The following is a 57,671-nucleotide window of genomic DNA, read 5'->3' on the forward strand; positions in this document are numbered from 1 at the left end:
AATAAAAACAAACGAGAAAATAAGGAGTATTTACATGAATAATAGTATAAATTACACATTTAAACACCCAACAAATTTCAATGGATTATTAACTGTATATGAATCTTTAGGATGGAATTCTCTTCAATTAACGGTTAACGAGTTAGAACAAATGTGTAAACAAAGTTGGTATGCAATTTATGCTTTTGATGATAAGAAGTTAGTAGGGATGGGGCGTATTATATCAGATGGCGTAATAACAGGCGTTATTTGTGGTGTTTGTGTATTGCCAGAGTATCAGTCCATTGGTATTGGAAAAGAAATAGTAGAAAGATTAATCCAGCACTGTGAACAAAACAAGGTTATTCCCCAACTTATGTGTGTAGAAAAATTGCAATCTTATTATGAATCTATAGGGTTTGAGGCATTCTCTATTGGGATGACAAAAACTATTAAAAGATAGTGTGGCTTTATATTTTCGGTGTAGTTGTGCATATTTTCAAACTTCATCATAAAGGAGACGGACTATATGGAGATTGCTAAAGGGGTAGAAATGTTACAACTTGAGTTTCAAGAATTTATTATTCACCCAATTCTTTTATGGGATGATGAAATGGCAGTGTTAATAGATACTGGTTTCCCTGGACAATTTGAAGATATACAAATAGAGATGGAGAAAGTTGGGGTATCTTTTGATAAGCTAAAAGTTGTGATTTTGACACATCAGGATATAGATCATATAGGTAGCCTTCCTGATTTATTGGAGAATGGTGTAAGTGATATTAAGGTTTATGCGCACGAGCTAGATAAACCTTATATTGAAGGGGAGTTTCCTTTACTGAAGGATGGACAAGTAAAGAATCCACCAAAAGGAAAAGTGAGTGATACTGTGATAAATGGGCAAGAAATTCCGTATTGCGGTGGGATACTAATTCTACATACCCCAGGACACACTCCAGGTCATATTAGTTTATATTTGAAACAAAGTAAAACCCTTATTGCAGGAGACTCGATGTATAGTGTGAATGGAAAGTTAGAAGGAATTCACGCCCCAACAACTTTAAATGTTAAGGAAGCACAGCAGTCTTTGAAGAGGTATTCAAATCTAGATATTGAATCGGTAGTTTGTTATCATGGGGGATTAAGTAAGGAGAATATAAAGATTCAAATTCAAAATTTGTAAAAGTTGAAGAGGAATTTTTTGTTAAACTGTGCTGAAGTATAATCTAATTAATAGTAAATAAATAATAAAAGAGCATGTTTGAAAAAAATTCAAACATGCTCTTTTATTAAATGAAATCTATTTAAGATTAACGGCCTAACCCGTTCCAATAAAAAGAAACGATTTCTTGGGCTAATTCATCTATATTTGTAAGAATAGGATTGTGATTTTCATCTTTAAAATTCCCAATTGATAATAAAGATACGAATGCATGAGCCGCAAATGTAGCGTTTCCTCTTGGGATTTCTCCAATTTGCATTGCATCATCAAGTGCTTTTTCTAATACTTCATACATGTTGTCTTCAGCATTTTTTAATTGTTTCAATTGTTCTTCAGATAATGATAGTTTTGCATCTTTCATAAAATTCTTCATATCAATATCCATCGTTGCGTGTAAGTAGACTTTAGCGAAGTCCAATAATCTTTCTTTTAAAGTCTTATTTGTAGAAAGGATTTGAGACATATTTTCGCGTATACGTACCATCATTTGAATCATAGTAGCGGTAAATAAATCTGCTTTTGTTGAATAGTAATAGTAGACGGTTGCTTTCGTAACACCACAAACTTTTGCAACTTCATCCATGGAAACGACTTGATAATTTTGAGTAAGAAATAGTCGAGTTGCAACTTCCAAAATGGTTTCTTTTGTAGATTTTGTATTTTTATTTTGACGAGGCCTTCCGAGAGGACGTTGTTTTTGTTCCAAATCCATTCGCTCCTGACATGTATTGTTGAGATAATTATAACACAAAGTTTTATTCATTCTTGATTAATTAACCGACCAGTATATATAATTAATGTTAGAGGAAAAAAGGAAGGTGGGTTTTTATGAAAAAGCACCCGTTACATATGTTAGGGAGGCTTGTAGCAGGGAAGCATACACAGTGGATAACTTTATCGATTTGGATTCTTATTACATTATTACTTTCATTTACATTGCCACAAGTAAACAGTACGAAAGAACCGAATCCAAAAAATTTACCTGAAACAGCTATGTCGCAGCAAGCGGAAGCACTTATGAAAAAAGAGTTTCCGAATAATGCAGGGAATCCTTTATTAGTAGTATGGTATAAGGATGGTGGATTACAGTCACAGGATTATAAACTCATACAAGACGTTTATAAAGAGTTAAAAGCTAGTCCTTTAAAGGAGCAATCAACGTTACCGCCATTTGATACATTACCAGAACAAGTATTATCAAAAAGTGCATCAAAAGATGGTACATCATTTGTTACACCAGTATTCTTTAACAAGGCAGCTGGAACAGATATATTAAAAGGAAATCTTGATGATTTAAAAAACATAGTCAATAGTAAGATCGATGAAGATCCATTCAAACGAAAACTAAGTGGCGCTGGTTTACACGTTCGATTATCTGGACCTGTAGGTATTCAAACGGATGCAGTTAGCTTATTTAGTCAAGCAGATGTGAAATTATTAATTGCTACTGTATTACTCGTATTAGTTTTATTAATTTTACTGTACCGTTCACCGATTTTAGCAATTTTACCCTTACTTGTTGTCGGCTTTGCATACGGTATTATTAGTCCTACACTTGGTTTTTTAGCTAATCACGGATGGATTAAAGTAGATGCTCAGGCAATATCAATCATGACAGTATTATTGTTTGGTGCTGGAACGGACTATTGTTTATTTTTAATTTCAAGATATCGAGAGTACTTGCTAGAAGAAGAAAGTAAATATAAGGCGCTGCAACTTGCAATTAAAGCTTCTGGTGGAGCAATTATAATGAGTGCGCTTACTGTTGTACTTGGATTAGGAACATTATTACTTGCTCATTATGGTGCCTTTCATCGATTTGCAGTACCATTTAGTGTTGCTGTATTCATAATGGGAATTGCTGCTTTAACAATTTTACCAGCATTATTATTAATTTTCGGTAGAGCTGCATTCTTCCCATTTATACCGAGAACAACTTCTATGAATGAGGAGTTTGCAAGAAAGAAAAAGAAAGTCGTAAAAGTTAAAAAATCAAAAGGTGCCTTTAGTAAAAAGCTTGGAGATGTTGTAGTACGAAGACCGTGGACAATAATTATGCTCACTGTATTTGTATTAGGTGGATTGGCTTCATTTGTACCACGTATTCAATACACATATGACTTATTAGAATCGTTTCCAAAAGATATGCCTTCCCGCGAAGGGTTTACGTTAATTAGTGATCATTTCTCAGCTGGTGAATTAGCGCCAGTAAAAGTTGTTGTTGATACGAAAGGAAAAGAGCTTCCTATTAAAGAAGAACTAGAGAAGTTTTCTTTCGTACAAACTGTGAAAGATCCAAAAGTGGGCACAGAAAATAAGCAAATACAAATGTATGAGGTTTCTTTAGCTGAAAATCCATACTCAATTGAAGCGTTAGATCAAATCCCTAAATTAAAAAACAGTGTAGAAAAAGTATTAAAAGATGCTGGGGTTAGTAATGCAGAAAATCAACTATTGATTGGCGGAGAAACAGCGTCATTATATGATACAAAGCAAATTACGGAACGTGATGAAGCAGTTATCATTCCAGTAATGATTAGTATTATAGCTTTATTATTACTTGTTTACTTACGATCAATTGTTGCGATGATTTATTTAATTGTAACTGTTGTATTATCGTTCTTCTCGGCACTAGGAGCAGGGTGGCTATTACTTCATTATGGTATGGGAGCGCCGGCCATTCAAGGTGCGATACCGTTGTATGCATTCGTATTTCTAGTTGCTTTAGGTGAAGATTATAATATCTTTATGGTTTCAGAAATATGGAAAAACAGAAAGACACAAAATCATTTGGATGCAGTAAAAAATGGCGTTATACAAACAGGTAGTGTCATTACATCCGCGGGTTTAATTTTAGCAGGAACTTTTGCGGTATTAGGTACACTTCCAATTCAAGTTCTTGTTCAATTTGGTATTGTAACTGCAATTGGTGTATTATTAGATACATTTATTGTTAGACCATTACTTGTACCAGCAATTACAGTTGTTCTAGGTCGCTTTGCTTTTTGGCCAGGAAATCTTTCAAGAAAGAGTGAAGAAGTACAAAAGGTGGATGCATAGTTAAGAAAGCCAAGGATATTTTCCTTGGCTTTCTTCTATGTAGTAGTTTATTAATTTTTTGAAGTCAAATCATCAGTTACAGCATGATCAGCATCTTCAATAGCAGTTTCTGGCATTCCATATAAGCCATTCATTGCTTGTTCTTCTACATTAAGGTTTACAGTATTATTATTTTGAATAGGTGTATTGTTTGCGATAGCATTATCTTTTTTATTTACATTTTTGTCATTCATGTTTGAATCCTCCAAACGTCAGTTGATTTATTAATAGTATGTGGTTGGATTCCAATAAATATGTGAATGGATTTTTGCAGATGTTATATAATTAAATAAAAAACTTGAGGATAAATTTAAAATATAAGGAGTGAACAGGTATGGTGAAAACAAGAAAGTTAGCCTTCTAAAATAAAAAAATTTTAGGAGGCTATTACAATGAAGTTTCATATAATTGACATAGAAAATTGGAATAGAGAGCAGTATTTTGAACATTATTTAAAATTGAAATGTACGTTTAGTATAACTGTAAATATTGATATAACGATATTGTTAAAGGAATTACATCAAAAAGGAATAAAATTTTATCCCGTTTTTATATATTTAATTTCTAGAGTAGTAAATAATCATAAAGAATTTCGAACATGTTTTAACGATGAAGGAGTTTTAGGCTATTGGGAGGAAATGATACCAAGTTATACAATCTTCCATAAAGATGATAAGTCTTTTTCAAGTATATGGACGGATTATTCTAGTGATTTCCACATTTTCTATAAAAATTATGAAGAAGATATGAGATGCTATGCTAATGTTCATGGTCTCTTCACGAAAGAGAATATTCCGCCAAATACTTTTCCTATTTCTAGTATACCTTGGGCTAGTTTTACTGGATTTAATCTTAATATTAATAATGATGGTGATTTTCTATTACCAATTATAACTTGTGGGAAATATTTTAATGAAGAAAATAGGGTTATACTACCAGTTTCATTGCAAGTCCATCATTCGGTTTGTGATGGGTATCATGCGAGTCAATTCCTAGAGGATTTACAGGAGTTAAGTAATAGTTGCAACGAGTGGCTAAAGTAATATCTAATTTTTAATAATATACAATTAAAAATAAATAAAAGAAGAGAACATGTTTATATTGCATGCTCTCTTCTTTATTCATTAATATTGAGTTACAATGGAAAATATAGGTTGATTTGTAGTTTAATAGTAAATGAGATGATTAATTTTAATTTTCTTTATTTTATAACTATAAAGTTCATAAAACTTATTATTTTGTAACAATGAAGGGGAAAACAAAAATGACGATAATATGTATAGAAAAAGCTACAATTTTAGATGCTGAAAAGTTAACAGAAATAATGACAAGAACATTTGATGAAGAAGCAAAACGATGGCTATGCGGTCAAGGTGATGTAATTGACTATAACATTCAACCACCAGGTTATTCTTCAGTTGAAATGATGAAATATTCGATTGAAGAATTGGATTGTTACAAAGTGATAATGGATGGAAAAATAATCGGAGGAATTATAGTTACGATCTCAGGTAAGTCATATGGCCGAATTGATCGTATTTTTGTAGAGCCTGTTTATCAAGGAAAAGGAATTGGATCACATGTTATTAAATTAATAGAAGAGGAATATCTAAGCATAAGGATTTGGGATCTCGAAACATCTAGTAGACAAATTAATAATCATCATTTTTATGAAAAAATGGGCTATGAAATAATTTTCAGATCTGAAGATGAGTATTGTTATGTAAAAAGAATAACTGTAGAGTCAGCTAAAGAGAACCTGATTAAAAATAATGATATGAAAAATAGCCAATATGAAAACTGTAATCTAGCAAATACAGAGTATTATCAAGTGAATTTAAAAAATAGTTCCTTTGTTGGTAGTAATATAATGCATATGAATATGAGTAATTGTAATGTAAGTCAATCAAAGTTTAGAAATATAAATTTAAAAAGTTCTTTATATGCAGATTTAAATCTTTCCGGTAGTAAATTTTCTTTTGTGACTTTAGGTGGAGTTCATTTTAAAGATACAAGCCTTGGAGAAGATAAACATCCTATTTCATTTAATAGATGTGATTTGGAAGGTAGTACGATAAGTAATAGTAATCTCAAAAATATGGAAATAGAAAATTGTGATATAACTGGTATGAAAATAAATGGTATTCCAATTGAAAATCTGCTTGAGTTATATAATAAAGTGAAAAGTTAACCCGCATGAATTGTAGATAAGCTGGTCGTAATTTGGATATTATACCGAAATAATTGTGTAAAAATAACATAAAGAAATATAGAAGGGAAGGGGTTTCACCCAGGGGTCTAGAATGATATGTATTGTTATGAATATGGAGGGGAGAAAATATGGAGATTAAACTAAGAGCGGTAGAAATACAAGATGCTAGAGCAATTCATCGTATATGCATACAAGATGATGTTTTACCTTATATGGTTTTCTTACCTAGTATGCGTGTAGATGCGATGGAAAATAGAATTCGTAATTTAGCGCCAAATCAATTTGAATTTGTTGCAGAGTATGATGGAGAAGTTGTTGGATTTGTTGGGTTAACCCAAAGCCCAGGACGTAGATCTCATTCGGGTGATTTGTTTATGGGGGTAGATAGTGAATATCATAATAAAGGCATTGGGAAAGCACTTCTTACAAAAATGCTTGATTTGGCTGATAATTGGTTAATGTTAGAGCGAGTAGAGCTTGGTGTTTTAGCAACGAATCCTAAGGCGAAATCGCTATATGAAAAATTTGGATTTGTAGAAGAGGGAATAAAAGTAGGGAATTTGAAGGCTCACGGAAAGTTCATTAATGAAATTATGATGAGTCGTTTTAGACCTGATGGTTTAATCATACATAATGGATAGTGAAAAGCATGACAGTATACTGTCATGCTTTTTATTTGTTAGTTGTTGTTAGGCAGTTTTGGCTGCACTAAAAATAATGCTAAGCCAATAAAAATAACTGTAATGCCTAGTCCTTGTTGTAAAGAAATAGTCTCATTTAATATAAAATACGCTAGTATACAAGTTCCAATCGTTTCTCCTAAAATACTCATAGAAATAACAGTAGCGCTCATCCATTTTAGTAACCAATTGAATATCGTTTGACCTAAAATCGTAGCAATGAAAGCTAAGCCAATAAAGCACAACCAAGTTTGTATAGAGTAATGGATGAAAGATTCTTGCTGCATGTAGGCAAATATACCGAGAAAACAGGCGCTACTTCCATAACTAATTACCGAATACGGTATAAGTGATAAATCTTTACGAACATGTTGGCTAATGAAAAAATAAGCGGTAATAATTCCGGCCGCAATAAATGCTAAAATATCTCCGTATAATGCTTCTCCGCTGATTTGGAAGTCTTGCCATCCGATGACGCTACTTCCTGAAATAGCGATGAGGTAACCAATAACCGCTCCTTTCGTAAATCTCTCTTTAAATAGAAAGTAACCACCAATCATTGAAAATAAAGGTTGTAATGTTACGATAACTGTAGAACTCGCTACAGAAGTGTATTGTAATGATTCAAACCATAGTACATAATGTGCAGCTAAAAATAGCCCGGATATGAATCCGAATCCCCATTGTCCTCTTGTTACTGTTTTTAGCTCGTTTCGATTATTTTTATTAAATAGTAATAACGGTAATAGAATCAGTGTAGCAAAGAATAATCGGTAAAAAGCAATGATAGCCGCAGGAGCATCTGCCAATTTTACGAAAATTGCTGAAGTTGATAGGGCGAATACGCCGAAAAATAAGATGCAATATGAAAGAATAGGTGATTTCACAGTTTGTCCCTCCGATAGACTGTTTATTATAATGAACTAAATAAGATATAATGTACAAAGGTAAGTATATAAGTCCCAGAGATGATAGGAAAGGATTATTTACTTTTGTTTACTATGTCAGCACAAAGGCAATGAAACATGCAATATGATGGACGAAAGGAAGTTTTTATTATGATACATGATAGACTCGGACAAACTGTATTAAGTTATCGTAAGAAAAATAATATGACAATTCGGGAATTTGCTGATTATGCAGGGATTAGTACTTCACTAATTAGTCAAATTGAACGAGGATATGCGAATCCCTCTTTAAGTGTATTGGAATTAATTGCGAAAGCATTAAATGTACCACTATTTACACTTTTTATTAATGAAATTGATACAGATTCACTCATTTCTAAGAAAAAAGATCGAAAAAAAGTATATCGGGAGAACAATGATCACATTGTATATGATGTATTAACACCGGATTTTATGAAAGCACGTATTGAAATGTTAATAATGGATTTAAATAAACAAGCAAACACAACGGAAAGTCACTATTCACATGAAGATAAGGAAGAAATTGCTGTTGTTATGAAAGGGGAAGTGTATGTGGAGTTAGAAGGAAAAGAATATTTTTTAGAAGAAGGCGACGTTGTACGTATACCGCCAAACGTGAAGCATCGGTTTTTAAATAAAAGTGATGAATCCAATCATATTTTATTTGTATTGACGCCATCTTTAGGATGAGTATTAAATGATTTTTATTACGGGGGAAAAATAGATGGAAAATAAAATCGTTTTAAAAAGTGGCCTTTCAATTATTTCTCAATGTAAAAGACAGACAAATAATATTTGGCATGCGCATTTTGGAGCAGCTGCAATTGCTAGTTATTTCTTTATGAAAGACAACAATATGGATGAAGAGATAACTCATAATATGTATTACCAAACAAAAAGGATGCTGAACAAGCAAAACTTAGGTGAAGTCATTGATGATAAAGAGGAAATTGATTTTCAAAGTGCTGAAAAAATGATTATAAAATCATTGGAACATACAATTGATGAACTTCATTGGGTGGGGCATAATGTCATTTATGCTGCATTAAGTTTATTAGCTATGAAAGAGTTACAAAAATGGGGCGATAATCAAGAGATTGAAGGGATTACTAACCTTATAATATCGTTTCGAAAAACAATTCCTGGTAGATCATGGATTGGTTTTACAACAAAGGAAGTAAAACAATTAAGTATAAAAGATGAGATAGAAAGTGAATTAAGAAATCCGAAACAATTATCTACGTTTATTTTAAACGAGCTCTCGCAATTTAATATTATTTATAGAGCGGAATCACATCATGATTTAATTGGTCATTTACTTACTTTTTCTCATGCAATTAATATTATGTATGACTTAGGTCATAGAGATATATTCCAACGAGGTATACGTCCGCTGTTGAAACTAGTATACGTGTTACGTGCTAGTCAAAAATTAACGTCAAATAGTAAAATAACTTTACACTCACCGATAGATTTTTTACCTTTAGTCGAATCTAAACGAGCTCATGTATTACCAACAGAAAAAGAATTTTGGCTAAAAGACTATAGTACATTTGATTGGGATTTCGGACATATCTTTAAATTCTCATATAGTTATTTTGATCATATTAAGAGAGCTCCAAAATATAAAGATATAACATTAGAGAAATTCCGATTTATTATTAATGCGTAATGGAGTCTAATGATCTGTATAAAGGGCTAAGTTAAAAAATTCTTTGTTGAAAATATATTATTTTGATATTTGTAAGATTTTACATACTTATTTTACTTTTACTAATTATGTAAGTAGGCTATACTAAAATACATACATTTTATTATTGGAGAGAAATAAAACGACATGGAATTAGTGAAATTAGAGAAAGTAATAGAAATTAAAAAAGAAGAGCTGTTATATTTAGTATCGGATTATGGAATTCAACATGAAAAAGTACTGGCATTAAGCCAAGAAATAGACAAATTGATTAATTACTTTATGTTTTTGAAATAGAAAGAACTATGACATGATGTGAAAATGTTATAGTTCTTTTTATTTGGAAATTCAGATGAATATTCTATATACTGATAATTAATGGAATATTCCGTTTCAAAGGAGGGGCATATATGATTTTACATACTAACATTTCAGGCGAAGGGGAACCAATTGTGCTTTTACATTCTGGTGGTATGACAGGTTTAGAAGAATTTGATGAGCAGGTAGCATTTTTTCGAGAAAAAAATTATCAAGTCATTCGTCCGGATTTAAGAGGACATGGAAGATCAGGCGGGACATTGGAGAATTATTTCCTACGTTCTGTAAAGGATTTACATGATACGTTAGTGCATTTACAAATTGATAGATGTCATATAGCTGGTGTTTCCCTAGGAGGATTAGTCGCTTTATTATTCACAAAAAAATATCCAGATAAAGTGAGAACATTAACTTTTTCTGGTATCTTTCCGCTTAAGGGAGAAAATTGGGAGGAGTCTCAGGAGTATGAAGCGAATTGCCATCAGCAATTGATGGAAAATGAAGAAGTTGTAACTTATATGAATCAAATTCATGAAAAAAGTGATTGGAAAGCATTGCTTGAATCGTGGCAAGTTAAAGATTGGTACCCATTCGATGAAACTGGTGATGTAGCTAATCTTCAAGTACCTACACTTTGTATTGCAGGGGGAGATTCGGAAGATGAAGTTACAGCTGCTACAATGTTCAAACAATTAAATGAAAATATTCATATTGCTATTATTCCGTTTGCTGGTCATTTAGTGCACAACGATCAACCAGAAATATATTCGAATATATTGTCTAATTTCTTACAGAATGCACAAGCTGCTAGTCGAATATAAGGACTTTTGGGTATAATAATAAAGGAATTATTAATTGTATCGGTTAGGAGCGCAGCACATATGAAAACAGTTGTTGTTATCGGTGGAGGTATAACGGGACTTTCTACTATGTTTTATTTAGAAAAATTAAAAAAGGATAATAATATCGATTTAAATTTAATCCTTGTAGAAAAAGAAGAGTACTTAGGTGGTAAAATCCATAGTGTAGAAGAAAAGGATTTTATTATGGAATCAGGAGCAGATTCTATCGTTGCTCGTAATGAACATGTTTTACCGCTTGTAAAAGATTTAAATTTAGAAGAAGAAATGGTATATAATGAAACGGGTATTTCTTACATATATTCTGATAATACTTTACACCCAATTCCATCTGACACTATATTTGGGATACCGATGAGTGTGGAGTCGTTGTTTAGCAGTACGCTAGTTTCAACGAAAGGGAAAATTGTTGCTTTAAAAGATTTCATAACGAAAAATAAAGAGTTTACAAAAGATACTTCGCTTGCTGTATTTTTAGAAAGCTTTTTAGGGAAAGAGTTAGTGGAAAAACAAATTGCTCCGGTGCTTTCAGGTGTATATTCCGGTAAATTAAATGAGCTTACTATGGCATCGACATTACCGTATTTACTGGATTATAAAAATAAATATGGAAGTATTATTAAAGGTTTTGAAGAGAATAAAAAACAGTTTCAATCAGCAGGAAACAAAAAGTTCGTATCATTTAAAGGTGGACTATCTACGATTATTTATCGTTTAGAAGAAATGCTGACTGAGACAGTCGTTAAGAAAGGCGCTGTAACGACTGCTGTAAGGAAACAAGGTGATCGCTATGAAATCTCCTTTGCAAATCATGAATCAATCCAAGCTGATTATGTTGTATTAGCAGCTCCTCACGATATCGCACAAACTTTATTACAGTCTAATGAGTTAAACGAGCAGTTTCATACATTTAAAAACTCATCTCTTATAAGTATTTACTTAGGATTTGATATACTTGATGAACAATTACCGGCGGACGGCACAGGATTTATCGTAACGGAAAACAGTGATTTACATTGTGATGCGTGTACATGGACAAGCCGGAAGTGGAAGCATACATCGGGAAAACAAAAGCTATTAGTAAGAATGTTTTATAAGAGTACAAATCCAGTATATGAAACGATTAAAAATTATAGTGAAGAAGAATTGGTACAAGTCGCTTTATATGATATTGAAAAGAGCCTAGGAATTAAAGGGAAACCAGAAGTAGTTGAAGTTACAAATTGGAAAGATTTAATGCCGAAATATCATTTAGAACATAATCAAGCTGTTCAAATATTACAAGAAAAAATGACGGATCTTTATCCTAATGTATACTTAGCTGGAGCCTCATATTACGGTGTCGGAATTGGTGCGTGTATTGGAAATGGAAAAAACACTGCAAATGAAATAATTGCAACATTAAAGGAACTGTCAAAATAGAATACATATATAAATAAAACGTCCCTCCAGTATATTGGAGGGACGTTTTATTTATTTCACTTGAATTGAGATTTTTTTATTAGTTGTATTATTCTCAGTAATCGTTAATGTTATGTTCCCGGATTCTTTAAATGAATAGGATGAGAGTTGATAAAGCTCTTTTATGCCATGTTTCTCTTTTAATTTATTGGCTGGAAGTGATGTTATGTTCGGTTTCCATGATTCTTGCTTACCTGAAGGATAGTTAACTATTATTTCTGGATTATTTAATTGCATTGGTTCCCATGAGGCAAAATATAGTTCAATTTCTGTATCTTTTTTTAGTAATTCTTCTGAGAAATACCCAAGCTCCCCAACATTACCGAAAACAGTAAAGTTTTGATTTTGTAACGTGATATCTAAATGTTTAGGTTGATATGTTGCTGCGTGGTAGATACCATAGGAAAGTGAAAGAGTGGCGGCGATTAACATGCCAATTGAAAATGTTTTAAAGCTATTGCCTTTAAAACTAGTCATCATGAATGAGTTTGGAGCGAACTTTTTTGCAAATAAAAATATGAGTAATATGAGTAAGAGGGATAAACTGATGAATATATACATAGAAAATATACACCTCCATAACAAAATATACTTTAACTATATTTTACCATAAATGTATGGAGGAGGGTGTTATTTTAGAAGGGAAAAGTGAGTGTGGAAACGAAATTATAAGATATGTTATTACGAGTGGAGTGATGGAGATGAAAAGAAAACAATTAATTTTTATAAATAAAGGTAAGAACAGGATAATAGGAGGGGATGTGATTGTATCCTTTTGTTAATGAGTTAGATACACTACTTAGAGAAACTGGTTTTTCAAGTATAAACTGGAGACAAACAGCTCCATGTCATTGGGCATTAGTTGCATATAAATAGAGTATAAAGAGATGGTCAAAATACTATGATCATCTCTTTATTTTTTCTAATCATGTAAAAGCAAGAAGGGTTACTTTTAGTTCGTATTGAATTAAGAGAATAAGCTTCTCTAGAAATATTTGATTAATGGGACATTAAGGACTTTCCTAATTTGAAATATTTTTTCTGCTATAATGAATGTGTAGAAAGAAAGGAATGATTCTATGGCGTTTCCTATATTAGAAACTGAACGTTTACGTTTAGTTGAAATAGAACAATCTTATTGTCAAAAAATATATGAAATTTTTTCATTGGATGAAGTAACATGTTATTACGGTATGAATTCCTTTACGGAGTTTGGACAAGCGTCGCGTATGATTGAATCTTTTTCAAAAAATTACTTTGAGAAAAAGGCAATACGATGGGGGATTGTATTAAAAAAAACAAATACGTTAGTCGGTACAATTGGATTAAATAATTTACAACTATGGAGTAAACGATCTGAAATTGGATATGACTTACATCCTCGTTATTGGGGAAATGGTTATGCCTCAGAAGCGGCTCAAGAAATTATTCATTATGGATTTCGAGATTTAGGCTTATTTAGAATTGGAGCTATTACATACCCTGAAAATGTTACTTCTTGTAGAATGTTATCTAAAATAGGCTTTCATAAGGAAGGGTTATTACGTGGATATATTCATCAAGGAAATAAGCAACATGATGCACTATTGTATTCTATAATTCGAACGGATATAGAGGATATAAATTTATAATAAAAAACCCCTCTTATAAAAGAGGGGGTAAGTAAAAATTAACCTATTTTAGGTAATAAACGTTCTCCGCTTTTCATGCTACTTTTACATAAAGGGCATTTAGGCTCTTCTTCAAATGAAAAGTTCTTTCTCATCCATCCTAAACAATCCTCTGATTCACATTCCCAGACAGGGGTTTGTTCTGGTGGTACTTCTGCTACATCATTCTTTCGATTGCGATACATATAACCACTCCTTTTATGTAAAAAATTTTAGTTATATATTAAAAAGGTTGTTAACCGAGCTGGTAACAACCTTTTTATTGTTTGAATTATAGCTTTACAACGTTTTTAGCTTGAGGTCCACGGTTACCGTCTTCAACTTCGAAGCTAACTTCTTGACCTTCGTCAAGAGATTTGAAGCCGTCGCCAGTGATAGCTGAGAAGTGAACGAATACGTCGTTACCGTCTGCAACTTCGATGAAACCGAAACCTTTTTCGCTGTTAAACCATTTTACTTTACCTGTTAATGTCATGGTAGTGCCTCCTAAAATTTAAAAAGATTACAATATGATCGGCCTTATTTGAATGAAAAATAAAAGTTCACATATTATCAAACACCCATAAGGAGTATAAAATAATCCTGATTGATACTTGATAATATGCAAAGGAAATATGGTGTTAAATTGACCTTAATTACTATCTTACAACAAATGGTGGGAAATAGCAAGTGCTGGTAATACCAGTGTGCAATAGGATGGAGATAATGGGAAAAGACACAAAGACATCTCTTTTATTTATATATTATTCCTAATTTTGGTTTATGCTAAACGGAGAACATTTTTATTGAAAGTTTGCATTAGAGAAACAATATATAGTATTAATATATTTGTTAAGGAGGCGAGAATATTGCAATTTATTCAATTTAAAATAATTGAAGCAGCCAAAGAAGGAAGAAGAAAAATTCATCCAGTATTCGCTGTTATACTTGCAATTGTATTTTTAACTTTAGGTGAATTGTTCATGTTATTTATGTTGTTTTTACCGAAAGCAGAAACACTTTTAATGAAGGCGATTTATAGTGACATTGAGATGATATTGACGTTTGGCGGAGCTGTATTTTTTGTTTTTTTATGGGTTAGATTTGTAGAGAAAAGATCAATTTCATCCATTGGGTTTTGGAGAAATCAGTGGATAAGAAAATATTTGAGAGGTGCATTATTAGGGTTTGTTTTCATTTCAATACCAGTAATGATACTTTTATTAACAGGAATTGTACAACTACAAATGCAACAAATTACGCCAACCGCTATAATTGGAATTGTGGGATCTTTAGTTGCTTTTTTAATACAAGGTGCAACAGAAGAAATTGTTGTTCGAGGTTGGTTATTTCCGGTCCTATCTGTTAGAAGTCGTATATGGATTGGGATTGTTGTGACTTCTTTTTTATTTGGTTTTCTTCATTTACTAAATCCAGGTATTACAATTCTTTCAATATCGAATATAATATTAGTTGGTGTATTTGCAGCTTTTTACGTTTTGAAAGATAGTAGTCTTTGGGGGATATGCGCATGGCATTCCATTTGGAATTGGGCACAATATAACGTATTCGGATTTGCAGTAAGTGGAATGGCAATGTATTCTACACCACTTTTTAAACCTGTAACAAAAGGATCGGAAGTCCTTCATGGGGGCTCGTTCGGTATTGAGGGGAGTATCATTACAACAATCATGCTTTCTATCGCTTCCATTGTTTTATGGAGACAGTTATGGGGGAAAAATGCGAAGCAAAGAGATTTAAGTTAATGAAAGTGGGAGAAACTATGGGGATTATAGCGTTTGAGGGAGCGAGTGCGGTTGGTAAGAGTAGCACGTGTCGTGAATTAGAAAAAAATTATGGTGCGTACATTATACCTGAAGTGAATGTTTTATTTGAAAGACCAAAAAACGAACATAGAACATGGTATTTTGAAAAACAAGTAGAGCGCTGGAAAATAGCAGTGCAGAAATCAGAGCAATATGAATTAGTAATACTTGATGGCGACATTTATCAACCACTTAGTTATAATTGGTGTTTCCATTTTGATATATTTAATCAGCCGTTATCTTTAATAGAAAACTTTTATAAAGAAAAGCTAATACATAGGGAAATTGGTTTTCCCAATCAATATTTTTATTTATATACGAATGATGAAGAACTTAGAAAAAGGAAAGAATCTGACGAGACAAAAAGAAGAAGAAACTTTGAAAAGCATTTACATATATCAAAATCGTTTCAACGTTATTATGAAAATTTAAATGCTGTTACAGACGGGTACTGCAAAATGATTGATGCGAAAAGTGTAAAATCGAATGAATTAGAAATTGTGAAAAGTGTAAACAGTTTAAATGTGTGTGAAGAGACACGTTTTGATGTTTCGAGGTTAGATGCGATTACGAAGTGGTTAAAAGAATATCGTGCATAAAAACAACGAGTGCCTAATAAGGTACTCGTTGTTTTTTATGTATTATATATTGATTTTATAATTTGTAAGTTTGCTTTTTCATTTTTCTTAATAGCATTTGCATATTTAGCTAGAAAGAGCTCAGAAGGATAAACCGGTAGTTCACCACAAATGTCGATACCATAGACATTTTTATTCCTAATAAGAGAATGTAAACATTTTAATAGTGTAGAAAGTTTCATATGTCCTTGATCCCAATTTGTAATAGTTACTTTTGCATCTAAAACATCTTTATCAATGCTTACATATACAGTCTTTGTATGAATATGCGAAAGTATTGTATGTGCAGATATTTCATTAGCTGTATCTATCGGGAACACTTCTACGCATGAATAATCATTAGAATGAATGGTTAAAGAAGAAGGTCCAATAATAATTACTTTCTTTAATTTCGAATTATTTTGAAGAGCGAATGATACCTATGACCCGCAAGAAATAAGAGTATGTTCATTTTCTTCTTTTAAGTTCATATCAGTGTGATGATCAAATAAAATAAGGCTAAATGGTTCATCTATTTCTTTTAGTAGCAAATCAGATACATAATGATAATTTCCAGAACCGATAAAGGTGATTCCTCTTTGCTTTCTACGATATAACTCCCGTTTTATACGCTTTAAAGAAGGAGTCTCGCAATACAGGTTTGCGTGCTCTAAATGACTAAAATCAATATCTTCATGTGAATAAGAATGAAGGTTATTTTGTAATAAATACGTATCATCAAAGTTTAAAAAAGTTAAACCGATATACAATAAACTCATATTTATTCATCTCCTTTATATGTAGGCTAGCATATATTTTTATAAAATTAAAACGAAATGCTTAGAGATGGATCTGCATTTGAAAAAGATCGAGATTTTTGACGGAATAATCTTTCAATTTATAAAGAAAAGAAATACAATATAAGGAAATATACATGTGGTTCAAGAAATAGAAAATATGAATGGGATATGTGGGAGGAAACAAGCAATATGAAAACATTTTTTAAAATAATAGGTATTTTAGCTGGTATGGCGGTAATCGGCGTAGGTTTAACATATGGTATGCTGTATTATCTAAATAATAGTAAACCAGCTGCGAAAAAGGCATCACCAGCTGCTCCGGCAGCAGAAGTACTAGCGGATAGTAAAGTAAAAGCTGAAGATGCAAAGCTTTTAGAAAATGGCAATCATTCATTACCAAATAGCGGTTTTAATAAAAATTTTAAATGGACAGATGAGAACATACAGACAGCATTACATGAAATGGCACATCAAAAAACGAAAGCTGATCAAAAGTGGGGCTATATTTTTATCACACAAGAACGAATTGAAAGTTTACTTGATATTGTAAAGAGTAATGATCTAGTACAAGGAAATACATATACAGATATTTTAGAGAGATGGAAACAAGGGAAATATGAAAAGATGGACGCGGATCACAACAAGATTTGGAAATTACAAAGCGGGAATTTAGGCGAAGGAAAAGGTGTAATGTCAGAAGCGGAACAAAAAGAGTTAATTAATCAATTGTTTATGCAAAAAGGTACATATTCAGGCAGTAAATTAATTGCAGGTGGGGGACAGACTAATAAATAAGATAATATTGGAAGAGAGTAAGTGCTTATTAGGCAGTTACTCTTTTTTGTGTGCAGCTTTTAGTCTTGTTCTAGTAAGGAAAGAAATGATTGTAAAACGGGTGAAATCCATCTAGATTTATGATAGATTACATAGCTTTGAATAACTGCTGGAGTTTCGATAGGCTGAAAACAGAGTTGTTCTTTTTGACAATTTTCTTGTACAACGATGTAAGGAAGAATTGAAATTCCTAACTCACACATTACAGATTGTTTAATGACTTCAACGTTGGAAGTTTCAAATGTTTTAGCTGGAATATTTCCGCTTTGACGTAAAAATCGATCTACCATTGGTCTATAGCCGCAGCTTTGTTCTGTAAAGATAAATTGAGTATCATTTAGTAAACAAAATGGATTAGAGTGTGTAGAGTAATGTGGAGGTAAAATCCATCCAAATGCTTCATTACAAAAAGTACGCGTAATAAAATCATTATGTTCCATACTTTCTCCAATTATGAAAATAACATCTGATTCTCCTTCACGTAGCTTATTCATTGCTTGTTCGTTTGTAGTTGTTTCCAGTACGATATTTACTTTCGGATTCTCCTGTTTGTACATACGTAATAATTGTGGTAATCGGTACACTGCTAATGATTCGTTAGATGTAATCGTTAATGTTCCCTCTAAATCATCACTATTTTGAGGGATTTCTTGCGCTTTTTCATAAATAGCTAGTAATTCTAGAGCATAAGGATGAAATTGATGACCTGCTTTTGTAAGAAGTACTTTTTTCCCTAATCGATCGAAAAGAGGGAGATGTAAATCGTTTTCTAATGCTTTCATATGCGCTGTTACAGTAGATTGCGCATAACCTAACGCATGAGCAGCTTTAGAAAAACCACCATATTTAACAATCGCACAAAATGTTTTAACGTGTCTCATTTCCATAAGCAATCCCTCTTTTATTATCATGATTTGTGAATGATTATATCACGTATTTCAATTTTCCAAATGGTTAAATTCTTTATAAAATGAAATTGTAGAAATATTCATTTAAGTGATATTGGAGGAGAAAAGATGATCAAAAAGGGCTATCATGTAGCTGTAGTTGGGGCTACAGGTGCAGTCGGACAGAAAATTATTGAACTGTTAGAGAAAGAAACTCAATTTAATATAGTTGAAGTTACATTGCTTTCGTCAAAACGATCCGCTGGTAAAGTAGTGCGATTTAAAGGACGGGAGATAATAATAAAAGAGGCAAAAACAACTAGCTTTGAAGGTGTAGATATTGCCTTTTTTAGCGCTGGAGGAGAAGTTTCTAGACAATTTGTCAATCACGCAGTCTCTAGTGGTGCTATCGTAATTGACAACACGAGTGAATACCGAATGGTACATGATGTACCGCTCGTTGTTCCAGAAGTAAATGCGCACACTTTAAAGAAGCATAAAGGGATCATTGCAGTTCCGAATTGTTCAGCATTACAGATGGTGACGGCACTTCAGCCAATTCGAAAAGCATTCGGATTGGAACGAATTATTGTTTCCACATACCAAGCTGTATCAGGTTCAGGAATTCATGCGATTCAGGAATTAAAAGAACAGACTAAGTCAATGCTTGCAGGTGAAGAGGTTAAGGGTACGATATTACCTGTGAAAAAAGATAAAAAGCATTATCCAATTGCGTTTAATGTACTGCCTCAAGTAGATATATTTACAGATAATGATTTTACATTTGAAGAAGTAAAAATGATTCAAGAAACGAAGAAAATTTTAGAAGATCTCAATTTAAAAATGGCAGCTACTTGTGTGCGTGTTCCAGTTGTTTCAGGGCATTCAGAATCGGTTTATATTGAACTTGAAAAAGAAGCGACTGTTGCAGAAATAAGAGAAGTGTTGCTGGATGCACCAGGTGTTATACTGCAAGATAATCCTAGTGAACAGCTGTACCCAATGCCAGTATATGCAGAAGGGAAAATAGATACATTTGTCGGGAGAATTAGAAAAGACCCTGATACACCAAAAGGATTCCATCTTTGGATTGTTTCCGATAATTTATTAAAAGGGGCCGCTTGGAACTCGGTTCAAATTGCAGAAACGTTGGTGGAGGAAGGGATAATATAGTATAGGTAAATTAGGAAACTGTTAATGATTACAGTTTCCTAATTTTTATTTTAGAATTGTTTTCTTTATTCCAGCCAAATTTGATTTGAAAGACAGTAAAAAACATCAAGAATGAATAAAATCCTTTTAGTATGATATGGATATAATCAATGAGAGGGGGAAATATGATGTATGAAGTAAAGGGGTATTTTTCATCATTAAAAGGAAGTCATTATGATATTGGAAGGCAACAAGGAGAGTTTGTGAAAAGTCATCCGTATCTCATTCCACAATTTATACAACAAGAACATTTAGTATCAGATAATTATTGGACAGAATCTAGAAATATATTACATCAATATTGTCCTGGAATTAATGATGAAATTGAAGGTTTTTGTGAAGTGTTGAAAATTCCTGCTAGAAATATGATGTATTATTATCAAACACTATTAAAAGCAGGATGTAGTCATTGTGTCGTATTACCTAAAAAGACAGATTCAAAGCACACATATGTATTAAGAAATTATGATTTGTCACCAAAAATAGATGATATGCGTTTTTGCTCTACACATGTTGAAGGCGCGTATGCCCATAGTGGATTTTCTACTTTTTATTTTGGTCGAACTGAAGGTGTTAATGAGCATGGGTTAGCTGTTACATTTTCAGCATGTGGTCAACCAGTAGGGAGTATTGAAGGCTTACGAAAGCCGGTGTTAAATGGTTTACAATGTTTTGCGGTAATTCGAGTATTATTGGAGAAATGTAAAAATGTGCAGGAGGCGATATCACTAGTTGATGAAATGCCAATTGCAAGTAATATTAATCTAATTGTAGCAGATCCTTTAGACGCAGCGCGTATTGAAATATTTGACGGTTTTAAATCAATAACCACAATTGATGAGGAAAGCCATGATTTTATCGTATCAACAAACCATGCGATTAGTTTACCTATTCAAAAATTGAATAATAGAAGATTAGAACAATCTACAAACAGATATCACACATTGTATGAATATTTAAATCAAAATGAACTAGTGAGCATGAAGTCTTTAAAAGGATTAGTAGAAAAAGAGTATCCTACTGGGCTGACAGTACATAATTATGAAGAATGGTTTGGAACTTTGCATTCTGTCTTATTTGATTTGCATAACCGTACAATGAATATTTGCTTCGGATCTCCACTATTCAACGACTGGTACTCATTGAAAGTTGGAGAGAGCCTATCCTTTTCTAAGTTGAATGTGAAATTTAATAATAAAACGTATACTGACTTTTGGAAAGAAGAACGCTATTAATTGATTCAAGAAGAATAAATGAGATAAAATGGTAATAGTGTATATACGAGAGGGATTGCCATTGCTAAAAGTAATGTTACCGATTGTTCTTATCTTATTTGTTGTCGTTTCAATGTATATTACTTATGAAAAAAGAAAAAAGCAGGGGTAAAAGGATTGAAGAGTGCGTTACCTTCAATTTGTTTCTTTGCAATTGCGATTTTAAATTTCTTTGCATATTGGTTTAGCTTTGGCGGTATGTTTACTTGGTTGTTTTCAATCGTATTATTGCTAATTGGAGCATATTTCACGAAATATATTCCAATATCTAAAAAGGTACATTGAAATCTATATGAATCTTAATATGATGTTTTATTTTGAAAAGAGATTATTCTACTAGGTCGTTGTGAAGCGATTTTATAGGATAATCTCTTTTGTTCGTTTAGCTTTGTAAAGAACGTACTGTTCTATTTAGTTGCTCAATAAACTCTCGAGTTGCAGCACACATATATTTATCTTTTCTATATATAAGTCCAATTTCTATTGTTGGAGTAGGATTTTCTATTTTAATAGCTTGAATGTTTTTATTTTGTAAAAAGTCTATATACGGTTTTGGTAACACTGTAATTCCCATTCCTTTAGAAACCATTTGGATTAAAGATTCCATCGTACTAATTACTAAAATTGGTTTTGGTTTAAAATTGAATTTTTGACAATGAGATGTAATTAGTTCGGTTAAAAAGAAATTTTTAGGTAATAGAATTAAAGGGTAGTTCTGTAATTCAGCAATAGATACATGATTACGTTCAGCTAATCGATGACCGGTTGGTACGACTAATGTAAGTTCACTTTTGTATAGAGGGATAGAAATAATCTCCTTATCTTGCACCGGGAGAAATGTAATGCCAATATCAAGTTCGTTTTGTAATAATTTTTCGCGAATATCTCCTGTACGAAGCCCTAATACAGAGAGTTCTATATTAGGATATAATTGATTAAAATTTAAAATAGCGGGTGGTAGTAAATAATTTACGACGGTTAACAATGATCCTATTGTTAAGGAACCTTGTTGTAACCCGTTTAAATCTTGAATAGCAGAACGAGCTTGTTCGACTTCATGAAAAATGGTTTTACTATGTAATAATAAAATCCTTCCTGCATTAGTTAAAGATATTCTTTTACCAATGCGATCGAAAAGCGGCATTCCTACTTCATGTTCTAATGCACGTATTTGCTGACTTAGAGAAGGTTGTGAAATATTTAATTTCTCAGCTGCTTTTGTGAAATGCAATTCTTTTGAAACAGCTAAAAAATATTCAAGTTGTCGTAATTCGATTGGAATCACCTCAAGTTTAATGATAGGTTATACCTATCATTATTATATAAATAATTGGATTGAACAATGATTTTGTTGAGCTTATAATCACTTTATTAGAGAGGGATTGAAAAGTTTTTGAAGTAAGGATAGATAAGTATCGGAGCAAGGATATTTGAGTGGTTATTACATTTGCTGATCTTTTGTCATTTTAAATGAAAAATAGACAGAGAGTTTGAAAGTATAAATTAATCTATTGAAAAATTGTGGGGTAAGTAAGAGGAGCGATTAAGATGAATAAAGTATATGAGGTACTATCTTTAAACATAGGGTTACCAAAAGAGGTTACATACGGCGGAAAGGTAATTCATACAGGTATAAATAAGAATCAAGTAAGGGAACCAGTGTTTTTATCCTTTTTAAAATTTAATGGAGATGGGCAAGCGGACTTAGTTCATCATGGCGGAGTAGATAAAGCAGTTTGTGTGTATTCTGGAGAACATTATAGATACTGGGAAAAAGAGTTGAATGAAGACCTTGTATATGGAGCATTCGGAGAAAATATAACAATTAGTGGTCTGTGTGAAGAGGATGTTTGTATTGGTGATACATTTCAAATTGGAGAAGCGATTGTCCAAGTGACGCAACCAAGACAACCTTGTTTTAAATTAGCTAAGAAATACAATATTCCAAAGTTACCACTATATTTTCAAGAAACAGGATATACAGGATTTTATTTTCGCGTATTAAAAGAAGGATGGGTATCACCTACTGATACGTTAAAATTACTGAAGTCTGATCCAAAAGGTGTTACGGTAGCATTTGCTAATCGTATCATGCATAAAGAAAAACAAAATGTAGTAGGGCTAAAAAGGATTTTAGAAGTACAGGCGCTTTCTACGAGTTGGAGAAATACATTTGAAAGGCGAATGAGGGGAGAAGAAATTAACACGCAGGAGAGACTAGAAGGAAAAAAATAATAAAAAAATATTTTTTATAAATGGTGCATTTCTATTAGTAAAAACGACTTAGAAAGCACTATTTTTATATAACAAACTTATTAATATTCAAAAATCCTAATATTATTTTATTCGACTTATTTTCAAATAGTCAAAACATAAAATAAATTAGACTTTTTTTTTATATTTTATGATAGTATATTGATTGGTAAGACCTATTACTTTAAGAGTAGGTTCTACAACTACATCTAATTTGATGGAATTAACGTATGGAGGGACAACATGGGGAATGTTGAAAATTTTGAAAAACTTCTTTTAGAAGAACCGAAAAGAGAGCAGTTATTTCCTTTATTTGAAGAAGTGTTTGGGATTACAATTCAAACATTGAATGATTTTTCAGAGAGAGGTTATTGGGATGATACATACAAAGCTTTATCATTTTTACAAGAAGATAAAGCAATTGCAAATGTTGCGGCATTTTCGCTACCATTGCTAGTAAATGGTGAAAGAATAAATGCAGCGGGAATTCAATCGGTAATGACACACTCTAATTTTCGTAGACAAGGACTCATGACACAATTAATGAGTAAAATGATAGAAGAAATCGATAAGAAATGTGAATGTACTTTATTGTTTACGGAAATACCTGAACTATATGCATCATTTGGGTTTAAAGTTGTGCAGGAGTATTTGATGACTATTTCATATGATAAAAAGAATAATAATGATTCTTTACTTAGAAAGTTAGATTATTATATGGAAGAGGATAGAAAGTTAATACATGAAACTATTGATAGTAGCCAAAGACTTTCAAATAATTTTGCAACATTAAACTTCCACCCTTCGTTTTATTTGAATATGTATGACTCGGAATGGAATGAGAAATTGTATTATTCAGAGAAGCTAGATGCTCTTATTGTGTATGAAGTAGATAATGAAATGTTGAAATTATATGGAGTGTTTGCACCAGTACTTCCAGTTTTAGATGAAATATGCGAGGAAATCGCTGAAAGATTTACAGAAATCGAATTTTACTTCTCACCAGATCAATTAGGGATTGAGGATGTACAATTTACAGAATTACAGTCAAGTAAGTGTTTAATGGTTCGAAGTAATAAAGAGCTAGATTTTAAAGGATTTAAATTCCCAGTGTTAACGGAATTTTAAATGTTTATATAGATATTTTTGAGGGGGATACAAGTATACATACTATTAAAATAGGTCTATACATATGAAGTCCACTTGAAAAAATGAATTTGAGATTGAATTTTGCAAGCTAATAAATAAATAGAAAAACCGTATTCTTTCTATTTGAGAATACGGTTTTTCTATTTGCGTAATATAAAGCACATTTATTGACCGGAAAGTCATAAATGCTTATCATTTAATAATGTTAAATATTAATTTGCATAATATAATAGAAGTACTGGAAAACTCAAAATTATATAGCTTAAGTAAGGAGGGTATGAATTATTAAATGGTAATTTCATAGGAAAAAGGAGATGAAGTATGAAATCATTTCGCAAATTATTACATTATTTAAAACCATACATGTTCTTCGCTATTATTGGACCACTATTTATGGTACTTGAGGTTGCGATGGACTTAATTCAACCGACTATTATGCAACATATTATTGATGTTGGGATAGCAAATCGTGATTTGAATTATGTAATAAAAATGGGGCTTCTTATGATAGGAGCTGCAGCACTCGGTTTAGTTGGAGGACTTGGGTGTATGATGTATTCTACAAAAGCAGCTGTTAATTTCGCTACAGACATACGAAAAGATGTATTTGCGAAAATAGAAACATTTTCTAGTGAAAATCGTGATTCATTTGGAACTGGGAAATTATTAACGATTGTGACAAATGATATTACTTCTATTCAATCGGCGATGACGATGACATTACGTGTACTTGTTCGTGGTCCTTTGTTATTTATCGGAAGTATAATAATTGTTTTTGTAACAGCACGCGAGTTATTTCCTATATTACTTGTAGTTGTTCCAATTTTATTACTTGCGATTATATTCATTGCAAGTAAAGCGAGCGGAACATTCAAAAAAGTGCAAGAAGCATTAGATAAAGTGAATACAAAGCTACAAGAAAATTTATCTGGAGTACGTGTTATTAAAGCGTATGTAAGACAAAAATATGAAATTACTCAGTTTGGAAATGTTAATACAAATTTAACGAAGATAAATATTCGAGCGGTGCAGCTTATTTCTTTAATGATGCCAATCATTATGTTAGTTGTAAGCGGTGGGATTGTCGCAACATTATGGATTGGTGGAGAAAAAGTATTTGATGGAACGCTTCAAGTAGGAGCTATTTTAGCGTTTATAAACTATTTGAATATTATTTTAATGTCACTTATGTCTATAAGTATGGTATTTATGCAAATCGCGCGAGCATTTCCATCTGCGGATCGTGTACAGCAAGTTTTAAATACTGAGGTTGATATTACGACGGAAACAAATGCAGTTGCACCTAATCAAATTGAGGGACAAATTGACTTTAAAAATGTTAGTTATAGTTACACGAAAAATAATGAATATGTTTTAAAAGATATTTCATTTAACATATGTAAAGGTGAAAAAGTAGGAATTATCGGTTCTACAGGAAGTGGTAAATCTACTTTAGCAAAACTGTTACCGCGTTTATACGATGTTGATCATGGGGAAGTATGCATTGATGGAATAAATGTTAGAGCATACGATTTACAAAAACTTCGTGCTTCAATCGGGTTTGTACCTCAAAAGGCATTATTGTTTTCAGGTAGCATAGAAGAGAACTTACGTTATGGTAAAGAAGATGCAACGAATGACGAACTGGAAGTAGCGGCTTCATCAGCTTGTGCGACTGAGTTTATTAACAAGTTGGAAGATTCATATCAATATCATTTAACACAAGGTGCGACGAATTTATCAGGTGGACAAAAACAACGTGTATCAATTGCAAGGGCACTTGTGAGAAAGCCATCCATTCTTATATTAGATGATTCTACATCAGCAGTTGATGCGAAATCAGAATCTAACATTCAATCGGCATTAAGAACAGAATATAAAGGAACAACAACATTATTAATCGCCTCTAAAATCTCATCTATAATAGATGCTGATAAAATTCTCGTTTTAGATAACGGTGAATTAGTTGGTGATGGTACACATGAAGAATTGTTAGAACAATGTGAGGTATATCAAGAAATCTATCTTTCCCAAGGTGGCAATTTACATAAAGAAGGTGGGAAAGAACATGCGTAATTTTCAAGGGCAATTTGCTAATAAAGGTGGACGTAAAGCCCCTAAGATGGGTAAAGCTAGAAATACTAAAGGAACAGTAATGCGAGTATGGAACTATATGGGGTATCAAAAGGCTGCTCTTACGTTCGTTATATTTTTAGTATTTGTTACGACGTTACTTGGATTATTAGGTCCTTATTTAATGGGAGTAATTATAGATCAATATATTGTACCGAAAGATTTAAGTGGAACTGCAAGAATGTGTATGTTACTTATCGCCATTTACGGTGTTACAGTGTTTTTAACATGGTTACAAACATTTGTTATGATTAATGTTGCATTAAAAACAATACAAAAAATACGACAAGATATTTTTGAGAAAATCCAAACGCTTTCTTTACGGTTCTTTGATGTACGTTCTCAAGGGGATTTAATGAGCCGTGTTACAAATGATATAGATAATTTGAATCAAGCGTTGACGCAAAGTGTTGTACAAATTATTTCATCAGCATTAACCTTTATAGGTGTAACGATTGCAATGTTCGCATTAGATTGGATTTTAGCAATTGTTACTTTAATTACAGTACCTATTATGTTTTTCGTTACAAAAAAACTAGTTACTTATAGTGGTAAAAACTTTGCAAAGCGTCAACGAGATTTAGGAGAATTAAATGGTTTTATTGAGGAAGCTATAACAGGAGCGGATGTTACAACGTTATATGGGAAAGAAAAAGAAACCGTACAAAATTTCAATAAAATTAATGAACAACTAAGAGTTTCAGCTACGAAGGCGGATACATTTTCAGCTTTTATTTTTCCAAGTATGAACTTTATAAATAACTTAGGTATGGGGCTTGTAATTGGGACTGGTTCAGTTATGGTTTTAAATGGAATGACAACAGTAGGTGTCATTGCGGCTTTTATTAATTATTCTCGTCAATTCTCAAGACCACTCAGTCAATTCGCAACTTTAATGAATACAATTCAAGCGGCAGTTGCTGGTGGAGAGCGTGTATTTGAAATTATGGATGAAGTACCGGAAATTCAAAATAAAAAAGATGCATGCATTGTACAAAATTTACAAGGGCATGTTGCACTCGAGAATGTTTCATTTGGTTATGAGGAAAATAAAACGATTTTAAAAGAAGTGAGTCTTAAGGCACAGCCAGGGGAGACAATTGCTTTAGTTGGTCCAACTGGATCGGGCAAAACAACAATCATTAATTTGCTAACTCGCTTTTACGATATACAACAAGGGCAAATTCATATCGATGGAAAAGATATAAAAGAGTATGATATGAATTCGTTGCGGAGTAAAATAGGGGTAGTTTTACAAGATACGTATTTATTTGCTGGGACAATTATGGATAATATCCGTTATGGTCGACTAGATGCTAGTGATGAAGAAGTAATCAATGCAGCTAAGGCAGCATCTGCACATTCTTTTATTAAACATTTACCGAATCAATATGAAACAAAAATTGCTTCAGAAGGATCGAATTTAAGTCAAGGACAAAAACAACTTCTTGCGATTGCGCGGGCGATTTTAGCAGATGCAGATATATTAATTCTTGATGAAGCGACATCTAATATTGATACGAGAACAGAATTACAAATACAAGAAGGACTAAACAATTTAATGAGAGGTCGAACAAGTTTCGTAATCGCTCATCGACTGAAAACGATTGAAAAAGCAGATCAAATCCTTGTTATAAAAGATGGAAGTGTTTTGGAAAGAGGGAATCATGAATCTCTTATGGAAGATAGAGGGTTTTACTTTGATTTGTATACGAGTCAGTTTAAAATTTAATAAAAACTTTAATATGATGCGGTTTCTCTAGGAAAGAGAAACCGTATTTTTATATTTGTAAACATTATTATCCAAATAGTTGTTCACTAAATGTTTTACCTGCGTATTCTTGCATCCAAGGTAAAACATGCGTAAGGTTATGAAAACACCTTTATGACCCCAATCGTTCACTTGTAATTTTTGGATGTAAAAATTGTTCCAAAAAAGTGTTGTATGAGGAAACTTAAATAGGTGAATTTAAGTTTCTCTATAATATATGAAACTACAATTAGAAAATCACTTATTTTTTAAAGGAGTTAATGGGTAATTGTACGTGCTAAAATCTTTATTAAAAATATCTTGTACTAATTGGATAGTTTCATAATCATAAAAACTATCGTATGTTGGGAGGCGTGGGAATAAAGGATCGGTAATATCAGCATCTGCAAAATCACCTCTAAAAATCGCTCTTTCCTTCTGATGATGCCATGATTTGGTTAGTATGTGTAAAGGAGAAGTTTTTAATTGATATGTTTGTTCTAAGTGCGCAATTTCAGTAGAGAAATTTTCAAGGTAGATATACTTCGTAACAAACTCCTCCTCAGCTGGTTCATATTGCTGCATTAAATGTGGATCTACTTGTTGTAAATCTTTCATTTGCGCTTTTAAATAGTAGAGAAAGATTTTAAATGAAATAGGCTTATTACAAAATTCATTACCATAATAAAAATTCCGAATAGGATTCCATGCTGGGTTTTCTATGTGAGGGGGGGCAATTAGTGAAAAGAATGAACTTACAGCTCTTGTATAGGGGTTTCTTACTAATTTATAGGAATCTTTTCCGTTTGTATATAAAGCCGCAGCTAGTTCAATAAAGTAGTCGGAGGAGTTTTTGTATATTTCATTTTCATAATTATGGATGAAGGAATCGTATTTTATGGCTTGTTTAAATAAATTTATTTGATAAAAAAACCAATGTGCAAGTGAAGTACAGCCACTTTTCTGACTCCAAAATAAAATCAAAGGGAAGTTAGAGTTAAAGTGCGGAACGCGTCCGTATTTAATAATATTTGCAAAATACATAGTTAGCCTCCATTCAGTTATGTCAATTATTTTTAATTTATGAATAAACAACTCGGCATATGAACAAGAGAAGAGGGGTAGAATAGATAATTTAATAACAATATAACTTTGAAATGAAAGCGTTATTTTATAGGGATATGAAAAGAGCACACAAAAAATGTGTACTCATAACAATCTAAATTATTTTAAGGACCATGATATATCATCAAGGGCTTTATAAATATAACTATACATGCGGTAAAAGAGATACTTTGGATTGTATTTTTGTTTCCAATTTATATTGATCACCTCTCGTTAGCAAAAACTAGCAGCTTCAGTGACAAATGGAAGTATTAATTTACGCGGAATTGTAATAATCTCAAGTGCCATCTGTGCTGAATAGAGAAGTATTGGAGTTAATTCTAAAGCGTGAGTTAATAATAATATAAAGCTTGTTAGGATTGCAAAGCTCCCCAAAAAGAAATTTTTTGAAGTGTTACGGAAATCTTTTATTTAGGAAAAGAAAGAAAAAAATACTGTAACAATGAGTATCAAAAATTTATATTTATCAGCCATTAAACCCCTTCTAAAGAACAGAAACTTATATTATAGCTTATTTTTGTGTATTAATATAAAAAGATTTTGAAATGAATAGTTTAAATACGTGAATGCCGCAACTTAAAAATATTAGTTGGGGTATTTATGAGATCTTTGTTTTAGAAAATAAATAATCTTGAATTAAAAATTTAAAAATAGATTAGTGCCCAAATTTTGTTTGCTGGAGATGTACAGGATATTTGACCGGACAATAAGACGAGCTTTGAATATAGTAATAAAAAAGGGGATGTTGAACAATGGCTAGATATAGTTTACATGCAGGTCACAATAGTATTGTACAGGGTGCGAATTATGGAAATCGGAAAGAACATATTATGGATCGCCAAGTGAAGGATGCAGTTGTTGCTAAATTAAGAGCATTGGGGCATACAGTGTATGATGATACTGATGAAGTAGGGACAACGCAAGCTCAAAATTTAAATAATATTGTATCAAAAACAAACTCACATGATGTAGATTTAGTAGTTTCATTTCACTTAAACTCATATGATACGAAAGCTAACGGTGTTGAAGTTTTGTACTATGACCAACAAGCTTTATCAGCAAAAATAGCAGCGCAACTTTCAAAAGATATTGGCTGGTCAAATCGTGGTGCAAAGGAACGAAAAGACCTTTATGTGTTATCGAATACGAAAGCACCTGCAATCTTAATTGAACTTGGATTTATTGATAATGAAGCAGATATGGCAAAATGGGATCCAGATAAGATTGCTAATTCAATTGTATATGCATTAACGGGGCAATCTGGTGGGACAACTCCGCCAGCCCAAAAAAATATCATTCAATCAGGAGCTTTTTCACCATATGAAACACCCGATGTAATGGGAGCATTAACGTCACTAAAAATGACAGCTAACTTCATCTTACAATCTGATGGTTTAACATATTTTATCTCTGAACCAACTTCAGATACGCAACTTAAAGGAATGACAGATTATCTTGATCGTAAAGGCTGGTGGTATGAAGTTAAGTAAAGATTTTAGTTTAGTGGAACAGAATATTTAAAAATCAATAGTCCGAAAAAGAGGATTACTTATAATGAGTAATCCTCTTTTAAAATTTTTATCTCGTATGAATAAGGTTAGATATAGGAGACGCCCGCCTTGAAAATTGATAAGTAATGCATGTAAGTGGGAAATTCATTGGGCATCTTAGCAATATTTTTAAAAAGAAAAGAAATTTAGAATTTGAATTTAAGTGATTACAATTGAAATAGCACTGAAAACTAATAAAACGGCCATAATGATGTTAAATGATTTAGTATGTTTTAATAAAAGTTTTTGGAACATGGAACCAAATAAGCTCCAACTAAATGTGCTCATTAACCCGACTACACCTAGAAATAATGAGGAAAGTAGAAAACTTGAATATGAATTATAGTAAGGGAGAATAAAAGTTGACACTACAGTCAGCCCGAATAGTATCCCTTTAGGATTGACAAATTGAAGAAAAATCCCCACTGTAAATAAGTTTTTATTATGTTTTTCATCGGGATCTGTACTAGTTTTACTAGTGAGTATTTTAAAAGCTAAATATAGCATGTATGCTACACCTAAAATTTTTAAAGGGAATTCGATTATGGGTAGGATATTAATTAGTACAATATTAAAGAAGCTACATAAGGAAGTGAGGATGAAAAACCCGAAAGCTACTCCAAAACAAAATTGCATACTCCTTTTTAAACCATGTTGATTGGCGTATGTCATAGCTAAAAAATTGTTAGGTCCGGGTGTGAAGCTACTTATAAAAACAAATAACAAAAAAGAAAATATAGGCATTTCAAAACCCCCTAAATATATAGTGTGTGTTATAATGACCGAAAAGAACAATATAACGTGTGCTTTTTATTATACATAACGGTCGTTATATTGTATATAGTGTAGGGGTGTTTCTTATGGAAGAAATTCAACTTATTTTAGCAAAAAATTTAAAAACAATACGTGAAAAAGAGAAAATGAGTTTAGAAAAGGTCTCTCAATTAACAGGTGTGAGTAAAACGATGATTGGACAAATTGAACGAGGAGAGTCAAGCCCAACATTAACAACGATATGGAAAATCGCTAATGGTTTGAAAGTGTCTTTTACTTCTTTAATCAATAATCCGCAACCAGATACGAAAGTTGTTTTACGAAATGATGTACAAGTATTATCAGAAGACAATGGGAGATATAAAGTGTATCCTTCCTTTCCTTTTCAAGATGATAGGAACTTTGAAATCTATACGGTTGAAATTGAAACAGAAGGAAAATTAAGTTCGGAAGGCCATAAAGAAGGGACCGAAGAATTTATTACGGTGTTTGAAGGGGAATTGACAATTGAAATAAATGATTGTCAATATAAATTAAATAGCGGGGATGCAATTCGCTTTAAGGCGGATAAATCGCACTCGTATTATAATTCCGGACGAACGCTAACTCGGTTAAGTATGACCATTTATTATCCAACTTCATAAACTTGCGATTACTTTAAGGATATAAAGAAATGTGTGTTGATAAACCATCTATAAGAGATGGTTTTATTTTATGAATTCATAAAAAAAAGACACTCGTTTGAGTGTCAACATAGTATTGCTCTCGCGTATAGGATTGGAGTAGGTTTATCAAATACATATTGAGATGGTTCGCAATTGATAAACTGTCTTCTTACTCAATGTAACATTGGCAGGGAGAAGTGTAAATTGATAATATATATACGGAAAATTTAGTATAGATAATTTCTACTATCAATATAGTACAAATTGTTTTTATTGCTTAATCACTGTCGTGAAATTATTGAAATATTATTAGATTTAGGAATGACGTAATAGTTACTACTTTAGCAGCTAAGAATGTTTATTATAAAAAAGAATGAATCATTTATTAATCGATTCGTATAATTGTTAAAGAGGCACCTGTTGAACCACCTCCAACTAAATTAACTATGGATAATACGCCGAATAGTTGAAGGGAAATTGTATTACCAGCAATTAAATTGGTTATTAAATTATTATTATAATTTGAAGTTGATATTGCGGGTGAAAAAATAGATCCGGGAAGTGGAGTCGAAGAGTTTAATAGTAGCCTTGTACCAGCAAGTAGTGCAGTTGTCGTATTAACTTGGTAGGTTAAATAATATCTCCCAGTAACAGGAATTGTAAATATATCATTTGTAGCGTTCACTGTAAAATTACCGAGACTTTGGTTATTAGAAAGTGGAATATTAGTTCCACCTAATATGACTGAGATGGGACCACCTAACGTATTATTAGCGAACATAGAGTTTGTTGTAATAATGGGTCCAGTAATGCCTGTGGGACCGGTATTACCTGTGGGACCAGTAGGACCTGTAAGTCTGTATGGAAGAATAATTTCAAGAGCCAGTGATAATAGTTCTTTTTTTATTTTTTCATTCTTATCTTGAATATAAATCACCTCATTTTTAAATTAGAACGTAACCGTTTTAGTATTTTGAAATGGACCTATCATTTTATTATATTAATACTACTAGCTATAGCAACGGTAAAAAGTTTATTATATGTAAAAGTCATTTTAGTATGAAAAAGTAGTTATAGAATTTTTCCAAAATGATAGATGTTATATTTTGTTAATTAGTAAACAAAAATGTGGAATGAGGTATTAAATTGAACCGCAATGACAAATTATCGTTGAATAAAGGTATGGTAAGATTTGAAAATATTGGACCTACCTTTCCAGTTCTTCCGCCAATTTATATTCCAACGGGAGCAACAGGTCCGTAACAGGAACAACGGGAGCAACAGGTCCAACGGGAGTAACAGGAACAACGGGAGTAACAGGAACAACGGGAGCACAAGGACAACGGGAGCAACAGGTCCAACGGGAGTAACAGGAACAACGGGAGCAACAGGAACAACGGGAGTAACAGGAACAACGGGAGCAACAGGTCCAACGGGAGCAACAGGTCCAACGGGAGTAACAGGAGCAACAGGCTCAACAGGTTCAACGGGTCCAACGGGAGTTATTGGTCCCATAACAACAACTAATTTATTATTTTACACTTTTTCAGATGGAGAAAAACTTATATATACAGATTCAGATGGGATAGCTCAATATGGTACAACACATATATTACCTCCTGATGAGGTTTCCTATATTAATTTGTTTATTAATGGAATACTTCAACCACAACCATTATATCAAGTTAGTAATGGTCAGCTAACTTTATTGGATAATCAACCACCAACGCAAGGTTCTTCAATTATTTTGCAATTCATCATTATTAATTAAAAAAGACAGATTCTTAAATAACAAGAATCTGTCTTTTTGTTCTACATTAAAGTAGTTAAACTAAGTGACGATAAATTCGATTGTAATTGGAATTCCGCCGTCTAATGCATCTCCGCCAGGAATTGTAATAGCACCAGTAGGTCCAGTAGTAATACTGGAGTTCACACTAGGTTGAAGAATACCGTTTACATAAAAGTTGTAATACGTAAAAGTCGGAAAAGCAGTTGCAGTAGTACCAGCATCGTTTAAACAAGCTGTAGCAGCAATTGCAAAAGCTGCACCTGTTCCTGTTCCAGCTCCTAGTGTAGATGTAAATCTTCTAGATGCCATAAATGGTTGGATGATTGGCAATTAATTCTCACCTCCTACATTATTTTTTGAACGAAGTGTAGAATAACTTGTCCGATATATTGTATGAGAGTTTTCTATAATAGAAACGGCTTCTTAATTATTGAGAGAACATAATTTTAGTAAAGATATTGTTACTTATCTGAAAAGATGGTGTTGTTACTTGTTGGTTATATGCAAATGCTTAGTTTTAAGATTTAAATTAAAATGTGCTTTTGGACCTAAGAGATAAACGTGGAAAATTAAAATAAACTCTTAAGTTTAGGTGTTTAATCTAAGCAGTCAATTATTAAAAACATATAATTAATATGTGAGTCATGAACATAATTAAATATCGTTTTTTCAGTTTAATTATAATTCATGTTTCCTATTTTAAGTGAATGAAACCTATACACAATTTTATAGTTCTTATAATAGGAAAACACTCAAATATAAGATAAGTAAGGAGGAAATAAATGTCACATAACAATTGTTTTGGTCATAACAACTGCAATAATCCGATTGTTTTCACTCCAGATTGTTGTAACAATCCACAAACGGTTCCAATTACTAGTGAACAATTAGGAAGATTAATAACTTTACTAAACTCTTTAATTGCGGCTATTGCAGCGTTTTTTGCAAATCCAAGTGATGCAAACAGATTAGCTTTACTCAATTTGTTTACTCAACTATTGAATTTACTAAATGAATTAGCACCTTCTCCAGAAGGGAATTTCTTAAAACAATTAATTCAAAGTATTATTAACTTACTACAATCTCCTAACCCAGACCTAGGTCAATTACTTTCTTTATTACAACAATTCTTCAGTGCTCTTGCACCATTCTTCTTCTCTTTAATTATTGATCCTGCAAGCTTACAACTTCTATTAAACTTATTAGTTCAACTAATTGGTGCTACTCCAGGAGGTGGCCCAACAGGTCCAACAGGTCCAACAGGTCCAGGAGGAGGAGCAACAGGAGCAACAGGGGCAACAGGGGCGACACAGGAGCAACAGGAGCGACAGGCCCAACAGGTCCAACGGGAGACACAGGAGTAGCAGGCCCAACAGGTCCAACGGGAGACACAGGAGCAACAGGAGCGACAGGCCCAACAGGAGACACAGGCCCGACAGGAGCAACAGGCCCAACAGGTCCGACGGGAGACACAGGTCCAACAGGAGCAACGGGAGCAACAGGATTAACAGGAGCAACAGGAGCAACAGGTGGCGGAGCTATTATTCCATTCGCTTCAGGTACAACACCATCTGCGTTAGTTAACGCATTAATAGCTAATACAGGAACTCTTCTTGGATTTGGATTTAGTCAGCCTGGCATAGCTTTAACGGGTGGAACAAGTATCACATTAGCGTTAGGTATAGGTGATTATGCATTTGTAGCACCACGTGCAGGAACTATTACGTCATTAGCAGGTTTCTTTAGTGCAACAGCTGCATTAGCTCCATTATCACCTGTTCAAGTGCAGATACAAATATTAACTGCACCAGCAGCGAGTAATACGTTTACAGTACAGGGCGCACCTTTATTATTAGCACCAGCATTTGCTGTAATAGCGATTGGTGCTACAGCATCGGGAATCATTCCTGAAGCTATTCCAGTAGCTGCTGGAGATAAAATACTGTTATATGTTTCATTAACAGCAGCAAGTCCAATAGCTGCAGTTGCTGGATTTGTAAGTGCAGGTATTAATATCGAATAACTTGTGGTAATGTATTCTGTATATAGCCCTTCCTAATTTTATTAGGAAGGGCTATATTTTATGGGAAGATAGGTGATAAATCAAAATGTATGATTTATACTTTATTATTTATGGAATAAGTTAAATGATTTGAAAAAATTACCTATAAATAAAAAAGATGAATTCTATTAAAAATAGAATTCATCCATTACATAAACGGTATACAAGGAAAGTAAGGTATTTATCGTGAACGTTGAAATGTTATAGTTCAAATTAGTAATAAACTATTTGTTTTTATTACAGTTACATCCTTTTTTCTTTACATAGCCTTGCTCGGCTAAATCTCTTTGTGATTGGGAATTGGAAGATTGAGAATTCGAAGACTGAGAGGATGCTGATGAACTACTATTTTTATTATTAGAGTAGTTTTTTCGATAGTTATAATTACTCATAGTACTATCACCTCCAATTAAATATATAAATATTATATGTATGTACTCTATTAATTGTTACGAAAAAAATAGGAATGGTGGATATACAATAAAAAATCTCCTACGAATTTTCCGAGGAGATAAAAAATTGTCTATTAATGAAATAAATTAATATCCCCAGTAAAGAGGGAAATAGTATGAATCTTGGTAATATAAATTTTGTTGTGGATTAGGAGGCTGAGTTGTTGGGTTTATCGTGCCGCGGTTTTGATTACAGTTTGCTGGGGGACCAATTACTGTAGTGGATTGAATAGGGGATATCGCTTGTTTCCATTGTTGTTCATCGAGACAGTAAGTATGGGCCATCATATTAGCGGGAGTTAGTCTTAAAATATCAGAACCAAAAATAACTTCTGGGGTTGGGGCATCGAAAATAGCTAATAAATGAGTACCATCTGCTGTAGCAATTTCATAATGCCACCACGCTTGTGGAATGTTGGCAACTTGCCCTGGTTTTATCGGTAAGTTTAATATTTGGTTTGTAAAAGGATTAAGTAAGGAAACAACAGCAGATCCTGAAATACAGTAAACAAGTTCAGCTGCATTTTGATGAATATGCGGCTCTATAACATTTCCTGTACTTAAATAGATATCTAATAAAGAAGTATTTTCTAACGTATTTAATTGTTTCATGCCAAGTACGTTTATATAATTTTGGGCATTTTTCTTAAAAAAATTACTTTTACTTAAATCATGGGTGAAATTAGTTGTGGGGGAAGTGTAGTCGATATTAGAAGTCATTTGTATTACCCGCCTTTCTATAGGTAAGTTAGGTTACAAAATTAGGATATGTGTCTAGTCTTTGTTATGTGCCGTTTTCCGTAGCTTAATAAATTTACATATCCCATAAAGAATATAGATTGTACTTTGTACTTACTTTAATATTGATACGGATATATAACAGTTAATATCGATGTTGGGTTAGGGTTGAAGAATATAGAAATTTATTTCATCAATTTTGAAAAAATGGTTTCATTACGATAAAAGACGACTCCCATTTAGAAAGGTAGTCGTCTTTTATTTAAGATAGTTTTTGCTTAATATTTAATTGTGCTTTAGCGGTATTGGCATAATTGAGCCAATCTAATTCCAAGTTTAGTTTAAAATCAAAATGTATTTCGATGATGTCAAAATGAGAAACCTTTGTTTTAAGTGGAACAGTGATCCCATTTACTTTTGCTTTTTTCATCTTATGTGCAATTTTTGGAAATGCAGAGAAAGAAAAATCAATGATTGTAGCACCATCAGGTAAATAAACTGGTTGTAAATCTGTAGTATAAGCTGTAATAGTATTTTCAAATAGTTCATACGATACTAAACTACGGAAAGTGATTGGATCTGTAGTTAATAAATTGTTATTCACAATTGTATCATCCATTATTTTATAAGATATTGCTTGAATATTTGCAGTTCTATCATTCAATAAAGAAAAAATCCCGTTATCTTTCAACGTTTTTGCTATTTGTGTTTGAATGATAATTGTTTGTTCAGCATCATTCATATTGACTTTAGTTTTTAAGTTGTTATTAAAATGGCTATTTTCAAGTGCTATATTATCCTCGAAATAGTTTATAGTTGGTTTATATAATTGATATATTATTCCAAGAATTTTATAGCAATCTAGTACACTTGTAGTTGTAATACAAATTTGTGAAATACCTGATACATTTTGTATTTCTTGTAATTGTGAGTATGTAGTATATACTGGGGGGAACTCATAGTTTATTTCAAATGAAAGGTTTGTATTAGAAAAAGAATGTATCCCTTTTCTTAAATGAGTTATATTTTTTTGAAGATGTGGCACATATTCGGTTAAAAATTTATGTACTTCAGTATATCTTCCTTTATGTAGATATTGAAAAGCAAGATTTTCTAATTCATACTGGATTGTATATAACCCTAATCGCTTTGCAAGTGGTGCAAATAGTGTTAATGTTTCATTCGCATAAGCTACTTGTTTTGCGGTTTTTTTAACACTCAATGTTTTTATATTGTGAAGGCGATCTATAACTTTAATAATGCCAACACGTATATCTTGTTGAGAGGATACTAGTAATTTTTTAAAATTAATGGCTTCGTACAATACTTTGTTTTGATCTTGTAGTTTTTTTCCTTTTGTTAATCCGTTTACAATATATTGAATAGTCGCACCAAAATGTGATTCAATTTCTTCTAGAGAGTATTCGGTATCTTCTACAACATCGTGTAATAAAGCAGCAATCAATGTTGTAATGTCAGCTTTATAATTTAGCAGTATTTCTGTAATCGCGAAAGGGTGAATAATATATGGTTCTCCAGTTTGACGGTATTGTCCATCATGTGCTTTCTCTGCAAAATGTATAGCTTTTTTCAAAAGTTTTAATTCATCAGATCGTAGATAATTTGCCTTTTGTAATAATACCGTGCTCATATATATCCATCCCTTAAATTTATTTTTAATAATAATTCTATATAATAGAATAAATACCCTTTGAAATTGTTTTAAGTGTGTAAAAAAATAAAGATATTGAGATTAAACTATATTCGTATATCCATTCATACTTTGGATTGATGGAAAAAAGTAATGAACGTGTTAATTTAATATTACATCAATCATTAATAAGGGGTGAAGGTTCATGTCATTTAGTGAAATGATTAGAAATGAAGTACTTGGCTGGGCAGGTGTTTCTGAAAAACCGCATCGATTTGGTGGTATTGAAATAAATTATGGTAAGAAAGAACTTGGTCATTTGCATGGCGATAAGTTAGTTGATTTACCATTTCCAAAGGTAAAGCGGGATGAATTAGTGAGCCAAGGATTGGTGAAACCACATCACGTATTACCTGAATCAGGATGGATAAGTTATTATATAAAGAGTGAGGAGGATATTCCATTTGCAATTGAGTTATTTCGTATGCAATATGACAGAATAAAAAAATAATGAAATAAAATAGATAAGTAAAAATATATTTTCATGTCACATCCCTCCTTAATCGTTCGTCTTGTATGTAGAACGGATAAGGAGGGATTTTATTATGAAACATTTTGATATAGCAATTGTTGGTGGTGGGCTTGCTGGATTAACAGCATCTATATATTTAGCGAAAGCTGGAAGGAAGGTTATTGTATTAGAAAAGTCCAGTCACTTCGGTGGTCGAGGGATGACTATAAATAAAAACGGCATTTGTATGAATCTTGGTGCACATGCTTTATATAGAGGTGGAGAAGCGTTTATAACTTTTAATGAGCTAGGAGTAGATCTTCCAGGTGGAATCCAATCTACAAAAGCACATGGAATATGGAAAGGGGATATTTATACCATTCCAACAGATTTTCGCTCTATTTTATCAACACCGTTACTTTCATGGTCTGCAAAAGTCCAGTTTGCTCGTCTTATGATTCATTTAGGAAATTTAGATGTAGGAAAAGTTCCAAAAATGAGTCTAACTACATGGGCAGAAAATGAAATTAAAGATCCAATGGTTCGAAATATATTTTATGCATTATGTCGAACAACAACATATACGTATGCTCCTACAATACAATTAGCATCTTCCGTACTAAAACAAATACAGTTTTCTATGAAAGAAGGAGTACTTTATGTAGATGGTGGTTGGGAGACGATAATAACAAATTTAAGAGGAATAGCGAATAATAGTGGTGTACAATTTCTGGCTAAAAAGCATGTTTTGAAAATAGAGCATTGTCAAGGAAAACAAAGAATACATTGTTTTGACGATGAAGTATTTGAAGCAGGTGCAGTCATTGTAACAACTCCACCGAAAGAGGCATGTAAAATTATAAAAGGTACAGAAGGAACAAGTTTGCAAAAATGGAGTGAACAATCTATACAAGTGACCGTGGCAGCTTTAGATATTGGTTTAAAACAATTACCGAATCCTTTGCATCATTTTGCATTGGGATTAGATCAATCTATATTTTTCACGAATCAATCGAGAGCAGCTAAATTAAGTGAAGATGGATCAATTGTAGTGAGTCTAATTAAATACCATAACCCTGTACTAGAACTGAATCATATTCAAGAAGAGAAAGAACAGTTAGAAAATATGATGGAATTGTTACATCCGAATTGGAAAAGAGAAGTTGTTGCACAGCAATATTTACCGAAAATAACGGTAGTATATGATTTTCCTCATATTGACCGTGTTGAAAAACCAGGCCCTAATATACCTGGAATGCCAGGTGTTTATGTTGCAGGAGATTGGGCTGGGCATGATGAAATATTAGCTGATGCTGCGGTGGCAAGCGGAAAACGTGCAGCGTTACACATATTAAAGCAATCCGAAGGTGAGGCAATTCATCATGGAAACGGAGCAATTATATGAAGCGTATCAATCATTATTATTTTCGTTAGCATATAGAATCCTTGGGAGTGTTATGGATGCTGAGGATATCGTTCATGACGTTTTTATCTCGCTAAATAATATAGAGGACGTTCAATCTATAGAAAATATGAAAGCATATTTATGTAAAATGGTAACAAATCGCTCAATTGATAAATTACGTTCGGCGGCACATAAACGGAACGTATATGTTGGAATGTGGTTGCCAGAGCCATTTGTGGAAGAGACTGATGATCCATCAGAGTCATTTGTAATGAAAGAATCCATTTCTACGGCATATTTATTACTTTTACAACAATTGTCTGAGGCAGAGAGAGTTGTTTTCATATTAAGAGAAGTTTTCGGTTATGACTACAGAGAAATCGCTTCAATTGTAGATAAGAGTAGTGCGAACTGCCGAAAAATCTTTCAACGTGCACGAAAAAGTATTTTAGATAAGCCGAAGCAGTCAAAGTTAAGTACGAAGAAAATGGCTGCCTATGTGGAGAAATTTGTATCATCATTGCAGTGTGGGGATGCGCAAGGCATGTTAGAAGTATTAAAAACAGATGCGATATTAAAAGCTGATGGTGGTGGTAAAGCTACAACTGCAATCCATCCAATCTATTCTGCAGATAGAATTATACGTTTATTCTTTGGAATTGGGAAGAAGTTTCCGGGAGAATACAATGTTGATTATAAGATAGTAAATGGCGCCCCAGGTGTTCTTGTTAAAGTGAAAAATAAAGTGACCTATGTGCTTTCATTTACATTTGAGAATGAAAAAATCGCAAACATTTATATGATGGTTAATCCGGAAAAACTTATTCACTTAAATATAATAGTATAAAAAAGACGCATTTCTTTAGAAGTGCGTCTTTTTTATTATTTCTCTAACATTTCAAGAGGTACATCTTTTTCGCCGGCTACCTCAAATTTAATTTCCCCGTCTTCTTCATAAATACGTGAAATAATCGGTATAGTAATCATTAATTTTTTATGTTGTTTGCGCTTTCGAGCAGCATCTAAGCTAATCACGTTCATTGTAAGCATCCTTTCTTCTAGAAATATATAAACAAAAGAAAATGCGTCCGGAAAGGGCGCTTAATTGAATTTGAAATACCGATTCATTTAATTGGGGTTTGTATTTTTTAATAACTGCAATCGAATTAAAAATAGTATGAATGGAATAATTGCACGTAGAAATTAACTTTACCAAAAAACGAAACAATATGCTATAAAAAAATTCAAATCTTTGTCATATAACGGGAAAAAGGTTTTTGTTTCGCATATAATGAAAGTAGACGGGCAGCAAGAGCTTTTTCATCATATTGCTTTGGAAAGGCGATGAAAAAATGGATACGTTAGATTCATTATTATTTCAACTTGAACAATATGGAGAAGAGCATGATCGAAATAAAAAAACACGGGAAGAAAAATTACGGAATATTACTCGTGAGATGGGGCAGTTTTTATCGATTTTAGTAAAAGGGTGTAGCGCAAAAAACATTTTAGAAATCGGAACTTCTAATGGTTATTCTACATTGTGGTTAGCTAACGCGGTAGAAGAAACAAATGGAAATGTAACAACTGTAGAGCTTTCTTCAGAACGAGTTGGAGAGGCACTTGTCAATTTTGAAAAGGCAAACCTTTTACAAAGGATTGATGTTCATAATCAAGAAGCAGGGGCATTTTTAGATGCACAATTAGATCACTCATTTGATTTTATTTTCCTAGATTCAGAGCGTACGCAATACATGTGGTGGCTTGAGCATATAAAACGCATTTTACAACCAAAGGGTTTTCTTGTTGTTGATAATGCAACCTCTCATGCAAGTGAGTTAGCCGAGTTTAGAAAAATGATTGAAGAAGATGAAATGTTTGAAACGGTCTTATTGGCATTTCAAAATGGAGCATTTGTAGCGCTTAAGAAGAGTTAGGATTAAGCGTAATATAATTATCACATTTAAGAAGGGTGTATGTCAAAAGATTGAGTACAGTAGGATGGGAAGGACGTAATTTATATACGTAACATACGAAGAATCCGCCTTCAGCATGTTGTTCTCTAGGTCTTAAGTCTGAGGAAAATAATGTTGAGAACAGGTATACTTATACTAAGAAACAGGGAATGACTGCATAGACAGGCATTTCTAAAAAAATCGATTTCAAGCAGTTAGAATGTATATGAAATACGATATAATAGATGAAATATAGTGCATATAAATTCGCACATATAAATAAAGGAGCGATTTTGTTGACTGAACTCGAGAAAAAAGAACCTGTATCCATTGTGAAAGATAATAATGTAGAAGTAGTAGTAGATACAGTTATAAAAGATCAAGAATTAGAGGAACTGAATAAAGAAGCTGATCTTTATGTACAAAAATTAAATAGCGAGCAAAATACGGATTTATCAAAAGTATTGTCACAGCTAGGAGATTTAGGGGATAAAGAGCAACAAGCAGCAGGACAAACGTTATCAGCATTAAAACGTCCTGTAACAGCGATGATGAATGGAAAGAATGAAGAAATTCCAAATACATTGTTAGAATTACGCAAAGTGGTATCAGAGCTTGATCCGAATTCATTAAAAGCAAGTGGTATGAAGAAAATTATGTTTAAAGTATTCAAGAAAAATCCACTTGAAACATACGTGCATAAATATCAATCTATAGATAAACAAATTGAAGAGATTATAAGATCCCTTCTAATTGGTCGTGACAACTTACAAGAAGATACAGTTGGCCTTGAGATGCTTAAAGAACAATCGCACGATAAAATTCACGCTCTGGATAAACAAGTATACTTAGGAAGAAAACTCGCTGGTATGCTGGAAGCTGAGAAACAAAATCCAGAACGTCAAAGAGATATTCCATTAATTAATGATGCATTAGAAAAAATTCTAGTACGTACACGAAATATGCAGCAAGCGAAAAGTGTACTATTACAATCTATCGCATCTGTAGACATTATTAAAAAAAATAATGAAAAGTTAACAGAGGCAATTCGTAATGCAATTACGATGACGCAAAACGTTGTAACAGTTTCAGCTGCTATCCAGTTAGCCCTAACAAATCAACGTAAAACAATTGATGCAGTGAATGCGACAAATGAAGCAATTGAATCAATGGTATTAAGTAACTCACAAGCATTAAAACAAAATACAGAAGAAACAACAAAACTACTTGAAAATCCTGCAATTAGCATGGATAAATTACGCGAATCATTCCAAAACGTATTTGCTGCGATTGAAGCTTCTGAGAAATCATCAGAACGTATTATAGAGTCAAGTAAGAAGTTTGTTATTGAACTAGACACATTTAATGATGAAATGAAACAAAAACTCATTCAGCGTCCAAGGAAATAACAGACTTTTAGAGGAGGTGAAAAAATGAGTTTCATTCAAACAGTATTAGTACTATTGGGTACATTGCTTTTAATCGCATTTACTGTCGTTGTTTTAGTTGTATATTTCGGACGCAAACTGTTTTTTTCATGGACGAAACCATATAAAAGGGCACACGATTCTTTAGATAAGTTATCGAATAAATCTTTGCCGTTTCTACAAGAATTTACACAACATCCACTTTTTTATCGCTGGATTCGTACGGAAGGAAAGAAAGAACAATATACATTAAACACGCTTTTCTGTGCATCGGGTCAACGTACGAGAGAGCAAGTATTCTCAATGTTACCGAAAGAAAAACAGAAAAAAGTACATGTAATGGCAAAAACAACGAAAAAACTTACAAATGAAGATATTGATGTAGCGGCGATGAAAGTAAAAGATTTTTTAAGACAAGAAACGCAGCAAACAGTAAAACCGACAGACTTATCGTTTTATAAATTGTATTTTTATGATCGATATCCAGATGCATTAAATACAATTCAAGCGTATAAACGCTCAATAAACCCTTCATTACAAAGAACGGTTGATGAAATTACAATTTCAGTATTAAATGCCTTGCCGTATTATCAGGAGCAGCGTATGTTTGAACAACAACATAAACTTGAAACATTCTTAATGAAAGATTTAACAGCGATGCTATCGTTAGTCGTACAATTACCACCTTCACAACGACCAGAAAAAGAAGAAGAATTAAAAATCTACTTGCAAAATTTCCAAAAAGAAATGGAAGTAGTCGAGCGAGATATTCGTGACTCGATTGATCACGATTTGAATGTGAAGATGAGAGCAGCGACTGAGAAATTTAAGAATAAATAAAAAAAGCGCCTTAAAGCTATAGTTCTTAGCTTTTAAGGCGTTTTTTATTAGTTGTTATTTTGCTTTAACGGTAGTATGACTAGATGCAACACTTTCATTATGCAATCGATCAACTGCAGTTACTACATACGTATATGTTTCTCCAGAAATAGCTGTTTTATCTACATAAATTTCTCCAAGTTTTGTTTTTCTTACAGTAGTAAGTAAATGTTTCGGATTTTCTATATCCACTTCATTTTTTCCATTCACACGGTAAATGGCGTAATAAGCAGAATCATTCTCTCTATCATCAATGATACCTACAGCAATACCTTCTTCTCTTGGAATGGCCCCTTTTAAAGTCGGTTGTTTTGGTGGATCATGATCAAGCCAAGGCATAGATGGGATTAATGCAGGATGTTTATATATGTCTTTTGCGAGTCTATCTTTAACCCCTATTGGATTGTTATTAATATCTTTTAAGCTAAAATGCATACTACCTTTTATTTCAGGATATAACCGGTTTAATGCAATTTGTCTTGGATATTCTTCAGGATTAGACCAAGCTGGGACAGAATTATTATTAATTTTATAGGCCGCCTGACCGATGTATAGGTGAATCGGTTTATTATTTGTTTCTTTTACCCACCAATCTACTAATATGTCATATGCAGCTGGTGTGAAACCAATATTCCAATAAATTTGTGGTGTAATGTAGTCAATATATCCTTTTTGTATCCATTCACGTGTATCGGCATAAAGGTCATCATAGTTTCTTTGACCTGCAGTTGTGTTAGAGCCAGTTGGATCGTCAGCTATATTTCGCCATACGCCGAACGGACTTATGCCAAACTTTACGTATGATTTTTCTTGTTTTATAGCAGTATTTAAACCTTTGACAAGTTCATTTACATTGTCACGTCGCCAATCTTCTATATTTGTAAATCTACCATTATTATACGTTTCGAACGTTTTTTGATCGGGGAATTGTTCACCCGCTACTTTATATGGATAAAAATAATCATCCATATGCAGTGCATCAATATCGTAATTTTGTACGATTTCTAAAGCGCCTTCTGTAATAAATTTTTTCACTTCTGGAATACCAGGGTTGTAATATAACTTTCCTCCATAAGGTACAACCCAATCCGGATGCTGTTTTGCAGGGTGGTTATCCGATAACCGATTTATATCAGTGTGATTCATCGTTATTCGGTATGGATTAATCCATGCGTGGAATTCTATATTTCTTTTATGTGCTTCTTCAATCATAAATGCGAGCGGGTCGTATCCAGGATCTTTTCCTTGTGTACCTGTAATGTATTCAGACCAAGGACCGTAATTGGAAGGGTAAAAAGCATCAGCGGTTGGTTTTATTTGTACAACAACTGCATTCATACCAGTGTTTTTTACATCGTCTAATAATCTAATAAACTCTTGTTTTTGATTTGCGATAGGTAAGCCAGTTTTTGAGGGCCAGTCAATATTAAGTACAGATGCAATCCATACAGCACGTAATTCGTGTTTTTTATACGTAGTATTTACTTCAGCGTAAGTAGAGTGAGGAGAAATGAAAGAGAAAGGAATAAAAAAGATGCCGATACAACATATCACTAATAAACGTTTCATGATTATTTATACGCCTCCCTATTATATGGTTAGCTAATATGATATCCGAGGTGAGGTTGTACTTACAATTGAGAAAAATAAATATTGAAACATTAATTTAATAGGAAAAATATTTTTACTGAAATTTACTTTCAATATAACTAAATTCTTTTACTTCTTCATATGCTTGTTAGTAAAGTGAAACTTCCTTTCATCCGAAGGGGATAATTTATAAGTATAGGAGGATTAATAAATGAAGGTTTTATTCGTTTGTTCTGGAGGGATGTCCAGTGCAATTGTTGTAAACGCTTTAAAAAAAGAGGCGGAGAAAAAAGGTGTAAACATGGAAGTCTATGCCATTGGAACAAGTGAGATAGAGGAAGAAGTAAAGAATGGCTGGGACGTTGTAATGGTTGCACCTCAAGTAAGACATAGATTTGACTCTGTTAAAAAATTCGCAGAAGAGGAATCTATCCCGTGCGGTATCATACCGCCACAAGCATACACGCCGCTTGGCGGACCGACTTTATTAAAAACTGTAAATGATTTAATTAGTTAGGGGGAAGCGTTATGAATAAATTTGTCACGTTTCTTGATAGAAACTTATCTGGACCGATGGCAAGGCTTTCTGAACAGAGGCATTTACAAGCAATCCGTGATGGAGTTATTTCAGCGTTACCATTTATTATTGTAGGAAGTTTCTTTTTAATCGTAGCATTTCCACCATTACCGAAAGATAGTTTCATATCTGTTTGGGCATTAAAAAATCAAACAAGTATATTAATACCATATCGTTTAACGATGTTTATTATGTCTTTATATATAGCATTTGGAATAGGGTATAATTTAGCGAAAAGTTATAAGCTAGATGCTTTATCAGGAGCACAGCTTGCAGTATGTTCATTACTATTAACATTAACGCCTGAATTAATTGATAAAAAAGGGTTTATGCTTCCGATGACAAATCTCGGAGGTCATGGATTATTCGTGACAATGATTGTTTCTATTTTATCAGTTGAGATTTTAAGATTTTGTAAGACGAAAAATGTAATGATTAAAATGCCAGAACAAGTACCGCCGTCTGTTTCACGTTCGTTTGAAGCACTTATACCTGCTGCATTCGTTATTATTTTAATGAGTTTAGTAACTGTCGTTTTTAGTATTGATTTACATCATGTAGTTGATAAATTAGCGGCACCGTTAGTAAAAGCTGGTGATAGTTACTTCGGTGTAATCATTCCAGTATTTTTAATTACATTTTTTTGGTCATTCGGAATACATGGTGTGTCGGTTGTTGGAACTGTTGCCCGGCCATTATGGGAAGTATATTTAGGGAAAAATGGTGAAGCAGTTGCTAGTGGCGCAAATCAGTTACCATTCATTTCACCAGAACCATTATACCAATGGTTTATATGGATTGGTGGTTCTGGTGCGACGTTAGGACTTGTATTAGCTATGATTGTATTTGGTCGATCAAAATATTCGAAAGCATTATCAAGAACTTGTATTGTGCCTGGTATTTTTAATATTAATGAACCTGTTATTTTTGGATTGCCAATTGTACTAAACCCAATATTAATTATCCCATTTATCATTACACCACTAGTAACAGCAACTATTGCATACTCAGCAACCGCGATGGGGTTTGTTACACCAACACATATAATGCCTCCATGGACATTACCAGCTCCAATTGGTGCATATTTAGCAACAGGTGGGGATTGGAGAGCGATTGTACTCGTATTTATAAACATAACAATATCATTCCTTATTTATTTACCATTCTTTAAAATGTACGACAAAAACATGCTTGAAATTGAGAAAAATGGTGATGGGGAATCTGTTAATCCGTAAGTTTTATATTTTATTTTGAGTGATAGGCATTTTGTCTATCACTTCTTTCACATGAAGTCCAGAGAGGGTGAAATGGAATGAATATAAAATTTAGTTATAAAGGTGTATTTTTATTACTATTTGGAGTGATATGTGCGAATTTCCTTTTCGTACCTTTATTAAGAATGCTACATCTATCACAAATGCATAGTATATGGCTCGTTACAAGCATTGCGGCAAGTATTTTGCTTACAGTAGTTGTTTCTTTTATTGATGGATCGTTTGCATCAAAAGCTCAGTTATTTTATAGATTTATATTATTTTCGATCGGTTGTACGTTTGTAACTTACATGATTGTTTTTTAGTAAAGGGGAGGTCATGCATGCTATGTATATTGCAGGGATTATGTCCGGTACTTCATTAGATGGAATAGATGTAGCACTCGTTCATATAGAAGGAAGCGGTGTAGGTTCTAAAGTTGAACTCATCCATTTTACTACTGTGCCATTTAGTAATGATATGAAAAATGAGATCCAGCAGGCATTATCAATAGAAAATTCAAATGTACAACTCATATGCAGTTTAAATTTTAAACTCGGTTTATGCTTCGCCAATGCTGTAAAGGAAGTTTGTAAAGAGGCCAATTTTCCTTTGGGACAATTAGATGTAATTGGTTCTCACGGACAAACGATTTATCATCAGCCAAAGCAAGATGGTAATATGATTCCTTCCACATTGCAAATTGGAGAACCAGCAGTTATAGCATATGAAACGAATACGACGGTTATTTCTAATTTTCGAGCGATGGATATCGCAGCAGGGGGACAAGGTGCACCACTTGTACCATATTCAGAGGTTATTTTGTATCGTCATCCAACTAAAAATAGACTACTACAAAATATTGGCGGGATCGGTAATGTTACCGTAATACCAAGTCACCTAAGTGATAAGAACGTTATAGCTTTTGATACTGGTCCAGGTAATATGGTAATTGATGAAATGTGTCAAAGGCTATTTCAGTTGTCATATGATCAAAATGGTAAAATTGCAAAACAGGGAGTAGTTGTAGATGAAATTTTGACATATTGTATGAACCATCCATTTTTGAAAATGAATCCACCAAAATCAACTGGTAGAGAACAGTTTGGAGAAGAATTTGTCAGTGAGTTATTGAAGCGGTATGAAAAGCATAGTAAAGAAAATATAGTGACGACTGTCACGATGTTTACAGCAAGTTCAATTGTTCATCAATATAAGGAGTTTATTCTGCCGTATTATGAAATCGATGAGGTGATTTTAGGCGGTGGTGGCAGTTATAATCGTACACTTGTTGAAATGATACGGTATGGATTGAAGGATGAAAAATGCGCCATATTCATTCAAGAAGATATAGGCTATTCTTCAGAGGCGAAAGAAGCAATCGCCTTTGCCATTTTAGCAAACGAAACGTATCATCGTAATCCGAGTAATGTGCCAAGTGCAACAGGTGCAAAGCAATCTGTAGTTTTAGGGAATATAACATTCCCTCCAATTCGAAGAGAATGAGGCGAACATATGAAATATATGATTGGAGTAGACGGCGGGGGAACAAAGACAGAAGCAATTGCATTTGATCAAGACGGAAGTGAACTTGAAAGGGCTACGAGTGGTTTTGGAAATATATTAATAGATTTTGAAGAAGCACTTTTTCATATTATGGAAGCGATTGATCAATGTCAAGAAGGTTTATTAAATGGGCATTGCGTTTGTATTTGTTTAGGATTAGCGGGTGCAAGCGGAGCAAATACAAATGAATTAACATTACGTCTAAAAAAGAAGTATGGAACACAAATTGAAGTTTTTAATGACGCAATGATTGCTCATGCAGCTGCTTTAAAAGGAAAGGATGGAATTTTAACAATTGGCGGTACAGGTGCGATTTGTATAGGAAAGAAAAGGGAAGTGTACGAGTATAGTGGGGGATGGGGACATATTTTAGGAGATGAAGGAAGTGGATATTGGATTGCATTACAATGTTTAAAGAGAATGGCAAATCAATTTGATCAAGGCGTTGCACTTTGCCCATTAAGCTTAAGGATTCAAGATGAGTTTCAACTTTTGACGTCGTCTCATATAAAAAGACTAGTTTATAGTTCATCAAAAGATAAAGTTGCAGCAATCGCACCATTCATTATTGAGGAAGCGAGAAATGGGAATGATGACGCACGTGAAATTATGGTGCAAGCGGCTACGGAATTAACGAGAATTACGGTGAATATTTACAATAAGATGCAGTTTGATTTATCAATTCCAATTGCAGTAAGTGGCAGTATATTACGTTTCGTTCCTGAAATATATGCTGAATTTAAGAAATGCTGCGAGAAAAGTATGGGAGAAGTTATATTTGTATCACCATCAGAACTAGCAGTGAAAGGAACCTATTACTTAATGAAGAATTTATATTTTAATAAATAGCTGTATGAGAATTTTTGTATGATTTGTAAAAATATGATGTTAAAATGTATAAAGGGATGTAAAGTAAGAAAAGTACAATATACATAGTCATTGAATATTGTATAAGTACTCCCATGTAGAAAGTGAATGATTACATGATTAATAGTATGCAATTTTTGTATTTGGTGGCTTCTTATTTATTTGGAAACATATTGACCGCTTATATAGTGACGAAATGGAAACATAATGTTGATATTCGTCAGGAAGGAAGCGGTAATCCTGGCGCAAGAAATATGGGGCGGGTATATGGAAAAGGGTATTTCATCGCTACATTTTTAGGTGATGCGATCAAAGGGGCAATCGTAATTTCTATTGCAAAATCCCTTTTTGAAGATTCTACATTTGTAATGTTAGCTTTACTGGCTGTTTTACTTGGACATATTTACCCGATTTTATTTAAAGGCAAGGGTGGAAAAGGCATTTCAACATTTATTGGAGGATTAATTGCATTTGATTATTTGATAGCGCTTACCCTTGTTGCTGTTTTCATTATATTTTATTTTATCTTTAAAGGATTTACTAAGCCAGGACTAATTACCATCGCTTGTTTACCAATTTGCATGATTTTGTATTCTTACTCTATTGTTACGACTATTTTAAGTGCACTTATCATTGTACTTATTTTATATGTAAATCGAGAATGAAATGAACTTTTTATAAGTGGAGTTAATCTCCACTTATAATTTTTATTAAATACATAAAGGAGATACAACATGGGGCTAATTTATAAAGTTGCTGATCAAGCTTGGGAATTTGAAAGTATACATAAGTTGAATTATAAAACATTTGTAGAAGAAATTCCGCAACATGAAGAAACGAAAGAGCGTGTTCGTATAGATCGTTTCCATGAAGAAAATACATATTTAATTTGTTTAGATGACGATAAGTTAGTAGGTATGGTTACATTGCGAGGAAAACGACCATTCTCGTTAGATAATAAAATTCCAAATCTAGATTATTATTTGCAAAAACATGGAGAAAACGTATATGAAATTCGTTTACTTTCAGTAGAACGTGAATATAGAAATGGAAGAGCGTTGTTAGGTTTAATTCGCTTTTTACATCGTTATTTGCTCCTAAATGGATATGAATTGGCACTCATTTCTGCTACAACACGTGAACTACCTTTATATGAGCAAATGGGATTCAAATCTTTCCATATGTTAGTTGGTACAGAAGAAGCAGCCTTCCAGCCAATGTATGTTACCCCTGCTATGTTTGAAGCATCGAGTGTTGGGGGAATTATGACGAAAGAATATACGTTTTTACCTGGTCCAGTAGATATTGAAGAAAATGTTCGAAAGGCATTTTCTACTAAGCCTATTTCGCATCGTTCTAAGTCATTTCACGTGACGATGGACAATGTGAAAAAACGGTTACTTCACATGACAAAAGCAAAGCATGTACAACTTATGTTAGGAACAGGGACGTTAGCAAATGATGCCATTGCTTTACAGTTACGTTCTTTAAAAGGGAAAGGACTAGTATTAACAAATGGGGAATTTGGTAATAGATTAGTTGGACATGCAGCACGCGCGCAATTACATTTTGATACGTATAAAAAAGAAATGGGAGAACCGTTTATTTATACCGAATTAGAAAAAATAATGGGAACTGGCAATTATGAATGGCTTTGGTTTGTTCACCATGAAACATCAACCGGAATGTTAAATGATTTAGACGAGCTAAATGTTTTAAGTAAAAAGTATAATGTGAAGCTATGTGTAGATTGTATCAGTTCGATTGGAGCAATACCGATAGACTTGAAGGATGTATATTTTGCAAGCGGTGTTAGCGGAAAGGCAATTAAATCGTTTACTGGATTATCTTTCGTTTTTTATAATCATAATGTGAAAGTAAACGAGACATTACCGGCCTATATGGACGTTGGTATGTACGAAGAAAATGAAAGTATTCCATATTCTCATTCATGGAATTTAATTTATGCACTGCAAGAAGCATTAAAGAGATTTGAAGATGCAAAAGCATTTGAAAAAATAAACGAGACGTATGCATATATTGAACAAGCTATTACTAATATGGGTCTAAATCTTGTTTCACCTAAAGAACATGCCGCGCCAATTATAGTTACCATTCAATTAAATGAAAATCAGTCTTCTAAGGCGATTGGCGATGCGTTAGCGTTACAAGGATACATTGTTCATTATGAGTCATCTTATTTACAAAAAAATAATTGGGTCCAAATTGCATGTTTAAATGATTATAAAGAACGCGATATGAAGAGGATGTTAAATTGTTTGCAAATGTGTGTATTACAGAGTGGGGTACATATATAAAGACTTTTTCTTAATATAGATGGTTTCGTATAAAGGAGTTGCTACATACGAAAACTTAGGAATAGACCATTGGAAGAGGTGTTAGTATGATAACTAAAAAACTACCGTTACATATAGATGATATTAAAAAAGCCCAAACCATTTTAGACAGAAATGCTCGTAAAACGCCACTAGTAAAATCTTTTTATTTGACTAGTAAAACAGGTGGAGAAATTCACTTGAAATTAGAAAATATGCAATTAACCGGTTCTTTTAAATTTCGTGGTGCGTTTAATAAAATGTCACAGTTGACAGATCAAGAAAAAGAGAGAGGAGTAATTGCTTGTTCCGCTGGTAATCATGCGCAAGGAGTTGCTTTATCTGCTCATTTACTTGGTATTAAGAGTAAAATTGTGATGCCAATTTCTGCCCCTCAGGCGAAAGTTGAAGCAACTAGAGGATATGGATCAGAAGTGATTTTATACGGTGAAACTTTTGATGATGCGAAGGCAAAATGTGAGGAGATTATTAAGGAAACAGGTGAAACATACTTACATCCATATGACGATATAGAAGTAATGGCTGGTCAAGGTACAATAGGATTAGATATTCTTGATGATATGTGGGATGTAGATACTGTCATTGTACCAATTGGCGGAGGTGGAATTATTTCTGGTATTGCTGTTGCATTAAAATCTTTTAATCCATCCATTAATATTATTGGTGTCCAAGCAGACAATGTTCATGGGATGAAGGCATCTTATGACAAAGGTACGATTGTAGAGCATTATGAGGCACCTACTATAGCAGATGGTTGCGCAGTTAAAATACCAGGCGATTTAACTTTTGAAGTAGTAAAAGAATTAGTAGATGATATTGTAACTGTATCAGAAGGTGAATTAGAAGTAGCGATGAAAGACTTATTACAACGCGGTAAAGCTGTTGTAGAAGGGGCTGGCGCATTAGCTACTGCTGCTCTACTTGCAGGGAAAGTGGATCCATATATTAAAGGGAAAAAGGTAGTCGCGGTTATATCTGGTGGAAACGTAGACCTGCAGCGCATTTCCAGTGTTTGTGAGCAATTTTTTGTAGCCAATGAAGTGAAATAGTATTTAAAAAACATAAATTTTATGGAAGAAGAGCTAAGACAACTAATCTTAGATCTTACTTTTTGTTTACCGTGTAGGGCATATTATAATATACATGCTTTATTTTCCGTATAGTGAATTATTATATTTTATCGTCTACTTTCATAGATAACTCAAATAATTATATCAATATTGTCGAAACGGAAACAGAAATTTAACGTATTATCCGAAAGAAGCCTCCTTCCTCAAGCGTGTGAAAGACGAAAGTCTAGCGGTAGGTGGGGGATGAATTTCGATTTGGCGTAGCCAAACATTTGGTTTTCCTATTTTTTTCGCCTCTGATATAATCATTCTTATAAGAGGTAAAGTTTGGTATAACAATGAAAGTAGATAATAATAATGTAATGTTCAGGTTGTATAATCACCTTCATAGCTTATGGGAAATGAAGCGAAAACTGAGGTGAATGGAAATGATAAAGCAGAATAAGGCGTACAAATTTCGTCTGTATCCTACAGAAGAACAAGCACATCTCATACGTAAAACGTTCGGATGTGTACGCTTTGTGTATAATAAAATGCTGGCTGAGCGGAAAGAAATATACGAAACATATAATGAGAACAAGGAAGAGCTGAAGAAACAAAAATTCCCTACTCCTGCGAAATACAAAGTGGAGTATGAATGGCTGAAAGAGGTCGATTCCTTAGCATTGGCTAACGCGCAATTAAACTTGCAAACTGCGTATAAGAACTTTTTTAGTGGTCAAAGTGATTTTCCTACATTCAAAAGTAGAAAGAGTAGAAAATCTTATACAACGAATCGCGTAAACGGAAATATTATGTTATTTCATGGTTATATCAAATTACCGAAATTGAAAATGGTGAAACTGAAGCAACATAGGGAGATACCGCCAAGTCATATCATCAAATCGTGTACGATCTCGATGACACCTACTGGTAAATACTATGTGTCCATCTTGACTGAATATGAAAAAGAGATTGTACAAAAAGAAGTACAAAATGTAGTTGGATTAGACTTCGCAATGGCTGAATTATATGTGAGTAGCGAAGATGAGAAAGCCAATTATCCTCGCTTTTATCATCAGATGTTAGACAAATTAGCGAAGGAACAACGAGTATTAGCCAGACGTGTGAAAGATTCGGTACGCTGGAATAAACAACGCATTCGTGTAGCGAAGTTGCATGAAAAGGTCGCAAATCAACGTAAGAATTTCCTTCATCACAAGTCTAAAGAATTGGCTACTCATTTTGACGTTGTAGCAATCGAAGATTTACATATGAAAGGAATGTCACGAGCACTTCGCTTTGGTAAGAGTGTAGCTGATAACGACTGGGGGATGTTAACGACATTTTTAGCATATAAGCTACAAGAACAAGGAAAACAGCTTGTGAAAATAGATAAATGGTTTCCTTCTACAAAGATGTGTAGTCGTTGTGGAAACAAAAAAGAAATGTCACTATCTGAACGTACGTATGCGTGTTCGTGTGGACTAACAATCAGTCGTGACTATAACGCAGCTATCAATATCAAAAAAGAAGCCATGCGGTTATTCGCATTGATATAAAACGTAAGAAATAACCTTTGGAACAAGGGAGTTTGCTCGGCTGTCTTAAGACAAATTCGTTAGCTATCAAAAGTAGCGATGAACCGAGAAGCCCCCACTCGGGGTAAGCTCGTAAGAGATACTAAGTGGTGGGTAGTTCACTATAATGGTTTTAACGTATGAATGAGCTGTTAGGAGGATAGACCATGAATAAGGAAGAACAGGTCATGAACGGTTTCAGGGAATTATATAATAAGATGGTTTGGCTTAATAAGGATAAAATGGAAGAAGGTCTTAAAGGTTTTAAGTCTTCTGAAGTACATTGTATTGAATACATTGAAAACAATTCCGATTCTAACGTGACACAACTTGCAGAGGCTTTTTATGTGACTCGCGGTGCAATAAGTAGAATGACTAAGAAGCTCATAAACAAAGGCCTTATCGAAAGTTACCAGAAATCAGAGAATAAAAAAGAAATCTATTTTAGGCTTACTGAACAAGGGAAAGAAATATATAAAATTCACGAGGAGTTGCACAATGAGTTTCAACAGCGGGATAAAGCTGTATTTGAGCAAGTAACCGAGGCAGAATTCGACAGTATAATTAACTTCGTGGAAAAGTATAGTAGGCATTTGGATGCAGAAATAAAGAAACAAGGTATACATATTAAGTCGTAAATTTGCCTGTTAATGCGAGATATATTTAAATAATAAAAAGGTAGCCTATTCACGGTAAGGCTACCTTTTTATTATTTTATTTTTGTTGACTAATCAACAAAACAGAGTTATTATTTTTGTTGACAAAGCAACAAAGTGTTTTGAGAGGAGAAATTAAATGTCTATTTTTAAATCAAAAAATGAAACTGAAAAAAACATAGATAAACATGCTTTAATATTCGGTCTTATTTCTGTATTTCTTTGTGGTATAGGTTTCAGTATCATTATGCCTGTAGTGCCATTCTTAGTGGAGCCTTATATAAGTAGTCCGGAAGAACAGGCTCTAGTTGTTACGCTACTGACCTCTGTTTATGCGGTCTGCGTGTTTTTCGCTG

Annotated in this window: 58 protein-coding genes and 4 pseudogenes (1 of these 62 running past the window's edge); 44 read left to right on the plus strand and 18 right to left on the minus strand. The window is 33.1% G+C overall.

Annotation, left to right across the window (positions count from 1 at the left end):
* Positions 1-34: 34 nt before the first annotated feature.
* Both DN393_RS03130 and DN393_RS03135 read left to right on the plus strand, forming a co-directional pair.
* On the plus strand, positions 35-442 hold the full coding sequence (locus tag DN393_RS03130) for a GNAT family N-acetyltransferase (RefSeq protein WP_064474106.1): 408 nt from the start codon (positions 35-37) through the stop codon (positions 440-442).
* 66 nt (positions 443-508) lie between these two features.
* Entirely contained in the window at positions 509-1,162 is a 654-nt protein-coding gene (locus tag DN393_RS03135) for an MBL fold metallo-hydrolase (protein WP_064474107.1), read from the plus strand.
* 127 nt (positions 1,163-1,289) lie between these two features.
* Here DN393_RS03135 and DN393_RS03140 read toward each other — a convergent pair whose 3' ends face one another.
* Complete coding sequence (locus DN393_RS03140) at positions 1,290-1,913, minus strand: TetR/AcrR family transcriptional regulator (RefSeq protein WP_081257100.1); 624 nt, start codon at positions 1,911-1,913, stop codon at positions 1,290-1,292.
* Positions 1,914-2,029: 116 nt separating this feature from the next.
* Here DN393_RS03140 and DN393_RS03145 point away from each other — a divergent pair, with 116 nt between their 5' ends.
* Complete coding sequence (locus DN393_RS03145) at positions 2,030-4,261, plus strand: MMPL family transporter (RefSeq protein ID WP_149173311.1); 2,232 nt, start codon at positions 2,030-2,032, stop codon at positions 4,259-4,261.
* 50 nt (positions 4,262-4,311) lie between these two features.
* Here DN393_RS03145 and DN393_RS03150 read toward each other — a convergent pair whose 3' ends face one another.
* A complete protein-coding gene (locus DN393_RS03150; RefSeq protein ID WP_000998381.1) occupies positions 4,312-4,494 on the minus strand; it encodes a DUF4021 domain-containing protein in 183 nt (60 codons plus the stop codon).
* A 198-nt stretch (positions 4,495-4,692) separates the two neighbouring features.
* On the opposite strand from DN393_RS03150, the gene catA reads away from it, so the two are divergent.
* The 3 genes from catA to DN393_RS03165 all read left to right on the plus strand — a co-directional run bounded on the left by catA (position 4,693) and on the right by DN393_RS03165 (position 7,153).
* Positions 4,693-5,343 (plus strand): type A chloramphenicol O-acetyltransferase, encoded by a 651-nt coding sequence (catA, locus tag DN393_RS03155; protein ID WP_088046876.1) that lies wholly within the window; start codon positions 4,693-4,695, stop codon positions 5,341-5,343.
* A gap of 221 nt (positions 5,344-5,564) precedes the next feature.
* The gene (locus DN393_RS03160) at positions 5,565-6,491 is read left to right on the plus strand and encodes a GNAT family N-acetyltransferase (protein ID WP_064474111.1); all 927 of its coding nucleotides are present in this window, start codon (positions 5,565-5,567) and stop codon (positions 6,489-6,491) included.
* 149 nt (positions 6,492-6,640) lie between these two features.
* On the plus strand, positions 6,641-7,153 hold the full coding sequence (locus DN393_RS03165; RefSeq protein ID WP_048529052.1) for a GNAT family N-acetyltransferase: 513 nt from the start codon (positions 6,641-6,643) through the stop codon (positions 7,151-7,153).
* A 38-nt stretch (positions 7,154-7,191) separates the two neighbouring features.
* Here the strand turns inward: DN393_RS03165 and DN393_RS03170 are convergent, their stop codons facing one another.
* On the minus strand, positions 7,192-8,079 hold the full coding sequence (locus DN393_RS03170; protein WP_149173312.1) for a DMT family transporter: 888 nt from the start codon (positions 8,077-8,079) through the stop codon (positions 7,192-7,194).
* 138 nt (positions 8,080-8,217) lie between these two features.
* Here DN393_RS03170 and DN393_RS03175 point away from each other — a divergent pair, with 138 nt between their 5' ends.
* From DN393_RS03175 to DN393_RS03195, 5 genes are all read left to right on the plus strand, one after another.
* Entirely contained in the window at positions 8,218-8,811 is a 594-nt protein-coding gene (locus DN393_RS03175) for a helix-turn-helix domain-containing protein (protein ID WP_306461236.1), read from the plus strand.
* A gap of 34 nt (positions 8,812-8,845) precedes the next feature.
* Positions 8,846-9,793, plus strand: coding sequence for a hypothetical protein (locus tag DN393_RS03180; protein WP_064474113.1), 948 nt, complete (start codon positions 8,846-8,848; stop codon positions 9,791-9,793).
* Between the two features lie 165 nt (positions 9,794-9,958).
* Entirely contained in the window at positions 9,959-10,108 is a 150-nt protein-coding gene (locus tag DN393_RS03185; RefSeq protein WP_000424361.1) for an aspartyl-phosphate phosphatase Spo0E family protein, read from the plus strand.
* Between the two features lie 113 nt (positions 10,109-10,221).
* Positions 10,222-10,950: an alpha/beta fold hydrolase gene (locus DN393_RS03190; protein WP_098111943.1), complete on the plus strand. Its 729-nt coding sequence runs from the start codon at positions 10,222-10,224 to the stop codon at positions 10,948-10,950.
* Positions 10,951-11,010: 60 nt separating this feature from the next.
* Positions 11,011-12,411 carry a protoporphyrinogen oxidase gene (locus DN393_RS03195; protein ID WP_064474115.1) on the plus strand — a complete coding sequence of 467 codons (1,401 nt, stop codon included), beginning with the start codon at positions 11,011-11,013 and terminating at the stop codon, positions 12,409-12,411.
* Between the two features lie 51 nt (positions 12,412-12,462).
* Here the strand turns inward: DN393_RS03195 and DN393_RS03200 are convergent, their stop codons facing one another.
* On the minus strand, positions 12,463-13,011 hold the full coding sequence (locus tag DN393_RS03200) for a hypothetical protein (RefSeq protein ID WP_064474116.1): 549 nt from the start codon (positions 13,009-13,011) through the stop codon (positions 12,463-12,465).
* 518 nt (positions 13,012-13,529) lie between these two features.
* Between DN393_RS03200 and DN393_RS03205 the strand changes: the two genes are divergently transcribed.
* Positions 13,530-14,081, plus strand: a complete 552-nt coding sequence (locus DN393_RS03205; protein WP_064474117.1) for a GNAT family N-acetyltransferase — start codon at positions 13,530-13,532, stop codon at positions 14,079-14,081.
* 38 nt (positions 14,082-14,119) lie between these two features.
* Here the strand turns inward: DN393_RS03205 and DN393_RS03210 are convergent, their stop codons facing one another.
* Entirely contained in the window at positions 14,120-14,305 is a 186-nt protein-coding gene (locus DN393_RS03210) for a cold-shock protein (protein ID WP_000286202.1), read from the minus strand.
* Between the two features lie 86 nt (positions 14,306-14,391).
* Positions 14,392-14,595 carry a cold-shock protein CspD gene (cspD, locus tag DN393_RS03215; RefSeq protein ID WP_000176365.1) on the minus strand — a complete coding sequence of 68 codons (204 nt, stop codon included), beginning with the start codon at positions 14,593-14,595 and terminating at the stop codon, positions 14,392-14,394.
* 373 nt (positions 14,596-14,968) lie between these two features.
* Here cspD and DN393_RS03220 point away from each other — a divergent pair, with 373 nt between their 5' ends.
* Positions 14,969-15,865 carry a CPBP family intramembrane glutamic endopeptidase gene (locus tag DN393_RS03220; RefSeq protein WP_064474118.1) on the plus strand — a complete coding sequence of 299 codons (897 nt, stop codon included), beginning with the start codon at positions 14,969-14,971 and terminating at the stop codon, positions 15,863-15,865.
* 17 nt (positions 15,866-15,882) lie between these two features.
* Positions 15,883-16,524, plus strand: a complete 642-nt coding sequence (locus DN393_RS03225; protein ID WP_098112037.1) for an AAA family ATPase — start codon at positions 15,883-15,885, stop codon at positions 16,522-16,524.
* Between the two features lie 35 nt (positions 16,525-16,559).
* On the opposite strand, the pseudogene DN393_RS03230 reads toward DN393_RS03225, so the two are convergent.
* Positions 16,560-17,321, minus strand: a pseudogene (locus DN393_RS03230) (arginase family protein).
* 210 nt (positions 17,322-17,531) lie between these two features.
* On the opposite strand from DN393_RS03230, the gene DN393_RS03235 reads away from it, so the two are divergent.
* Positions 17,532-18,137 (plus strand): PRK06770 family protein, encoded by a 606-nt coding sequence (locus DN393_RS03235; protein WP_149173313.1) that lies wholly within the window; start codon positions 17,532-17,534, stop codon positions 18,135-18,137.
* A 59-nt stretch (positions 18,138-18,196) separates the two neighbouring features.
* Here DN393_RS03235 and DN393_RS03240 read toward each other — a convergent pair whose 3' ends face one another.
* The gene (locus DN393_RS03240; RefSeq protein ID WP_098102520.1) at positions 18,197-19,087 is read right to left on the minus strand and encodes a LysR family transcriptional regulator; all 891 of its coding nucleotides are present in this window, start codon (positions 19,085-19,087) and stop codon (positions 18,197-18,199) included.
* 105 nt (positions 19,088-19,192) lie between these two features.
* On the opposite strand from DN393_RS03240, the gene DN393_RS03245 reads away from it, so the two are divergent.
* The 3 genes and pseudogenes from DN393_RS03245 (at position 19,193) to DN393_RS03255 (ending at position 21,834) form a co-directional block, all read left to right on the plus strand.
* On the plus strand, positions 19,193-20,236 hold the full coding sequence (locus tag DN393_RS03245; protein WP_103655330.1) for an aspartate-semialdehyde dehydrogenase: 1,044 nt from the start codon (positions 19,193-19,195) through the stop codon (positions 20,234-20,236).
* Positions 20,237-20,403: 167 nt separating this feature from the next.
* A complete protein-coding gene (locus DN393_RS03250; RefSeq protein WP_098112021.1) occupies positions 20,404-21,510 on the plus strand; it encodes a C45 family autoproteolytic acyltransferase/hydrolase in 1,107 nt (368 codons plus the stop codon).
* 61 nt (positions 21,511-21,571) lie between these two features.
* Positions 21,572-21,834: pseudogene (locus DN393_RS03255) on the plus strand (hypothetical protein).
* 97 nt (positions 21,835-21,931) lie between these two features.
* Here DN393_RS03255 and DN393_RS03260 read toward each other — a convergent pair.
* Complete coding sequence (locus DN393_RS03260) at positions 21,932-22,834, minus strand: LysR family transcriptional regulator (protein WP_098112022.1); 903 nt, start codon at positions 22,832-22,834, stop codon at positions 21,932-21,934.
* A gap of 263 nt (positions 22,835-23,097) precedes the next feature.
* Between DN393_RS03260 and DN393_RS03265 the strand changes: the two genes are divergently transcribed.
* The 4 genes from DN393_RS03265 (at position 23,098) to DN393_RS03280 (ending at position 28,816) form a co-directional block, all read left to right on the plus strand.
* The gene (locus DN393_RS03265) at positions 23,098-23,784 is read left to right on the plus strand and encodes an MOSC domain-containing protein (protein ID WP_088046635.1); all 687 of its coding nucleotides are present in this window, start codon (positions 23,098-23,100) and stop codon (positions 23,782-23,784) included.
* A 261-nt stretch (positions 23,785-24,045) separates the two neighbouring features.
* Positions 24,046-24,930 (plus strand): GNAT family N-acetyltransferase, encoded by an 885-nt coding sequence (locus tag DN393_RS03270; protein ID WP_064474125.1) that lies wholly within the window; start codon positions 24,046-24,048, stop codon positions 24,928-24,930.
* Between the two features lie 342 nt (positions 24,931-25,272).
* Positions 25,273-27,027 carry an ABC transporter ATP-binding protein gene (locus DN393_RS03275; RefSeq protein ID WP_088046636.1) on the plus strand — a complete coding sequence of 585 codons (1,755 nt, stop codon included), beginning with the start codon at positions 25,273-25,275 and terminating at the stop codon, positions 27,025-27,027.
* The gene (locus DN393_RS03280) at positions 27,020-28,816 is read left to right on the plus strand and encodes an ABC transporter ATP-binding protein (RefSeq protein ID WP_064474127.1); all 1,797 of its coding nucleotides are present in this window, start codon (positions 27,020-27,022) and stop codon (positions 28,814-28,816) included. The genes DN393_RS03275 and DN393_RS03280 overlap by 8 nt, the downstream gene beginning before the upstream one ends.
* Before the next feature lie 276 nt (positions 28,817-29,092).
* On the opposite strand, the gene DN393_RS03285 is transcribed toward DN393_RS03280, so the two are convergent.
* Positions 29,093-29,878, minus strand: coding sequence for a sulfotransferase family 2 domain-containing protein (locus DN393_RS03285; protein ID WP_064474128.1), 786 nt, complete (start codon positions 29,876-29,878; stop codon positions 29,093-29,095).
* A 294-nt stretch (positions 29,879-30,172) separates the two neighbouring features.
* Positions 30,173-30,433: pseudogene (locus tag DN393_RS03290) on the minus strand (hypothetical protein).
* Positions 30,434-30,711: 278 nt separating this feature from the next.
* Here DN393_RS03290 and DN393_RS03295 point away from each other — a divergent pair.
* Entirely contained in the window at positions 30,712-31,449 is a 738-nt protein-coding gene (locus tag DN393_RS03295; RefSeq protein WP_064474129.1) for an N-acetylmuramoyl-L-alanine amidase, read from the plus strand.
* 219 nt (positions 31,450-31,668) lie between these two features.
* Here the strand turns inward: DN393_RS03295 and DN393_RS03300 are convergent, their stop codons facing one another.
* Positions 31,669-32,253, minus strand: coding sequence for a LysE family transporter (locus tag DN393_RS03300; RefSeq protein ID WP_064474130.1), 585 nt, complete (start codon positions 32,251-32,253; stop codon positions 31,669-31,671).
* Between the two features lie 59 nt (positions 32,254-32,312).
* On the opposite strand from DN393_RS03300, the gene DN393_RS03305 reads away from it, so the two are divergent.
* The gene (locus DN393_RS03305) at positions 32,313-32,927 is read left to right on the plus strand and encodes a helix-turn-helix domain-containing protein (RefSeq protein WP_098103702.1); all 615 of its coding nucleotides are present in this window, start codon (positions 32,313-32,315) and stop codon (positions 32,925-32,927) included.
* 406 nt (positions 32,928-33,333) lie between these two features.
* Here DN393_RS03305 and DN393_RS03310 read toward each other — a convergent pair whose 3' ends face one another.
* Positions 33,334-33,885 (minus strand): BclA C-terminal domain-containing protein, encoded by a 552-nt coding sequence (locus tag DN393_RS03310; protein ID WP_064474132.1) that lies wholly within the window; start codon positions 33,883-33,885, stop codon positions 33,334-33,336.
* A gap of 209 nt (positions 33,886-34,094) precedes the next feature.
* Between DN393_RS03310 and DN393_RS32275 the strand changes: the two are divergent.
* Positions 34,095-34,719: pseudogene (locus DN393_RS32275) on the plus strand (DUF4183 domain-containing protein).
* 60 nt (positions 34,720-34,779) lie between these two features.
* Here the strand turns inward: DN393_RS32275 and DN393_RS03320 are convergent.
* The gene (locus tag DN393_RS03320; RefSeq protein ID WP_001121646.1) at positions 34,780-35,070 is read right to left on the minus strand and encodes a DUF4183 domain-containing protein; all 291 of its coding nucleotides are present in this window, start codon (positions 35,068-35,070) and stop codon (positions 34,780-34,782) included.
* A 599-nt stretch (positions 35,071-35,669) separates the two neighbouring features.
* On the opposite strand from DN393_RS03320, the gene DN393_RS32350 reads away from it, so the two are divergent.
* Both DN393_RS32350 and DN393_RS32355 read left to right on the plus strand, forming a co-directional pair.
* Positions 35,670-36,104 carry a collagen-like repeat preface domain-containing protein gene (locus DN393_RS32350; RefSeq protein WP_370458081.1) on the plus strand — a complete coding sequence of 145 codons (435 nt, stop codon included), beginning with the start codon at positions 35,670-35,672 and terminating at the stop codon, positions 36,102-36,104.
* 179 nt (positions 36,105-36,283) lie between these two features.
* Positions 36,284-36,763 carry an exosporium glycoprotein BclB-related protein gene (locus tag DN393_RS32355; protein ID WP_370458082.1) on the plus strand — a complete coding sequence of 160 codons (480 nt, stop codon included), beginning with the start codon at positions 36,284-36,286 and terminating at the stop codon, positions 36,761-36,763.
* Positions 36,764-37,341: 578 nt separating this feature from the next.
* Here DN393_RS32355 and DN393_RS03330 read toward each other — a convergent pair.
* The gene (locus tag DN393_RS03330) at positions 37,342-37,974 is read right to left on the minus strand and encodes a cupin domain-containing protein (RefSeq protein ID WP_064474135.1); all 633 of its coding nucleotides are present in this window, start codon (positions 37,972-37,974) and stop codon (positions 37,342-37,344) included.
* A gap of 280 nt (positions 37,975-38,254) precedes the next feature.
* Positions 38,255-39,643: an HD domain-containing protein gene (locus DN393_RS03335; protein ID WP_149173314.1), complete on the minus strand. Its 1,389-nt coding sequence runs from the start codon at positions 39,641-39,643 to the stop codon at positions 38,255-38,257.
* 205 nt (positions 39,644-39,848) lie between these two features.
* Here DN393_RS03335 and DN393_RS03340 point away from each other — a divergent pair, with 205 nt between their 5' ends.
* The 3 genes from DN393_RS03340 to DN393_RS03350 all read left to right on the plus strand — a co-directional run bounded on the left by DN393_RS03340 (position 39,849) and on the right by DN393_RS03350 (position 42,406).
* Positions 39,849-40,154 carry a luciferase domain-containing protein gene (locus tag DN393_RS03340; protein WP_002035104.1) on the plus strand — a complete coding sequence of 102 codons (306 nt, stop codon included), beginning with the start codon at positions 39,849-39,851 and terminating at the stop codon, positions 40,152-40,154.
* Between the two features lie 94 nt (positions 40,155-40,248).
* A complete protein-coding gene (locus DN393_RS03345; RefSeq protein ID WP_149173315.1) occupies positions 40,249-41,559 on the plus strand; it encodes a phytoene desaturase family protein in 1,311 nt (436 codons plus the stop codon).
* Entirely contained in the window at positions 41,537-42,406 is an 870-nt protein-coding gene (locus DN393_RS03350) for a sigma-70 family RNA polymerase sigma factor (RefSeq protein WP_064474138.1), read from the plus strand. Before DN393_RS03345 ends, DN393_RS03350 begins: the two co-directional genes overlap by 23 nt.
* A gap of 35 nt (positions 42,407-42,441) precedes the next feature.
* Here DN393_RS03350 and DN393_RS31360 read toward each other — a convergent pair whose 3' ends face one another.
* Entirely contained in the window at positions 42,442-42,600 is a 159-nt protein-coding gene (locus DN393_RS31360) for a hypothetical protein (RefSeq protein ID WP_001100983.1), read from the minus strand.
* Between the two features lie 311 nt (positions 42,601-42,911).
* On the opposite strand from DN393_RS31360, the gene DN393_RS03355 reads away from it, so the two are divergent.
* The 3 genes from DN393_RS03355 (at position 42,912) to DN393_RS03365 (ending at position 45,781) form a co-directional block, all read left to right on the plus strand.
* Positions 42,912-43,496: an O-methyltransferase gene (locus DN393_RS03355; protein WP_000380142.1), complete on the plus strand. Its 585-nt coding sequence runs from the start codon at positions 42,912-42,914 to the stop codon at positions 43,494-43,496.
* A gap of 314 nt (positions 43,497-43,810) precedes the next feature.
* The gene (locus DN393_RS03360) at positions 43,811-44,923 is read left to right on the plus strand and encodes a toxic anion resistance protein (RefSeq protein ID WP_000137410.1); all 1,113 of its coding nucleotides are present in this window, start codon (positions 43,811-43,813) and stop codon (positions 44,921-44,923) included.
* Between the two features lie 24 nt (positions 44,924-44,947).
* Positions 44,948-45,781, plus strand: coding sequence for a DUF3974 domain-containing protein (locus DN393_RS03365; protein ID WP_064474139.1), 834 nt, complete (start codon positions 44,948-44,950; stop codon positions 45,779-45,781).
* 54 nt (positions 45,782-45,835) lie between these two features.
* On the opposite strand, the gene DN393_RS03370 is transcribed toward DN393_RS03365, so the two are convergent.
* Positions 45,836-47,395 (minus strand): glycoside hydrolase family 10-like protein, encoded by a 1,560-nt coding sequence (locus DN393_RS03370; RefSeq protein ID WP_088048199.1) that lies wholly within the window; start codon positions 47,393-47,395, stop codon positions 45,836-45,838.
* A gap of 226 nt (positions 47,396-47,621) precedes the next feature.
* On the opposite strand from DN393_RS03370, the gene DN393_RS03375 reads away from it, so the two are divergent.
* The 11 genes from DN393_RS03375 to DN393_RS03425 all read left to right on the plus strand — a co-directional run.
* On the plus strand, positions 47,622-47,927 hold the full coding sequence (locus DN393_RS03375; RefSeq protein WP_064474141.1) for a PTS sugar transporter subunit IIB: 306 nt from the start codon (positions 47,622-47,624) through the stop codon (positions 47,925-47,927).
* Between the two features lie 11 nt (positions 47,928-47,938).
* Positions 47,939-49,222: a PTS sugar transporter subunit IIC gene (locus DN393_RS03380; protein ID WP_001032306.1), complete on the plus strand. Its 1,284-nt coding sequence runs from the start codon at positions 47,939-47,941 to the stop codon at positions 49,220-49,222.
* Between the two features lie 77 nt (positions 49,223-49,299).
* Positions 49,300-49,566, plus strand: a complete 267-nt coding sequence (locus tag DN393_RS03385) for a hypothetical protein (RefSeq protein WP_016126936.1) — start codon at positions 49,300-49,302, stop codon at positions 49,564-49,566.
* A 22-nt stretch (positions 49,567-49,588) separates the two neighbouring features.
* A complete protein-coding gene (anmK, locus tag DN393_RS03390; protein WP_064474164.1) occupies positions 49,589-50,746 on the plus strand; it encodes an anhydro-N-acetylmuramic acid kinase AnmK in 1,158 nt (385 codons plus the stop codon).
* A 9-nt stretch (positions 50,747-50,755) separates the two neighbouring features.
* Complete coding sequence (locus DN393_RS03395; RefSeq protein WP_064474142.1) at positions 50,756-51,655, plus strand: BadF/BadG/BcrA/BcrD ATPase family protein; 900 nt, start codon at positions 50,756-50,758, stop codon at positions 51,653-51,655.
* Positions 51,656-51,789: 134 nt separating this feature from the next.
* A complete protein-coding gene (gene plsY / locus DN393_RS03400; protein WP_064474143.1) occupies positions 51,790-52,338 on the plus strand; it encodes a glycerol-3-phosphate 1-O-acyltransferase PlsY in 549 nt (182 codons plus the stop codon).
* Between the two features lie 69 nt (positions 52,339-52,407).
* Entirely contained in the window at positions 52,408-53,991 is a 1,584-nt protein-coding gene (locus tag DN393_RS03405; protein ID WP_088048198.1) for an aminotransferase class V-fold PLP-dependent enzyme, read from the plus strand.
* 86 nt (positions 53,992-54,077) lie between these two features.
* Entirely contained in the window at positions 54,078-55,079 is a 1,002-nt protein-coding gene (tdcB, locus tag DN393_RS03410; RefSeq protein ID WP_064474145.1) for a bifunctional threonine ammonia-lyase/L-serine ammonia-lyase TdcB, read from the plus strand.
* A gap of 449 nt (positions 55,080-55,528) precedes the next feature.
* On the plus strand, positions 55,529-56,641 hold the full coding sequence (locus DN393_RS03415; protein ID WP_064474146.1) for an RNA-guided endonuclease TnpB family protein: 1,113 nt from the start codon (positions 55,529-55,531) through the stop codon (positions 56,639-56,641).
* A 185-nt stretch (positions 56,642-56,826) separates the two neighbouring features.
* Positions 56,827-57,297, plus strand: a complete 471-nt coding sequence (locus DN393_RS03420) for a MarR family transcriptional regulator (protein WP_064474147.1) — start codon at positions 56,827-56,829, stop codon at positions 57,295-57,297.
* A 157-nt stretch (positions 57,298-57,454) separates the two neighbouring features.
* A protein-coding gene (locus DN393_RS03425; RefSeq protein ID WP_064474148.1) for an MFS transporter crosses the window boundary here: on the plus strand, positions 57,455-57,671 show its start. The gene runs 1,013 nt beyond the window's last position; only the first 217 of its 1,230 coding nucleotides appear in the window; it begins with the start codon at positions 57,455-57,457; its stop codon lies beyond the right edge, outside the window.

The organism is Bacillus sp. BPN334 (assembly GCF_008368885.1).
Taxonomy (GTDB): domain Bacteria; phylum Bacillota; class Bacilli; order Bacillales; family Bacillaceae_G; genus Bacillus_A; species Bacillus_A wiedmannii.

Excerpts from the sequence above, each read along its gene's own strand:
- DN393_RS03205 (WP_064474117.1), top strand. The coding sequence starts at position 13,530 with ATGGCGTTTCCTATATTAGAAACTGAACGTTTACGTTTAGTTGAAATA.
- DN393_RS03335 (WP_149173314.1), bottom strand. The coding sequence starts at position 39,643 with ATGAGCACGGTATTATTACAAAAGGCAAATTATCTACGATCTGATGAA.
- DN393_RS03165 (WP_048529052.1), top strand. The coding sequence starts at position 6,641 with ATGGAGATTAAACTAAGAGCGGTAGAAATACAAGATGCTAGAGCAATT.
- DN393_RS03175 (WP_306461236.1), top strand. The coding sequence starts at position 8,218 with ATGCAATATGATGGACGAAAGGAAGTTTTTATTATGATACATGATAGA.
- DN393_RS03270 (WP_064474125.1), top strand. The coding sequence starts at position 24,046 with ATGGGGAATGTTGAAAATTTTGAAAAACTTCTTTTAGAAGAACCGAAA.
- DN393_RS03275 (WP_088046636.1), top strand. The coding sequence starts at position 25,273 with ATGAAATCATTTCGCAAATTATTACATTATTTAAAACCATACATGTTC.
- DN393_RS03280 (WP_064474127.1), top strand. The coding sequence starts at position 27,020 with ATGCGTAATTTTCAAGGGCAATTTGCTAATAAAGGTGGACGTAAAGCC.
- catA (WP_088046876.1), top strand. The coding sequence starts at position 4,693 with ATGAAGTTTCATATAATTGACATAGAAAATTGGAATAGAGAGCAGTAT.
- tdcB (WP_064474145.1), top strand. The coding sequence starts at position 54,078 with ATGATAACTAAAAAACTACCGTTACATATAGATGATATTAAAAAAGCC.
- DN393_RS03200 (WP_064474116.1), bottom strand. The coding sequence starts at position 13,011 with ATGTATATATTCATCAGTTTATCCCTCTTACTCATATTACTCATATTT.
- DN393_RS03355 (WP_000380142.1), top strand. The coding sequence starts at position 42,912 with ATGGATACGTTAGATTCATTATTATTTCAACTTGAACAATATGGAGAA.
- DN393_RS03285 (WP_064474128.1), bottom strand. The coding sequence starts at position 29,878 with ATGTATTTTGCAAATATTATTAAATACGGACGCGTTCCGCACTTTAAC.
- DN393_RS03150 (WP_000998381.1), bottom strand. The coding sequence starts at position 4,494 with ATGAATGACAAAAATGTAAATAAAAAAGATAATGCTATCGCAAACAAT.
- DN393_RS03295 (WP_064474129.1), top strand. The coding sequence starts at position 30,712 with ATGGCTAGATATAGTTTACATGCAGGTCACAATAGTATTGTACAGGGT.
- DN393_RS03385 (WP_016126936.1), top strand. The coding sequence starts at position 49,300 with ATGAATATAAAATTTAGTTATAAAGGTGTATTTTTATTACTATTTGGA.
- plsY (WP_064474143.1), top strand. The coding sequence starts at position 51,790 with ATGATTAATAGTATGCAATTTTTGTATTTGGTGGCTTCTTATTTATTT.
- DN393_RS03185 (WP_000424361.1), top strand. The coding sequence starts at position 9,959 with ATGGAATTAGTGAAATTAGAGAAAGTAATAGAAATTAAAAAAGAAGAG.
- DN393_RS03190 (WP_098111943.1), top strand. The coding sequence starts at position 10,222 with ATGATTTTACATACTAACATTTCAGGCGAAGGGGAACCAATTGTGCTT.
- DN393_RS03395 (WP_064474142.1), top strand. The coding sequence starts at position 50,756 with ATGAAATATATGATTGGAGTAGACGGCGGGGGAACAAAGACAGAAGCA.
- DN393_RS03135 (WP_064474107.1), top strand. The coding sequence starts at position 509 with ATGGAGATTGCTAAAGGGGTAGAAATGTTACAACTTGAGTTTCAAGAA.
- DN393_RS03210 (WP_000286202.1), bottom strand. The coding sequence starts at position 14,305 with ATGTATCGCAATCGAAAGAATGATGTAGCAGAAGTACCACCAGAACAA.
- anmK (WP_064474164.1), top strand. The coding sequence starts at position 49,589 with ATGTATATTGCAGGGATTATGTCCGGTACTTCATTAGATGGAATAGAT.
- cspD (WP_000176365.1), bottom strand. The coding sequence starts at position 14,595 with ATGACATTAACAGGTAAAGTAAAATGGTTTAACAGCGAAAAAGGTTTC.
- DN393_RS03300 (WP_064474130.1), bottom strand. The coding sequence starts at position 32,253 with ATGCCTATATTTTCTTTTTTGTTATTTGTTTTTATAAGTAGCTTCACA.
- DN393_RS03145 (WP_149173311.1), top strand. The coding sequence starts at position 2,030 with ATGAAAAAGCACCCGTTACATATGTTAGGGAGGCTTGTAGCAGGGAAG.
- DN393_RS03245 (WP_103655330.1), top strand. The coding sequence starts at position 19,193 with ATGATCAAAAAGGGCTATCATGTAGCTGTAGTTGGGGCTACAGGTGCA.
- DN393_RS03195 (WP_064474115.1), top strand. The coding sequence starts at position 11,011 with ATGAAAACAGTTGTTGTTATCGGTGGAGGTATAACGGGACTTTCTACT.
- DN393_RS03420 (WP_064474147.1), top strand. The coding sequence starts at position 56,827 with ATGAATAAGGAAGAACAGGTCATGAACGGTTTCAGGGAATTATATAAT.
- DN393_RS03365 (WP_064474139.1), top strand. The coding sequence starts at position 44,948 with ATGAGTTTCATTCAAACAGTATTAGTACTATTGGGTACATTGCTTTTA.
- DN393_RS03180 (WP_064474113.1), top strand. The coding sequence starts at position 8,846 with ATGGAAAATAAAATCGTTTTAAAAAGTGGCCTTTCAATTATTTCTCAA.
- DN393_RS03380 (WP_001032306.1), top strand. The coding sequence starts at position 47,939 with ATGAATAAATTTGTCACGTTTCTTGATAGAAACTTATCTGGACCGATG.
- DN393_RS03415 (WP_064474146.1), top strand. The coding sequence starts at position 55,529 with ATGATAAAGCAGAATAAGGCGTACAAATTTCGTCTGTATCCTACAGAA.
- DN393_RS03350 (WP_064474138.1), top strand. The coding sequence starts at position 41,537 with ATGGAAACGGAGCAATTATATGAAGCGTATCAATCATTATTATTTTCG.
- DN393_RS03235 (WP_149173313.1), top strand. The coding sequence starts at position 17,532 with ATGAAAACATTTTTTAAAATAATAGGTATTTTAGCTGGTATGGCGGTA.
- DN393_RS03250 (WP_098112021.1), top strand. The coding sequence starts at position 20,404 with ATGTATGAAGTAAAGGGGTATTTTTCATCATTAAAAGGAAGTCATTAT.
- DN393_RS03405 (WP_088048198.1), top strand. The coding sequence starts at position 52,408 with ATGGGGCTAATTTATAAAGTTGCTGATCAAGCTTGGGAATTTGAAAGT.
- DN393_RS03345 (WP_149173315.1), top strand. The coding sequence starts at position 40,249 with ATGAAACATTTTGATATAGCAATTGTTGGTGGTGGGCTTGCTGGATTA.
- DN393_RS03375 (WP_064474141.1), top strand. The coding sequence starts at position 47,622 with ATGAAGGTTTTATTCGTTTGTTCTGGAGGGATGTCCAGTGCAATTGTT.
- DN393_RS03130 (WP_064474106.1), top strand. The coding sequence starts at position 35 with ATGAATAATAGTATAAATTACACATTTAAACACCCAACAAATTTCAAT.
- DN393_RS03330 (WP_064474135.1), bottom strand. The coding sequence starts at position 37,974 with ATGACTTCTAATATCGACTACACTTCCCCCACAACTAATTTCACCCAT.
- DN393_RS03240 (WP_098102520.1), bottom strand. The coding sequence starts at position 19,087 with ATGATAATAAAAGAGGGATTGCTTATGGAAATGAGACACGTTAAAACA.
- DN393_RS03160 (WP_064474111.1), top strand. The coding sequence starts at position 5,565 with ATGACGATAATATGTATAGAAAAAGCTACAATTTTAGATGCTGAAAAG.
- DN393_RS03140 (WP_081257100.1), bottom strand. The coding sequence starts at position 1,913 with ATGGATTTGGAACAAAAACAACGTCCTCTCGGAAGGCCTCGTCAAAAT.
- DN393_RS31360 (WP_001100983.1), bottom strand. The coding sequence starts at position 42,600 with ATGAACGTGATTAGCTTAGATGCTGCTCGAAAGCGCAAACAACATAAA.
- DN393_RS03225 (WP_098112037.1), top strand. The coding sequence starts at position 15,883 with ATGGGGATTATAGCGTTTGAGGGAGCGAGTGCGGTTGGTAAGAGTAGC.
- DN393_RS03265 (WP_088046635.1), top strand. The coding sequence starts at position 23,098 with ATGAATAAAGTATATGAGGTACTATCTTTAAACATAGGGTTACCAAAA.
- DN393_RS03340 (WP_002035104.1), top strand. The coding sequence starts at position 39,849 with ATGTCATTTAGTGAAATGATTAGAAATGAAGTACTTGGCTGGGCAGGT.